The 57311-nt window shown below is 49.5% G+C and carries 55 protein-coding genes and 1 tRNA gene (2 of these 56 only partly in view); 13 read left to right on the top strand and 43 right to left on the bottom strand.

Going from position 1 to position 57311, the window contains the following annotated elements; all coding sequences use genetic code 11:
- The 5 genes from ACLPHM_RS14095 to ACLPHM_RS14075 all read right to left on the bottom strand — a co-directional run.
- Positions 1 to 1396, bottom strand: the beginning of a protein-coding gene (locus tag ACLPHM_RS14095; protein WP_430221852.1) for a YheC/YheD family protein. Its footprint begins 3590 nt before the window's first position; the window shows 1396 of its 4986 coding nt (coding positions 1-1396); it begins with the start codon at positions 1394 to 1396; the stop codon falls past the left edge of the window.
- 1 nt (position 1397) lies between these two features.
- Positions 1398 to 2639 (bottom strand): HlyD family efflux transporter periplasmic adaptor subunit, encoded by a 1242-nt coding sequence (locus ACLPHM_RS14090; RefSeq protein ID WP_430221851.1) that lies wholly within the window; start codon positions 2637 to 2639, stop codon positions 1398 to 1400.
- Positions 2629 to 4818, bottom strand: a complete 2190-nt coding sequence (locus ACLPHM_RS14085) for a type I secretion system permease/ATPase (protein WP_430221850.1) — start codon at positions 4816 to 4818, stop codon at positions 2629 to 2631. Before ACLPHM_RS14085 ends, ACLPHM_RS14090 begins: the two co-directional genes overlap by 11 nt.
- Positions 4819 to 4957: 139 nt before the next feature.
- Positions 4958 to 8578, bottom strand: a complete 3621-nt coding sequence (locus tag ACLPHM_RS14080) for a BapA/Bap/LapF family large adhesin (RefSeq protein ID WP_430221849.1) — start codon at positions 8576 to 8578, stop codon at positions 4958 to 4960.
- 58 nt (positions 8579 to 8636) lie between these two features.
- Positions 8637 to 9950, bottom strand: coding sequence for a TolC family protein (locus ACLPHM_RS14075; protein WP_430221848.1), 1314 nt, complete (start codon positions 9948 to 9950; stop codon positions 8637 to 8639).
- Positions 9951 to 10421: 471 nt separating this feature from the next.
- Here ACLPHM_RS14075 and ACLPHM_RS14070 point away from each other — a divergent pair, with 471 nt between their 5' ends.
- Positions 10422 to 10904 (top strand): helix-turn-helix domain-containing protein, encoded by a 483-nt coding sequence (locus ACLPHM_RS14070; protein WP_430221847.1) that lies wholly within the window; start codon positions 10422 to 10424, stop codon positions 10902 to 10904.
- Positions 10905 to 11146: 242 nt separating this feature from the next.
- Here ACLPHM_RS14070 and ACLPHM_RS14065 read toward each other — a convergent pair whose 3' ends face one another.
- The 3 genes from ACLPHM_RS14065 to ACLPHM_RS14055 form a co-directional block, all read right to left on the bottom strand.
- Complete coding sequence (locus ACLPHM_RS14065) at positions 11147 to 11893, bottom strand: winged helix-turn-helix domain-containing protein (RefSeq protein ID WP_430221846.1); 747 nt, start codon at positions 11891 to 11893, stop codon at positions 11147 to 11149.
- Between the two features lie 1332 nt (positions 11894 to 13225).
- Positions 13226 to 13301: transfer RNA gene (locus ACLPHM_RS14060), tRNA-Thr, on the bottom strand.
- 57 nt (positions 13302 to 13358) lie between these two features.
- Positions 13359 to 15389 carry a BCCT family transporter gene (locus tag ACLPHM_RS14055; protein WP_430221845.1) on the bottom strand — a complete coding sequence of 677 codons (2031 nt, stop codon included), beginning with the start codon at positions 15387 to 15389 and terminating at the stop codon, positions 13359 to 13361.
- A 260-nt stretch (positions 15390 to 15649) separates the two neighbouring features.
- Here ACLPHM_RS14055 and cysP point away from each other — a divergent pair, with 260 nt between their 5' ends.
- Genes cysP through cysW form a run of 3 tightly spaced genes read left to right on the top strand, consistent with a single transcriptional unit; the run spans position 15650 to position 18388 of the window.
- Positions 15650 to 16654, top strand: coding sequence for a thiosulfate ABC transporter substrate-binding protein CysP (gene cysP, locus ACLPHM_RS14050; RefSeq protein ID WP_430222025.1), 1005 nt, complete (start codon positions 15650 to 15652; stop codon positions 16652 to 16654).
- Positions 16655 to 16664: 10 nt separating this feature from the next.
- On the top strand, positions 16665 to 17561 hold the full coding sequence (gene cysT / locus ACLPHM_RS14045) for a sulfate ABC transporter permease subunit CysT (protein WP_430221844.1): 897 nt from the start codon (positions 16665 to 16667) through the stop codon (positions 17559 to 17561).
- On the top strand, positions 17558 to 18388 hold the full coding sequence (gene cysW / locus ACLPHM_RS14040; protein WP_430221843.1) for a sulfate ABC transporter permease subunit CysW: 831 nt from the start codon (positions 17558 to 17560) through the stop codon (positions 18386 to 18388). Before cysT ends, cysW begins: the two co-directional genes overlap by 4 nt.
- 131 nt (positions 18389 to 18519) lie before the next feature.
- Here the strand turns inward: cysW and ACLPHM_RS14035 are convergent, their stop codons facing one another.
- From ACLPHM_RS14035 to petA, 5 genes are all read right to left on the bottom strand, one after another.
- Positions 18520 to 18960 carry a ClpXP protease specificity-enhancing factor gene (locus ACLPHM_RS14035; RefSeq protein WP_430221842.1) on the bottom strand — a complete coding sequence of 147 codons (441 nt, stop codon included), beginning with the start codon at positions 18958 to 18960 and terminating at the stop codon, positions 18520 to 18522.
- 5 nt (positions 18961 to 18965) lie between these two features.
- On the bottom strand, positions 18966 to 19577 hold the full coding sequence (locus ACLPHM_RS14030) for a glutathione S-transferase N-terminal domain-containing protein (protein ID WP_135861430.1): 612 nt from the start codon (positions 19575 to 19577) through the stop codon (positions 18966 to 18968).
- Between the two features lie 115 nt (positions 19578 to 19692).
- Positions 19693 to 20544 carry a cytochrome c1 gene (locus tag ACLPHM_RS14025; protein ID WP_430221841.1) on the bottom strand — a complete coding sequence of 284 codons (852 nt, stop codon included), beginning with the start codon at positions 20542 to 20544 and terminating at the stop codon, positions 19693 to 19695.
- Positions 20545 to 20563: 19 nt separating this feature from the next.
- Complete coding sequence (locus tag ACLPHM_RS14020; RefSeq protein ID WP_135861428.1) at positions 20564 to 21952, bottom strand: cytochrome b; 1389 nt, start codon at positions 21950 to 21952, stop codon at positions 20564 to 20566.
- Between the two features lie 36 nt (positions 21953 to 21988).
- On the bottom strand, positions 21989 to 22630 hold the full coding sequence (petA, locus tag ACLPHM_RS14015; protein WP_430221840.1) for a ubiquinol-cytochrome c reductase iron-sulfur subunit: 642 nt from the start codon (positions 22628 to 22630) through the stop codon (positions 21989 to 21991).
- Positions 22631 to 22760: 130 nt separating this feature from the next.
- Here petA and mscL point away from each other — a divergent pair, with 130 nt between their 5' ends.
- Positions 22761 to 23240 carry a large conductance mechanosensitive channel protein MscL gene (gene mscL, locus ACLPHM_RS14010; RefSeq protein WP_430221839.1) on the top strand — a complete coding sequence of 160 codons (480 nt, stop codon included), beginning with the start codon at positions 22761 to 22763 and terminating at the stop codon, positions 23238 to 23240.
- Between the two features lie 87 nt (positions 23241 to 23327).
- Here mscL and ACLPHM_RS14005 read toward each other — a convergent pair whose 3' ends face one another.
- The 24 genes from ACLPHM_RS14005 to ACLPHM_RS13890 all read right to left on the bottom strand — a co-directional run bounded on the left by ACLPHM_RS14005 (position 23328) and on the right by ACLPHM_RS13890 (position 40570).
- On the bottom strand, positions 23328 to 24104 hold the full coding sequence (locus ACLPHM_RS14005) for a Nif3-like dinuclear metal center hexameric protein (protein WP_430221838.1): 777 nt from the start codon (positions 24102 to 24104) through the stop codon (positions 23328 to 23330).
- A gap of 37 nt (positions 24105 to 24141) precedes the next feature.
- Positions 24142 to 25362 (bottom strand): multidrug effflux MFS transporter, encoded by a 1221-nt coding sequence (locus ACLPHM_RS14000; RefSeq protein WP_430221837.1) that lies wholly within the window; start codon positions 25360 to 25362, stop codon positions 24142 to 24144.
- A gap of 4 nt (positions 25363 to 25366) precedes the next feature.
- Positions 25367 to 25966 carry a TetR/AcrR family transcriptional regulator gene (locus ACLPHM_RS13995; RefSeq protein WP_430221836.1) on the bottom strand — a complete coding sequence of 200 codons (600 nt, stop codon included), beginning with the start codon at positions 25964 to 25966 and terminating at the stop codon, positions 25367 to 25369.
- A gap of 126 nt (positions 25967 to 26092) precedes the next feature.
- Positions 26093 to 26860, bottom strand: a complete 768-nt coding sequence (gene tatC / locus ACLPHM_RS13990) for a twin-arginine translocase subunit TatC (RefSeq protein ID WP_430221835.1) — start codon at positions 26858 to 26860, stop codon at positions 26093 to 26095.
- The gene (gene tatB, locus ACLPHM_RS13985; protein WP_430221834.1) at positions 26857 to 27282 is read right to left on the bottom strand and encodes a Sec-independent protein translocase protein TatB; all 426 of its coding nucleotides are present in this window, start codon (positions 27280 to 27282) and stop codon (positions 26857 to 26859) included. Before tatB ends, tatC begins: the two co-directional genes overlap by 4 nt.
- A gap of 31 nt (positions 27283 to 27313) precedes the next feature.
- Positions 27314 to 27541 (bottom strand): Sec-independent protein translocase subunit TatA, encoded by a 228-nt coding sequence (tatA, locus tag ACLPHM_RS13980; RefSeq protein WP_430221833.1) that lies wholly within the window; start codon positions 27539 to 27541, stop codon positions 27314 to 27316.
- 15 nt (positions 27542 to 27556) lie between these two features.
- Positions 27557 to 27925, bottom strand: coding sequence for a histidine triad nucleotide-binding protein (locus ACLPHM_RS13975; RefSeq protein ID WP_430221832.1), 369 nt, complete (start codon positions 27923 to 27925; stop codon positions 27557 to 27559).
- A gap of 65 nt (positions 27926 to 27990) precedes the next feature.
- Complete coding sequence (locus ACLPHM_RS13970) at positions 27991 to 28338, bottom strand: phosphoribosyl-ATP diphosphatase (protein ID WP_430221831.1); 348 nt, start codon at positions 28336 to 28338, stop codon at positions 27991 to 27993.
- Positions 28335 to 28736, bottom strand: a complete 402-nt coding sequence (hisI, locus tag ACLPHM_RS13965; protein ID WP_430221830.1) for a phosphoribosyl-AMP cyclohydrolase — start codon at positions 28734 to 28736, stop codon at positions 28335 to 28337. Before hisI ends, ACLPHM_RS13970 begins: the two co-directional genes overlap by 4 nt.
- Before the next feature lies 1 nt (position 28737).
- The gene (hisF, locus tag ACLPHM_RS13960; RefSeq protein WP_430221829.1) at positions 28738 to 29523 is read right to left on the bottom strand and encodes an imidazole glycerol phosphate synthase subunit HisF; all 786 of its coding nucleotides are present in this window, start codon (positions 29521 to 29523) and stop codon (positions 28738 to 28740) included.
- On the bottom strand, positions 29520 to 30260 hold the full coding sequence (gene hisA / locus ACLPHM_RS13955) for a 1-(5-phosphoribosyl)-5-[(5-phosphoribosylamino)methylideneamino]imidazole-4-carboxamide isomerase (RefSeq protein ID WP_430221828.1): 741 nt from the start codon (positions 30258 to 30260) through the stop codon (positions 29520 to 29522). Before hisA ends, hisF begins: the two co-directional genes overlap by 4 nt.
- A gap of 60 nt (positions 30261 to 30320) precedes the next feature.
- Entirely contained in the window at positions 30321 to 30965 is a 645-nt protein-coding gene (gene hisH, locus ACLPHM_RS13950; protein WP_430221827.1) for an imidazole glycerol phosphate synthase subunit HisH, read from the bottom strand.
- Positions 30966 to 30988: 23 nt separating this feature from the next.
- A complete protein-coding gene (hisB, locus tag ACLPHM_RS13945; protein WP_430221826.1) occupies positions 30989 to 31576 on the bottom strand; it encodes an imidazoleglycerol-phosphate dehydratase HisB in 588 nt (195 codons plus the stop codon).
- Positions 31577 to 31600: 24 nt separating this feature from the next.
- The gene (gene hisD / locus ACLPHM_RS13940) at positions 31601 to 32902 is read right to left on the bottom strand and encodes a histidinol dehydrogenase (protein WP_430221825.1); all 1302 of its coding nucleotides are present in this window, start codon (positions 32900 to 32902) and stop codon (positions 31601 to 31603) included.
- 53 nt (positions 32903 to 32955) lie between these two features.
- Positions 32956 to 33639 (bottom strand): ATP phosphoribosyltransferase, encoded by a 684-nt coding sequence (hisG, locus tag ACLPHM_RS13935; RefSeq protein WP_166406694.1) that lies wholly within the window; start codon positions 33637 to 33639, stop codon positions 32956 to 32958.
- Complete coding sequence (gene murA / locus ACLPHM_RS13930) at positions 33636 to 34898, bottom strand: UDP-N-acetylglucosamine 1-carboxyvinyltransferase (protein ID WP_430221824.1); 1263 nt, start codon at positions 34896 to 34898, stop codon at positions 33636 to 33638. The genes hisG and murA overlap by 4 nt, the downstream gene beginning before the upstream one ends.
- Positions 34891 to 35139, bottom strand: coding sequence for a BolA family protein (locus tag ACLPHM_RS13925; protein WP_135861409.1), 249 nt, complete (start codon positions 35137 to 35139; stop codon positions 34891 to 34893). Before ACLPHM_RS13925 ends, murA begins: the two co-directional genes overlap by 8 nt.
- 2 nt (positions 35140 to 35141) lie before the next feature.
- Complete coding sequence (locus tag ACLPHM_RS13920) at positions 35142 to 35948, bottom strand: ABC transporter permease (protein WP_430222024.1); 807 nt, start codon at positions 35946 to 35948, stop codon at positions 35142 to 35144.
- A gap of 50 nt (positions 35949 to 35998) precedes the next feature.
- The gene (locus ACLPHM_RS13915) at positions 35999 to 36793 is read right to left on the bottom strand and encodes an ABC transporter ATP-binding protein (RefSeq protein ID WP_430221823.1); all 795 of its coding nucleotides are present in this window, start codon (positions 36791 to 36793) and stop codon (positions 35999 to 36001) included.
- 94 nt (positions 36794 to 36887) lie between these two features.
- The gene (locus ACLPHM_RS13910; RefSeq protein WP_430222023.1) at positions 36888 to 37517 is read right to left on the bottom strand and encodes an MlaC/ttg2D family ABC transporter substrate-binding protein; all 630 of its coding nucleotides are present in this window, start codon (positions 37515 to 37517) and stop codon (positions 36888 to 36890) included.
- A 14-nt stretch (positions 37518 to 37531) separates the two neighbouring features.
- Positions 37532 to 38371: an MlaA family lipoprotein gene (locus ACLPHM_RS13905; protein ID WP_430221822.1), complete on the bottom strand. Its 840-nt coding sequence runs from the start codon at positions 38369 to 38371 to the stop codon at positions 37532 to 37534.
- Between the two features lie 114 nt (positions 38372 to 38485).
- On the bottom strand, positions 38486 to 38941 hold the full coding sequence (gene mlaD / locus ACLPHM_RS13900) for an outer membrane lipid asymmetry maintenance protein MlaD (RefSeq protein ID WP_430221821.1): 456 nt from the start codon (positions 38939 to 38941) through the stop codon (positions 38486 to 38488).
- Between the two features lie 19 nt (positions 38942 to 38960).
- On the bottom strand, positions 38961 to 39749 hold the full coding sequence (gene mlaE / locus ACLPHM_RS13895) for a lipid asymmetry maintenance ABC transporter permease subunit MlaE (RefSeq protein ID WP_430221820.1): 789 nt from the start codon (positions 39747 to 39749) through the stop codon (positions 38961 to 38963).
- Complete coding sequence (locus ACLPHM_RS13890; RefSeq protein WP_430221819.1) at positions 39746 to 40570, bottom strand: ABC transporter ATP-binding protein; 825 nt, start codon at positions 40568 to 40570, stop codon at positions 39746 to 39748. Before ACLPHM_RS13890 ends, mlaE begins: the two co-directional genes overlap by 4 nt.
- 289 nt (positions 40571 to 40859) lie before the next feature.
- On the opposite strand from ACLPHM_RS13890, the gene dctP reads away from it, so the two are divergent.
- Positions 40860 to 41804: a TRAP transporter substrate-binding protein DctP gene (dctP, locus tag ACLPHM_RS13885; protein WP_430221818.1), complete on the top strand. Its 945-nt coding sequence runs from the start codon at positions 40860 to 40862 to the stop codon at positions 41802 to 41804.
- A gap of 91 nt (positions 41805 to 41895) precedes the next feature.
- Positions 41896 to 43323 carry an NAD-dependent succinate-semialdehyde dehydrogenase gene (locus ACLPHM_RS13880; RefSeq protein WP_430221817.1) on the top strand — a complete coding sequence of 476 codons (1428 nt, stop codon included), beginning with the start codon at positions 41896 to 41898 and terminating at the stop codon, positions 43321 to 43323.
- Positions 43324 to 43433: 110 nt separating this feature from the next.
- Here ACLPHM_RS13880 and ACLPHM_RS13875 read toward each other — a convergent pair whose 3' ends face one another.
- Entirely contained in the window at positions 43434 to 44930 is a 1497-nt protein-coding gene (locus tag ACLPHM_RS13875) for a nucleobase:cation symporter-2 family protein (RefSeq protein ID WP_430221816.1), read from the bottom strand.
- Between the two features lie 292 nt (positions 44931 to 45222).
- Between ACLPHM_RS13875 and ACLPHM_RS13870 the strand changes: the two genes are divergently transcribed.
- Positions 45223 to 45990 carry a FadR/GntR family transcriptional regulator gene (locus tag ACLPHM_RS13870; protein ID WP_430221815.1) on the top strand — a complete coding sequence of 256 codons (768 nt, stop codon included), beginning with the start codon at positions 45223 to 45225 and terminating at the stop codon, positions 45988 to 45990.
- Here the strand turns inward: ACLPHM_RS13870 and ACLPHM_RS13865 are convergent.
- The 3 genes from ACLPHM_RS13865 to ACLPHM_RS13855 form a co-directional block, all read right to left on the bottom strand.
- Complete coding sequence (locus ACLPHM_RS13865; protein WP_430221814.1) at positions 45980 to 46468, bottom strand: hypothetical protein; 489 nt, start codon at positions 46466 to 46468, stop codon at positions 45980 to 45982. The genes ACLPHM_RS13870 and ACLPHM_RS13865 overlap by 11 nt on opposite strands.
- A gap of 171 nt (positions 46469 to 46639) precedes the next feature.
- Positions 46640 to 47596 (bottom strand): SdiA-regulated domain-containing protein, encoded by a 957-nt coding sequence (locus tag ACLPHM_RS13860; protein ID WP_430221813.1) that lies wholly within the window; start codon positions 47594 to 47596, stop codon positions 46640 to 46642.
- Positions 47597 to 47812: 216 nt separating this feature from the next.
- Positions 47813 to 49975, bottom strand: coding sequence for a malate synthase G (locus ACLPHM_RS13855; protein WP_430221812.1), 2163 nt, complete (start codon positions 49973 to 49975; stop codon positions 47813 to 47815).
- A 449-nt stretch (positions 49976 to 50424) separates the two neighbouring features.
- On the opposite strand from ACLPHM_RS13855, the gene ACLPHM_RS13850 reads away from it, so the two are divergent.
- On the top strand, positions 50425 to 51918 hold the full coding sequence (locus ACLPHM_RS13850; protein WP_430221811.1) for an AMP nucleosidase: 1494 nt from the start codon (positions 50425 to 50427) through the stop codon (positions 51916 to 51918).
- Between the two features lie 21 nt (positions 51919 to 51939).
- Positions 51940 to 53706 (top strand): gamma-glutamyltransferase, encoded by a 1767-nt coding sequence (gene ggt, locus ACLPHM_RS13845; RefSeq protein WP_430221810.1) that lies wholly within the window; start codon positions 51940 to 51942, stop codon positions 53704 to 53706.
- Here ggt and ACLPHM_RS13840 read toward each other — a convergent pair.
- Both ACLPHM_RS13840 and ACLPHM_RS13835 read right to left on the bottom strand, forming a co-directional pair.
- Positions 53703 to 54611, bottom strand: a complete 909-nt coding sequence (locus tag ACLPHM_RS13840) for an AEC family transporter (protein WP_430221809.1) — start codon at positions 54609 to 54611, stop codon at positions 53703 to 53705. The two genes, ggt and ACLPHM_RS13840, sit on opposite strands and share 4 nt — an antisense overlap.
- Positions 54612 to 54619: 8 nt before the next feature.
- Positions 54620 to 55435 (bottom strand): IclR family transcriptional regulator, encoded by an 816-nt coding sequence (locus ACLPHM_RS13835; RefSeq protein ID WP_430221808.1) that lies wholly within the window; start codon positions 55433 to 55435, stop codon positions 54620 to 54622.
- 274 nt (positions 55436 to 55709) lie between these two features.
- On the opposite strand from ACLPHM_RS13835, the gene ACLPHM_RS13830 reads away from it, so the two are divergent.
- The 3 genes in view from ACLPHM_RS13830 to ACLPHM_RS13820 are tightly spaced (at most 59 nt apart) and all read left to right on the top strand, a layout consistent with a single transcriptional unit that may run on beyond the window.
- The gene (locus ACLPHM_RS13830) at positions 55710 to 56510 is read left to right on the top strand and encodes a transporter substrate-binding domain-containing protein (protein WP_430221807.1); all 801 of its coding nucleotides are present in this window, start codon (positions 55710 to 55712) and stop codon (positions 56508 to 56510) included.
- Positions 56511 to 56569: 59 nt separating this feature from the next.
- Entirely contained in the window at positions 56570 to 57241 is a 672-nt protein-coding gene (locus tag ACLPHM_RS13825) for an amino acid ABC transporter permease (protein ID WP_430221806.1), read from the top strand.
- Positions 57241 to 57311, top strand: partial view of an amino acid ABC transporter permease gene (locus tag ACLPHM_RS13820; protein ID WP_430221805.1) — the 5' end (the start) only. Its footprint extends 574 nt past the window's final position; the window shows 71 of its 645 coding nt (coding positions 1-71); its start codon is at positions 57241 to 57243; its stop codon lies beyond the right edge, outside the window. Before ACLPHM_RS13825 ends, ACLPHM_RS13820 begins: the two co-directional genes overlap by 1 nt.

Raw genomic sequence — 57311 nt, 5'->3', positions numbered from 1 at the left:
GTTGCGCCACCATCATGAGTTCCAACAAGGTAGGAAAGGTTGTGATGCGATTTTGTACAAAGTCTAGATAGTTACGTACATTGTCTAGACCAAATTGGTAGTAGCGTAGCTCTGGCTTGTATAGCGTCAGTTCATTCACGCAATAACTTAACCAGTGATCATGCGCGTTACAGTGCTTGGCCTCAATAAAATAGCCAAATGCTTTTTCTACCGTTGAAAGCCAGCGTGCGTCTTGGGTCAAGCCGTACAAGCGCATAAGCCCGAACGCCGCTTCTCCATCGTAATAAATAATCCTATGCTTAGCTTTGATAGAAAGATCGGGATAATTCAACACATGAACAAAAGAACCTGTTTCAGCATCCTGCATAAATAACATGCCTACAGCCAATTGTTCTAATAATGATAAATACTGTTGATCGCCAGTTAGCTCTGTATATTTCACCAAAGCCAGCAAACACACAGCATTGCCACCTAACTTAATTTCATTTCCTACATCAACAAGAAAAGCAGCTTTTTCCCCTGTTGGCAGCTTTACTGGATGAATCAAGGTAGTTGTTAAGTAATGCAGGGCACGCTCTATTGCCTGACGTTGTTCAGGCTGTCTTGCGACCTCCCACCCCTCTAGTAACGCGTAGGTTGAGCTGGCGTGACGCAGTGCATTATAAGTAGGGATCGCCCTATCAAAACAAGGGAACCACCCATAATGATACTGACCGGTACCCCTAACCTGTGTTGCCAGATACTGTGTACTGGCCCTAATTGTGCTATTTACACGGGCAGGTCCCCAATCCTCGACTTTACGGTAACCGCTGTGACGCCCTAGGTGCTCTATTTGGTACGCTGTATCGCCATCCACAAAAACGGCTCTCGTTTTGAATCGCCATAGTGTTGTATCGTTTTCGGTTGGCCATTCTAAAGATTGTGAAAACCTTTGACGGCTGTAATGTGCAAGGTTGGTGGCATTGGGTGTTGCTACACCTATCTGACCATCATACAAAATGGCATTGGCAGCCAACTCTTGTTCTAAAAATGCTATTGAGAAGTTTTTATCAAATGCCAAACCAAAACGAAAATAATTACGTTTGGTTAAACTCATACGGCGCTTTTGTTCTGCCCAACTATAGGCTTCAACAGATGCGACGGCATCTATTCGTAGCCATACAGGGGGAGTTTCTTGGTCTGACGCCCATGCATAGCACCACTCTTCACCTGTTTTCCAGGCATCATCAAAGCTATTACCACGGGCAATATGCACGCTTGCTTTGTTTTGACCGTTACTGATGCTAAAGAACAAAACGCATGCTGGTAATCCCTCAGATAGTTCTGTCAGTGGTTCTATTTTTTGCCACCGCTGAAATAACGACTTACCCTGATCTAACAAAACAGTAATACCCATCTTAACGCTCCCGCATTGCTTCTTGTGCACGATTAATAGGTTTCATCAAATATTCAAAAACCGTTTTCTCACCTGTTTTTATATCTACGGTTGCAATCATTCCCGGTACGATCGGGTATCGCTCTCCACTTTCTTCATTAACTAACGCATCATCACTAGTGCGAACAAAAGCACGGTAATAAAAAACTTCCGGTTTAATTTCGTCTTGGATAGTGTCAGGCGAAACAGTCTCTACTTTGCCCTCTAAGGCGCCATAAATAGAGTAGTCATAGGCAGTAACTTTGACTTTGGCCTCCAGCCCTGGGCGGATAAACGCAATATCTCGGGGGGAAATCCTAGCCTCCACGAGTAATTGGTCTTCTATAGGAACAATGATCATCAGGCGGCCATTGGGAGGAAGTACCCCCCCTTGCGTTGTGATTTCTATGTCTTTCACCACACCACGTACGGGTGAACGCAATGTTAATCTGGTCAGTGTGTCAGCTCTGCCACGTATCACTTCTTCTAACGAATCAGCCTCTGCTTTAGCCCGTGCCAGTTCCTCCCTAGCTTTCACCATGTATTCCGCTTGGCGTTCTGTGAGCTTTAAACGGATTTCTGCTACTTGTCTTTGCAGCTTTAAGACATCTACATGACTCGCTGCTCCTGCCTTCGCCAAGGATTCTGTTAAGCGTAATTCTTCACTCACAATATTGAGTGACTGCCGTAACCCAGAGAGTGATTCGCCCAAACCGGCTTGGCGTGTATTGTATAAACGTGTTTCCGCCTCAATGAGTTCTGGGTATGTATTTAAAATTTCAGGAAAGGCGAGGGAGTGGCCATTTACCTCTGCCTCTAAACGCGCGATGCTGGCTAGTGCAGCTCTATGCTTGGCAGCACTTTCACCTACCGTTGCTTCTGTTTTAGTCAAATCCAGTTGGGCTAATATTTGTTGTGGTTCAACGATATCCCCTTCTCTTACATATAAATGTGAAAGGATGCCACCTTCTAGAGATTGGATGACTTGTTCTCTGGAGTTAGGAATTATTTTCCCGGTACCAGAAGAAACTTCTGTTAGTTTGGCAAAATAGGCCCATGCTATTAATACCACTAGCAATAACCCACATACCCAAATAATGCGATTAGATCTAACGATTTCAGCTTCATTAACGTCATCACGATATTGTTGTTGGTCAAGATCTGGATCGAACAACAAGATTGTTTCTAATTTTTGCCCTGTTTCTTCATCGTGCTTAGTTTTCATTTTCAGGCCCCTTTCTATTTCTAGAGCCTTGCGCCAATTTTTCTAGCACTATTTGTTTTTTATCGTCCATTACAATTTTGCCGTTGCTGATCACGAGGATACGATCTACTAACTCCAACATACGCAATTTGTGGGTTGCCATGACTAGTGTTCTGTCTGCTACCCAATCATGCAGGTGCTTGATGAAATGGCGCTCGCTGGTATCATCCATCGCAGATGTTGGCTCATCCAATAACACTACCTCTGGATTGCCTAAGATAAATCTACACAGTAGTAATGCCTGACGTTGTCCGCCTGATAATCCTTTTCCTCCTTCAGTCAGCACATGATCCAGACCAGTTGGCAAACGTTGGATAAACTCCATGGCGCCCGTCATTTGTAAAGCTTTCAGAATCTCCGGATCGCTAGCTAATGGTGCTGCTAACGTAATGTTTTCTCGAATAGTTCCATAAAACAAGGAGGCATTTTGGCTTAAGAGCCCGGCATCTCGTCGTAAGTCTGCGCTATCTATATGAGCTAAACTCACTCCTTCTACTGTGGCAATACCCTCCGTAGGAATTAATAAGCCAGATAATGTTTGCAATAAGGTAGATTTTCCGGCTCCATTACGTCCTAAAATGCCTATTTTTTCTCCTGCGCGAATCTGCAAATGCTTAATGTTCAATGCCGGTATGGGGTTTTCTGAACGGTATGAAATTTGGCAGTCTTTAAAGATGTAATTGCCACGCACAGATGCGACATGAATACGTCCTTCTTCGGCGGTATCATCATCGGTCGGTAAACTCATTAAGTTATCAATTGCAGAGATTGCAACCTTGGTTTGTTGCCAGCGAGATAGGACGCCAGTCAGTTTTGCCATTGGTGCCAGCATGCGTGTACCTAAGATGGAGGCGGCAATTACTGAGCCTGTACTCAGTTCACCATCAATCACTTTAAATGCACCAAACATGACGATGACTGCAAACACTGACCCCTGCACTACGCTAGTCCAACTGCTTAACCAACTATTTAAAGAACGTAATTTGAGGGAAACATCAGCCGTTGCTGCATTAAAGTTATTCCATTGGTTCTGAAATCGCAGTTCTGATTGTGTCGTTTTAATATCTTCGTAGCCCTGTACGGCTTCAACTAAAATTGCGTTACGTAAGCTTGCTTCGCGTGCAGATTGGCTAGCATATTGACGTAAGCGTGGTTGCATGATCAGGCTGGGGGAAACCATTAAGATAACTGCGATCATAGGAACCCAAACCAAATTGCCAGCCAAATACCAGAACACTAGGCAAAACAATACAAAAAAAGGGATATCTACTAATGCTGTAATCGTTGCCGAAGTCAGCATCTCACGAATGTTATCTATCTCTCGTACCTGTGCGATTAAACTACCCGTAGACTGAGGGCGACTGCTATTACGTATGCGTAAAACTCGTCCATACACCCTGTCAGATATGCGTAAATCGGCACGCTTCCCCAACATATTAATGACATGGCTTCGGGATATTCTGAACACAAACACAAAAGCCAATGCGACTAATACACCACTAAACAATACAAATAATGTGGGATAGGATTCGGCTGGAATGACACGGTCGTAGACTTGTCTAGTAAATAGAATTCCTGACAAACCCAAAACATTGATCAGAAAAGAGGCTACAAAAAGATGAGAATATGGTCGCCAATCACTGAAAACAATTTGTTTTAGCCAGTTTTTTTGAAAAGGTTTTACGTAATCGTCTACCCGTGCATCAGCCACAGCATGTATGGGTCGTAAAACAAAGGCAGCCTGTACGTGTTTTAACAGTTCAGAAACTGAAATTTCGCTAAGTAGCCCTTTATCACCGCTATACCGAATACCAAGCAGTCCCCCTTCATTGATTTGTTCTATTACAGCGACCTGCCCATTCCTAAGCTGTACAAGCAGAGGCAATCGCCAAATGTTGAGATCACTTTCTTGTAAGGTAACGGTTTTTACATACAGGCCAGCCTCTTTGGCTAATCGGCGTAGAACATAGCCTATGTCTTTTACTTTCAGCCAATTAGCTGTTAGCTCCAAATTTTGAGGCGAAACATCTAATCTATAGTGCTTTGCTATGGATAGAACAGCCTCAATCCATGGCTTATAGCGCTCTTGGTTTTGAAACTCTGAATCCGCTGAGAATGGTATGGCTTCATGCAATGACATGCACTAATCCTTCTTAAATACAACGATCAAACGTCTTATCAATAACCTGCATGGGCAGGGCAGTGAAAAATCGTTTGTAAGGTACAGAAGACAAAAGAAAAGCACTGGGCTAAGAAAGCCCAGTGCTTCAGTTGGTGGATTAACCTAACAAGTTATGTTCATCCAGTTCATCAAAAGAAGAATCCACATCGATTTCAGGTACTACAGGTTCAATAGCACTGTCTTCCGATGTTGGTATACCAGAGGTATTACCAAACATGTCAGCTTCCTCTTCCGCAACAGCATCTAAATCAACATTCGTAGGTTCGTCTCCTTGAAGCTCAATGTCTTCTAGAGATTGTGTCTCTTCTGTTGTTTCAGTGATGCGGTCTTCCAAACTTTCGAGTGAAGCAAAGCCTTCAGTAATATCTACCTCTGTGTCACTCTCAAGCATGAAACTAGAAGTTTCAGGTTCGAAAGGACCAGCACCATGCTCTACTTCTATTGTTAAGGTGGCATCCTTTGTTGTGCCATTAGGATGCTCTAAACGATAAGTAAAGACATCTTCCTTGCCAATATCCTCAAGAGTGGAGTTAGGCTGATAGGAATAACTACCGTTGGTGTTGATCGTCAAGGTGCCATGCAACCCTTCCACCGTTGTTCCATTAACAACTTCCTCAAAGTCGCCGTTGGCGTTTAGGATTAGGAACTTGGTATAAGTCGATGCCAGTTGATCATCGGCCAGAACGTTACCGCTTGCGTTGTGGATGGTCTCGACAACATATTCATCCAGATGCGTGACCGACTGAGTCTGGTACGATAATTCCAGCTTGCCACCTGAGGCTAAACCTCTATTACGGCTGTACGTTGCTGTAACGGTGTAGTTCCCAGTGTCAAGCCCTTGCAGCATTTCTTGAACACTCAGTTTGCTAAACAGCCCGCCCGTACCGGTATAAGTCTTGGAATAGCCATTAGGCCCGGTCACCGTCACCACCAAGCTATCACTCGTTAGCAGCTCGTCCGGTGCAGAGGCCGTGATCTTGATGTCAGCCTTACTGTTTGCATCGACCGTGAAATTGACGGAAGTGTTTACCGTCACCTTCCCGCTAGCTTTAATATCTCGGGTAGGTGCTTGTTCGCTAGGCCCACCTTGGCTAACAAGGTAGTTACTGTCGATAGCAGCCTCGCCTGTGCTGCTATTGGCAACTAGGTCAATTTCAGCTGGCTGTGTCGGATCCTCTGGCCAGATCAGGCCTTGGCCGTCACTGTCGATGCGTATGTAAATTGTGGCGCTGCTGGAGGAGTTGTCTGCTGCTTTGATCGTGTACTCGAAAGTCTCTACCTTGCCGATACCCAAGCCACTGGTGCTGTTAGGCATATAGGTAAACTCACCAGTTGCACTGATAGTCAACTTGCCATATTCACCCTCAAACGTCGTTGTGCCGTTTGCACCAACTTGCTCCCCATTAATATGGGTCACTTTGGCACCTTCGCTTGCCGCGTCGTTATCAAGCACATTGCCGCTTACTGGTGTAGCTGTGTAAGAGCCTACCTTGGTGTGGTCGTAGAATGTGGTCGAGCCTTCAACTGTGGTTGTACTCAGAAAGCTCAGGCCTCGCACGGCCGCGATCACCTCGTACTCGCCTGGAGGCAAGTCAGCAATGGTGAATTTGGCCTTGCCACCAAAGATACCAATGATATCGATCAAGCCACCGGAACCAGACTCTTCCAGCACTTTCCATTTGCCGTTTTCATCCTTAACGCGCAACTGAACCTTGACGTTGTCGAGCAAGCTGATTGCAGAGCCCGAAGACACGCTGATCTCGCTGGTCGCTGTCTCACCCTCGCCTACCTTGAAGTTGAAGCGTGGGGCACCGTCAAAGAAGGCATCCCATAAGCCGCCGATGTCGATGATAGACAAGCGACTGTCGGACTGAACTTCAGTACCCATATCGGTAGGCTCGATATTCAGCTGAGCCGTGAAGTAATCGTCGGAAACGTCAGCATCAGCATCAGCATCAGCGTCTGCATCCGCGTCGGCATCAGCATCAGCGTCTGCATCAGCATCGGCGTCTGCATCAGCATCGGCGTCAGCATCAGCATCAGCGTCGGCATCCGCATCCGCATCCGCATCTGCATCAGCGTCTGCATCAGCATCGGCGTCTGCATCAGCATCGGCGTCAGCATCCGCATCCGCATCGGCGTCTGCATCAGCATCCGCGTCTGCATCAGCATCCGCGTCTGCATCCGCATCCGCATCAGCATCAGCATCGGCATCAGCGTCCGCATCAGCATCAGCATCAGCATCCGCGTCTGCATCGGCATCTGCATCAGCATCCGCGTCGGCATCCGCATCAGCATCGGCGTCAGCATCCGCATCGGCATCTGCATCTGCATCAGCATCCGCGTCGGCATCCGCATCAGCATCGGCGTCAGCATCCGCATCAGCATCGGCATCAGCGTCCGCATCGGCATCAGCGTCTGCATCGGCGTCAGCATCCGCATCGGCATCAGCGTCCGCATCTGCGTCGGCGTCCGCATCAGCATCCGCGTCGGCGTCCGCATCAGCATCCGCGTCTGCATCGGCATCAGCATCCGCGTCTGCATCGGCGTCCGCATCTGCATCAGCGTCTGCATCGGCGTCAGCATCCGCATCCGCATCGGCATCAGCGTCCGCATCCGCATCAGCATCAGCGTCCGCATCCGCATCAGCGTCCGCGTCCGCATCGGCGTCAGCATCCGCATCGGCATCAGCGTCTGCATCGGCGTCAGCATCCGCATCCGCATCCGCATCGGCATCAGCGTCCGCATCCGCATCAGCATCAGCATCAGCATCAGCATCAGCATCAGCGTCGGCATCCGCGTCGGCGTCCGCATCCGCGTCTGCATCAGCATCAGCATCGGCGTCTGCATCGGCGTCCGCATCAGCATCCGCGTCAGCATCCGCATCGGCATCAGCGTCTGCATCGGCGTCAGCATCCGCGTCTGCATCTGCATCAGCGTCAGCATCAGCATCACCGTCATCAGGAACTAAATCCAGCTCACCTTCAACTGGCTCAGAGGAGATTTCTTTACCATTTTTATCGGTAGTTTTTGCTACAACGGTAATGGCACCATCTGCAAGTTCCCCTTCAGGAACTTGCACAACGAATTTACCATTTGCATCTACCTGTCCTTCTAACTCTATTGTTTTGCCGTTAGAGTCAGTAACTAGTACGGTGACCGTTGAGTTTGGTGCTACTCCTGTTGTCGTGCCACCAATGGAGCCGTCTGTTCCTACTGCTTCAACGGTAATGGTTCCGTCAGCTAGTGAGGGAGAGCTTCCGCCGCCGGAGGAGCCACCGCTAGAAGCGAAAGCCAAACCGGTAACACCTGCAAGTAATAATCCAAGTACCCACGCTGGGGGAGTTTCAGAGAATGGAGTAGCAGCACATACTGTTTCTGATGCGGCAGCGCCTGTGTTTTCAAAAACTGCATCTTGAGCTGAGATTTCTATAAATGAGCTATTCTCACTTAGCCACCATAGTTGACAATCAGCATCTTCTAGTACTAGTTCACTCTGTTCGCCATCTGCATTCTTATTAAAGAAACCTTGTAGAGTTACTTTTTTGCCGTTAACGAACACCAAAACGAGATTGTTCCCTTCGCGTGACAATCCCACTATGTCACTAGGGCTCGCGTTAATTTTAATAAGGTGGGGAGACATCAATACTTGATCCGCTAATTGCGTCTCAAGTACCTTTGCCTCCTTCCCTGTCTTTTCTGCTAGGATCATGTTCATGGATACCCCAACTTTTTAATAATAAAAAATGGCCAGAAGGCCCCCTCTTCATACAGGCCTACTTCAGGGCAATCACATCAAACCCACTTCCTAACAAGCCCTGAAAGTAAGCACACTCAATTTGTGATGCTTTCAAATCCAACTCACTGTTCAGTACATCTACGCGAGCTTGGTGGTACTCCTGTTCAGCATTCAGCAAATCAACTAATGAGCGGGTCCCCAGATCCACATATTGTTTTTTGTATAAATCTTTAGTTCCGGTAATGTTTCTGACTCGATTTGCCAGTAAACCTTTACGTCTTTGTAAACCTTGGTATCTATTTACTTGATCAGCGATACGTTGCTGAATTTGCAGTCTGATCTGCGCTTTTTCGGCAGTTGCTGCCTGTAAAGCTCCTGAGGCAGCACGCTTATTCGCCGATAAACCTCCACCCTGATAAAACGGCATAGAGAGATTGAGCTGAACCGAGGTTTCAACTCTTCCACCGTAGTTGGGAGTAGCATTCATTGCACGAGAGATTCCACCTTGCAAAGAGATGGTCGGCCACTCTTCAGAACTGGCTAGTGCCATATCTGCAGATGCCTCTTCTGCAGCCATATCTGTCATGACGACTTCAGGAATTCGATGCCATTCAATATTTTGAATCACGCAACTTTGGTCAAGAACATCAGGAAACCCTGTTAAAGACACTTCAGTTACATTTGGCAGTTGAACAAGCAATGCCAACTCTTGTAACCATTTCTGATACTGCGTTTCCACATCAAAGACTAAAGCTTCAACGGAATCCAAACGGGAGCGAGCCTGCAGTACATCAGATAAGTTACTTGCTCCCTCTTCATAACGTTGTTCAACCAGACTCGTTATTTGGGATACTTGTTGCACCTGCTCTTCAGCTAAGCCAATCAACCCCTTGAAACGGACAGCTTCCAGTACAGCAGTAGAAACCTCTCTTATTAATTGTTCTAGAACCAGATTGGTTCTAGCTTCTGCTTTCAGGTCGCCAAATTCTGCTTTTTTGACGGTGTTGGATGTTTTGCCGAAGTCGTAAATAAGCTGCTGAACATTCACGTCCATGCTCTGTAAGTGCTTTTCTTCATAGCGTCCAGAGCGGTATTTATCGTAGCTGTTTGAAACGCCGCCACTGACTTGGGGGTAGTATCTAGACTGAGCAACATTGATCATTTCTTGTGCGCTAGCTTGATACCCTAAAGCACTAATAAGCCCTGGGTGATAAGCCACTACACGTTCTACAGCTTCTTGAATGGTTAACGTTGTGTCTGTTCCAAGCATGCTGAAGTAATCACTGGCCCCTTGATCTTGGCGTTGTGCTTGCGATGTGTTTGCTGCTGAAAAAGCCATCATTGCAACCATGCACGCCACTCTTTTTAGCTTCCCCATAGAGCACCCCAAACAAATGAACTTTACGTTTCTATAGCCATGGACAAAATGTTTGCATCCAACACAAAAGCCCGCTCAAGAGGTAAAATCACGAAATTCGGGACGCAAAAAAGCTACCCGCTTATATAGATAAGCAAGCCCTGCCAGCCCTGATATTTACCTAGGTTGCGCACATTTCCCAGTACGCATAGCATCAAGAAGTAGACGTTAAGCGCCATATTCTTGTCTGATTGACTCTGTTTTTTGTATCGGGTGCCAAAAACGTCATTGAAAAACAGCTTTTTTGTAAGAAAAGAGTGTTTTTTGGTGAGTTTTTGTTATTCAACCTGAATATTACGACAAGAACTTATCTCTGTCGAGCAACAATCTGCTGAAAATGAAAATAAATGACAAGATCTTGTCGTTTTTATGGTCTGGTTTGAATTTCAACAGTTAGGAGAACCCGTGTCACAAAACCCGTTGGGCACATCAATTAACACTGATATGGAAAGTGAGTTCACCGAGTTTCCTGATCGCATCAATTTGGCAATTGATCGCGCAGGCGGCGCTAAGAAATTAGCTGAAAAAATGGGAATGTCCACATCTGTGCTAAGAAGTTGGCGGTCAGGAAATTCTGATCCTTCCCGTTCTAGTTTGCTTAAGATGGCAAAAGCTTCAGATTTGTCGATTAGCTGGCTAGCATCTGGCGAAGGAAGTCCCTACCACGACACACCACCACCACAGCAAGTTTCTGCGTGTATAGATCTGGACTCGCTTGAAGACGTAATAACCAAAACTCGACAGTTATTTTTAAAGCAAAAAATAAACTTGCGGCCAGAGGCAGAAGCCAGAATTATCCGTTTGGTTTATGAGTTCTACCTTCGTCAAGGGCATCAACTGGATGAAGCAAGTCTAAACAACATAATTGAGCTAGCCTCGTTTAGGTAGATTGAACTGGCCAGGAGTTGAAATTGGAAGAGCTGTTTGAGCGAACACAGGATGTACTACTTGTAGCTAACGTGGCAGACCAAAGCACCAACGCTACTGCTAATAGCTTTCTTACTAGTAAAACCATAATCATGAGAACAGAAGGCAATGCCCTTTAATAGGTGCATTGCATTTCTTTTCAGATGGGGTGTATAGACAGGTACAGAGACAGTGTTCGTGCTCGTCTAAAGAGCGCTATGTAGTTAGTCTGCCGAGAAAGCATAACCAACCCCCCAGATAGAGTGTATTGGTAGATGTTCTCCGTGTTGAGAGACTTTACGTTTTAAACGACTTATTACTACATCAATATGGCGCTTTGGTGGTGTCTTATTGCCTTGATCATCAAATAGCTTGTCACGTGATACAGGATTTGGCCTATGTTCAAACAATGTGCGTAATACATGCCTTTCTGTACCAGTTAACATAATGGATTGGCATTGAGGAGTGATGAGCCGCCAACCCCCTTCTTTTAATTCCCATGATTGCTCAGAGTCATGGCTACGAAACGGACTAGCAGGTGTACCGCTGTCTATCTCGTCATCAGAAATAAATGTAGCAAACTTGGATCGCAAAGCTAACTCTCGCCGCCGTAGTGCTTGAATACTTGCTAAGACCTCCAAACTATGTGCTCTGTTATCAAAACAAACATCAGCACCAGCTAACAGCAATAAGCTACTTTGCTCGGTGGTAATAATACGTTCAAGCTGCTGAATTATGATGCCAGCCGTTGGGAAATCCATTCTGAGACGTCCTATATCTGTCAGCAATGTCTCATTATGCAGGTGGATCATCACTATTTCATCACCACCATTCTGACCAAGAGCTTTCAATGAGGGTATAGCCTGCATTTGTATTACGCGGACTGGTATTCCCCAAAGGGCTAGATCGTTGATGAGCTTTTCCATAACTATCTCATCATCGAACAATAAAAAAATTTTTTCTGTAGTCAACGACCCCAAGCCTTATTCTCCTAGGTTTATGGCAATGTCTATCTACCAAAGCGTAGACATTAAATATCAAAAGCTTTTTCGTCGAGCTAGCCAAATTCAAAGTCAGCGTTCTGTACTCAATAAAGTTACATGAGCTCTAGTGTTTCTATAGCCTTACTTTACTTATGAGTAACAGTAAGTGTTGTCAACCTCTTGCTTTATATGGTCTGAAAATAATATTTTAGATATAGAACTATGCATTAAGTAATCAACATAGAATGCAACCAAGGGGTAGACAATATGACACATAGGCAAACAGTAACTTTCTGCTAAAAATCCAAAAACACATGAAAATCTGGCATATCTGATAAAAAAGTTTGTAAACAAATATGTCTTTCGGTTGGTTTTTCTGTTTAAATCGAATCTTACGACAAGAACTTGCTGCTTTCAAGCATTAACTTGTCATTAGTTATCAATAATGACAAGATCATGAATTTTTGAGCAGTGTTGTGTTTACAGATAGTCAGCGGTACTCGCATGACATGCCGCTGAGCATACTAATAAATAGCAATATGGAAAATAATTTTAAGGAATTTTCAGATCGAATAAACCTTGCAATTGATCAAGTAGGAGGCGCCAAGAACTTATCGGAAAAAATGGGAGTATCTCTATCAGTGCTGACCGGTTGGTGCTTAGGGAGTTCTGAGCCATCGCGCTCGCATTTATTAAAAATGTCAGAAATCGCGAAACTATCTGTGGGATGGTTGGCTTCGGGCGAAGGGAGCCCTTATATACGTCCTCCGACATACCCCCCTCCTACTTATATAGATTTAGACTCGCTTGAAAAGATAATAGCGATATCTAGAAGGTTGTCTACGAAACAGGAGTTAACGCTTAGGCCGGAGGCGGAGGCCCATGTCATCAGGTTAGTCTACGAGTTTTACTTACGCCAAGGTGGTCATATAGATGAGACATGTCTTAATAACCTAGTTGAGCTAGCCTCTTTTAGATAGAAGTACTTCTAAGCGTCCTCCATCTTGCACAAAGCACCTATTACTACCAATTTATAATAGGGGCAGAGGAAGCTAGAGATAGACTCCTTTTTATTACTTATCCAGTAACAAGATAGGGGTCAGGAAACTCGCGCCTTGAGTAATGACTCTGCTGTGCGCATCAAATTTGTCTAGGCAAACTGCTATTGGCGGCGCGTGAAGTGAAAATTTAGGCAGACACAGAAATCAAACGTAGTCTGACGAGTGTGTTAGGACTGGGTGTGAGAGTCTACATGCGGTCACAGCTATTCAGAAAAGCAAAACGCCACCCGGTTAGGGGTGGCGTTTTGCTTGATATCTTTGGTGCCGGCTAAAGGAGTTGAACCCTCGACCTTCGCATTACAAGTGCGCTGCTCTACCAACTGAGCTAAGCCGGCGAAATAAGAATTATATGGGGGGTGTTCTTAAAACGCAAGCGTTTTTTCTAAACTTTCTTAAGATTCCCCATTTTGAGTGTTTTCAGCCAGGATGGTTGGGTCGTTATCGTGCACCAAATGCAGGAAGTGACGGTGGCGTTCGTACTGATCCAGTATGTCGCCGATCACTTCGTCTTGGCTCCAACCCATAACGTCGTAGTCCTGACCGCCTTCGCTTAGAAACACTTCAGCACGGTAATACACCTCGTCGTCACGTTTCACATCGGCCGTACGCAAGGTAGGACGAATGACGCACATGGGGCGCACTTTGTAGCGGAAGTCTTGGTAAGCGCCGTGGTGCTCTACATCTAAGGCCAAAGCACGTTCTGGTTGATCTTCAGATCGCTCTAAAATAGTCATCTTGGCATCAAAGCCGGCTTTACGCAGTTCGGCAGCTACCGCTTGCATCGCAGGCTCTACCGTGTTGTCTAAGAAGCGGCATACTTGTTCGCGCTTAGGCATCACAATCAGGTTACGCAAGCGTTTTTGCCATGGCTGCCCTGGTGCTACTGGCTGGCTACGTGCCACCGTTTGATAACGGATGTGGCGTTTCGTGGCATCCAGTTGCAGCGCTTTGAACAGCCCCCAGATGGCAATCAGCAAGATAATAGAGAACGGCAACGCACTAGCAATAGTCGCGGTTTGCAGGGCTTGTAGGCCGTCAGCCAACAGCAAGGCAATCGCTACTACACCAGCCAAGGCAGACCAGAATATACGTTGCCATACGGGTGATGGCTCACCGTCTTTAGAGGCTAGCAAGTCTACTACCAATGCGCCGGAGTCAGCGGAGGTCACAAAGAACACCACCACCATACAAATGGCTAGGCCGGAAGTAATGGACGCAAAGGGCAATTGCTCTAAGAACACAAACAAGGCTTGCGAGGTATTGTTTTGTACAAAGACGCCAAATTCCTGCATACCGTCGTACAAGATGGCATGAATAGCGGTATCACCAAACACAGTCATCCATAGCAGTGTGAAACCGGCAGGTACTAGCAGTACACCGCGTACAAATTCACGAATGGTACGGCCACGGGAAATGCGGGCAATAAACAGGCCTACAAATGGAGACCATGCCAACCACCAGCCCCAGTAGAACAGTGTCCAACCACCAATCCAGTCGTTGGGTTCGTAGGCGTAGAGGTTAAAGGTTTTGCTGACGATGTCAGAAAGATAAGCCCCCGTATTCTGCATAAAGGTTTGCATGATGAATACGGTAGGGCCAAGAATCAGCACGAACAACAGCAGCAATACGGCAAAAGCTAAGTTCAGCTCAGACAAAATCTTAATGCCGCGATCCAAACCACTGGCTACTGACAACGTAGCCAAGCCGCAGGCAATGACGATCAGAATGATTTGATTCAGCGTGGTCACTTCCATGCCGAACAGGTATTCCAAACCACTATTAATCTGTGCCACCCCAAAACCTAAGGATGTGGCCACACCAAATACCGTACCGATAATGGCAAAGATATCCACAGCATGGCCGATAGGGCCATAGATCTTGTCACCGATCAGCGGGTACAAGGCCGAGCGCAGTTTCAGTGGTAAGCCATGGCGGTAGCTGAAGAAAGCCAGCACCAAGGCCACGATGGCGTAAATAGCCCAAGCGTGTAAGCCCCAGTGGAAAAAGGTGATGCTCATGGACTCACGCGCGGCTTCAATTGTGCCGCCCTCACCCGTAGGTGGGCTCATGAAGTGCATGACCGGTTCGGCCACACCAAAGAACATCAAACCAATACCCATACCGGTAGAAAACAGCATGGCAAACCAGGTGATGTTTTTGTAATCGGGTTGGGAGTGATCGGGGCCTAGCTTGATATCACCATAACGACTCACTGCCAAGAAAATGACAGCAAGCAAAATGATGGCAACGGTGAGAATGTAGAACCAGCTAACGTGGGTGATGATCCAGTTTTGCGTGGCGCTGAAGAGGTTTTGGGCAGTTTCTGGCGCAAGAATTGCGAACGCCACGAGAGCCAAAATTAGAAAAGCAGCAGGATAAAAGACGGGAGGATGTAGGCTTGTAGGGGTTTTATTGGACCTCATAGACCTTTGGTACTAGTGTTTTAAAGGCTATTAGTTTATCAGAAATCATTCTGGTACGAATGATTAGCATATGCAATCATTGTCAGGAATTTTTAATTAAGTCCGCTGTGCGAGGTAGGTTTCAAGTGATTCATTATTCCTTAAAGTAATAAGTGAATGAGTACATTATCGTTCGTATTTATATGGTGACTCTGCATAATGCACTTCATGGATAAACGGTTTTGCCGTTGCAGTCACTCAAATATATTGCGGGGTTAATGATGAATCTGAAGAAAATTGTTGGAGCACTTGCCTTAGTTGCTACTGCTGCCAGCACAGCTGCTGTGGCACAAACCAGCATATTGAATGCATCGTTTGATGTGGCACGCGAAACCTTTGCTGCGGTGAATCCGAAATTTGTTGAGCATTGGAAGCAGAAGACCGGCGAAGACCTCAAAATCGACCAATCTTTCGCAGGTACGTCCAGACAAGCTCAAGACATCATCCAAGGTAAAAAAGTGGATGTGGTGACGTTTAACCAAGTGACCGACATCGACATTTTGGCAGACCGCGATATCGTGGCAGCCGATTGGGCCGAGCGTTTGCCTAACAACAGCTCGCCTTACTACAGCACCATCGCTTTCTTGGTGCGTAAAGGCAACCCTAAAAACATCAAGGATTGGGATGATCTGGCCCGTGAAGACGTAGGCTTGGTGTTTCCTAACCCTAAAACCTCCGGTAACGCACGTTACACCTACTTAGGTGCCTGGTTGTACGCACACGAGAAATTCGGCGGTGACGAAGCCAAAATCCGTGAGTTCGTAGGCCAAGTGCTAGGTAACGTAGAAAACTTCCCCACAGGCGGTCGTGGTGCAACGGTAGCGTTTGCTCAGAACAACCAAGGCGACGTACTGCTGACATTTGAGTCTGAAGAACTGAATATCGTGAATGGCGAAGAGTTCAAAGACCAAGAGTTCGAGATCGTAGTGCCTCCAACCAGCGTGTTGGCTGAGTTCCCCGTAGCGGTTGTGGATAAAGTGGTAGACGAGCGCGGTACACGTAATGTGGCGACAGAGTACTTGGAGTTCCAGTACACACCTGAGATCCAACGTTTGCTGGCTGGCTTTAACTACCGTGTGACCAACGACGAAGTTGCCAAAGAAAATGCAGGCAAGTTTGCAGACGTCAAATTGGTGAACCCAACCGACGTATTGGGCTCTTGGAAAGACATCCAAACCAAGCACTTTGCTACAGACGGCGTGTTGGATCAGATTCAGGCACAGTAAGTAGTTTGTTATGACAACATTGTCTAAGGCTGTATCCGGGGAGCAGGTCGCAACGGCCTCCCCCGTTCGCCAATGGTTTTTCTTACGTAAACCCATTTTGCCGGGTTTTGGGCTGAGCTTTGGTCTCAGCCTCTTCTATTTGTCCATCGTGGTTTTGCTACCGTTGTCGGCATTACTGATTTACGTCAGCGACATGACTTGGACACAGTACTGGCGCGCTATTTCGCATCCTAGGGTGGTGCAGAGTTATAAGGTCACTGCAAGTGCAGCCTTTTATTCCACCATTGCGGCAACCTTTATTGGTTTCTTGATTGCATGGGTGACGACTCGATATAACTTCTGGGGCCGCCGTATGATGGATGCCCTGGTAGATATTCCCTTTGCGTTGCCTACGTCAGTTGCGGGCTTAACCTTGGCTGCGCTGTTTGTACCCGGTGGTTGGTTGGGGCAATACTTTGCTGCCATGGGCATCAAGATTTCCTACGCGTACCCCGGTATTTTGGTGGCGATGACCTTCACCAGCCTGCCCTTTGTAGTGCGTATTGTGCAGCCTGTGATTGAAGAGCTGGGTACGGAATACGAAGAAGTCGCGCAAACGCTGGGTGCACGTCGCTGGCAGATCTTCCTCAAAGTCATTCTGCCGCCGCTGATTCCAGCCATTGTGACAGGCGCTTCCCAGGCTTTTATTCGTAGCTTGGGTGAGTTTGGTGCGGTGATCATGATTGCCGGTAATGCGCCTTTCAAAACAGAAGTCACATCATTGATGATTTTTGTGCGCTTGCAAGAATTCAACTACCCTGCCGCCGCAGCGATTGCATCGGTAGTGTTGATGGCTTCCTTATTGTTATTGTTTGTCCTGCAAGTGCTGCAAGGACGTTTATTGGGCTGGCAACGGCAACGATCATGAGAAAGAAACCCCAGAGTTTTGGACAGTGGCTGCAAGTAGGTGCAGGCTTGGCTGTGGTGGTGGTGATGCTCATCATCCCGCTGGCGTTGATTTTTAGTCAGGTGATTGCGGGCGGTTGGACACTGCTGACGGAAAACCTGAGCGAAGATTTCATGCAGCATGCCATTGGGCTGACGATCTTTGTGGCGCTACTAAGCGTGCCATTGAACATGGTGTTCGGTATCTTGCTGGCATGGTGTATGACGCACTACCAGTTCAGAGGTAAACGCTTGTTGAGCCTGTTTGTGGACATCCCTTACGCTGTATCGCCTGTGGTGGCTGGTCTGTGTTATTTGGTGGTGTACGGTGCTGAAACTGTGATGGGCCGCTGGTTAGGGGCTCATAATGTGCAACTGATGTTTGCATGGCCGGGTATCGTGATGGTCACTATCTTCGTGACCGTACCGTATGTGGCACGTATCTTGATCCCTGTGATGCAAACACTGGGCAGTGAGCAAGAAGAAGCTGCTCTGAGCTTGGGTGCGTCAGGCTGGCAGATTTTCTGGCAAGTGACCATGCCTAATATCCGTTGGGGCTTGGTGTATGGCGTTGTACTGACTAACGCACGGGCGATTGGTGAGTTTGGTGCGGTATCGGTGGTGTCTGGTACGGTGATGAACCAAACGCTTACCCTGTCGTTGTTGGTAGAGCAATTGAATAACGACTACAAAACGGCTGCTGCCTTTACCGCCGCGGCTTTGTTGGCGGGCATGGCGATCCTGACCGTGGGCCTTAAAAGTCTGTTGGAATGGCGTTTGCAGCAAAACAAAGCGGCACCGCAAAACTAAGGTTATACATAGTAGGGTTTGGCCAGCGAGTGATCTTGTTGCTCAAACCTTATCCACAGGCGTAAAAAAGCCTACCTGTTTGCAGGTAGGCTTTTTTGTAGCCCTAAGGCGCTAGACAGTTCAGCCGTCTGTTATTTAACGATTTTCAGGTGCGGCGCTTTATCCGCTGCTGCACGTGATTCGCTACTTTCAGCTGCAGGCGCTGGTGTGGCGGCTGGAGCTGAGTCAGCAGTGCTGCTTGTCCCCGGATAAACGGGGGACTCAGAGACCTCAAACCCCATACCGGCACCTGTCTCACGCGCATAAATAGCGCTGACGGCAGCAACGGGCACGAATAGGTCTTCAGCAACACCGCCAAATCGTGCCTGAAACTCAATGTAGTCGTTACCAATAATGAGTTGATTGGTAGCGAGTAAGTCTAGATTCAGTGTGATTTGGCCATCTTGTACGTAACCGGGGGGAACAACAGTGTTGTCGTCCACAGTCACCACAATATACGGTGTGTAGCCATTATCTGTGCACCACTCGTGCAGAGCACGAATCAGATAGGGTTTAGTAGAAGTCTCTTGCATAGTGTTTAGCGACGCATGACTTTTTCGGATGGTGTCAGTGCCTCAATGAAGGCCGGACGGGAGAACACGCGCTCGGCGTACTTTTGTACAGGAGCAGCGCTCTTGGGCAGTTCTATACCGTAGTGGTCCAAGCGCCATAGCAATGGAGCAATCGCCACATCTAACATGGAGAACTCTTCGCCCAACATGTATTTGTTTTTGGTCAGAATAGGAGCTAGTTGAGCCAAATGATCGCGAATCTGCGCACGAGCTTTTTCCTGAGCTTTGGGGTCAGCTGCTTGTCTACGGTCTTCCAAAATGGAAACGTAGGTAAACAGTTCACGCTCAAAGTTGTACAGGAACAGGCGTGTACGGGCGCGCATGGTGGGGTCTGCAGGCATCAACTGAGGATGCGGGAAACGCTCATCAATGTATTCGTTGATGATGTTGGACTCGTACAGAACCAGTTCGCGCTCAACCAGAATAGGTACCTGGCCATATGGATTCATGACGGCGATGTCTTCGGGCTTGTTGTACAAGTCAATATCGCGAATCTCGAAATCCATGCCTTTTTCAAACAACACGAAACGGCAGCGTTGTGAAAAGGGGCATGTAGTTCCAGAGTAGAGTACCATCATAGTGAGGATTTCCAGTCGTAGAAATAAAAACAAGAGCCAGCGTAGGCTCTGATAATAATACCGGCGTCTTTGTAAGATTACCATGCTGCCGTGTAGGCAGCATGGTCACAAGACATTACTTGATGTCGCGCCAGTACGCTTTGTTTAGACGCCAGGCAACAAAGAAGAAGATTAACAAGAAGCCTATCACAGCATACCCAATTTTCTTACGGGTGTTTTGCACAGGTTCTGCCATCCACTGCATAAAGTTGCTGAGGTCAGCTACATCGCTAGCAAATTCTTTGGCTTGCGATGCATTCACAGGGGTGTACTTAACAGACTCACTGGCGCCGTCTTTGTAGTCGGCGGGCAGTGTTTCTTTTTTACTGCTAGAGAAACCGTACTGATCAAAGTTGGTCACAGTACGTACCCAAGATGTTTTTCCATCTGCGTCTACTGCTTCAGCAACAGTTGTGCGCTCTACTTGAGTGTGACCCTGACGTTGCCACAAGGCGTGCGGCATACCTACGCTTGGGAACACCAAGTTATCCCAACCAGTAGGACGATTTACGTCACGGTAAAACGTACGCAAGTACGTGTAGATGTAGTCAGTACCGCTTGGGCCCAAGTTGGTAGACAGGGCACGCGCAGTCACAGACAGGTCTGGAGGCGTAGCGCCAAACCATTGTTTACCGTCAGCAGGTGTCATGGCGATGGTCATTAAATCACCAACTTTTTCACCCGTGAACAGTAAGTTCTTGCGGATTTCTTCGTCTGTCAGGCCAATTTCCGTGAGCTTGTTGTAGCGCATGGAGTTGGCACTGTGACAGTTCAAACAGTAATTAACGAACAGCTTTGCACCGTTTTGCAGTGCAGGCATGTCGGTAATGCGATTAGGGGCGCTTTCCAACGGGTAGCCTGCTTCGGCGGCAACCGCCACCGAGCAAGACAGGGACAACGCCAAGATTCCAAATAGTTTCTTAATCATGGTCTATCCGTGTTGAGTCCTAGTGAGCGCGAAAGGTCACGCGATCCGGTACCTGCTTAAATGTACCCATGCGGCTCCACACAGGCATTAAGAAGAAAAATGCCAGATAGATAACGGTGCCAATTTGGCTCAGCAGGTTGAACAGGTCGTTTGGTGGTTGTGTACCTAGGTAACCCAGTATCACGAAGTTAATGAAGAAAATCGCGTACAGGAATTTGTGCCAGGTAGGACGGTAACGGATGGATTTCACTGGTGATGCATCTAGCCAAGGCAAGAAGAACAGAATCACTACAGCGCCACCCATGGAGACCACGCCCCAGAATTTCGCGTCAAAAATTTTCAGTGCTACAGCTACGCCCAACAGGATAACTGGTGCAATCAGGCGCAAAATACCGGGCTGACGGCTCTTGAAGAATAAGACCACAGCAGCCAATACCGCAGAACCAGCCAGAATCCATGTGAAATCGGCAGTCGTTGCACGCAACATGGAGTAGAACGGTGTGAAGTACCAAACCGGAGCAATGTGCGGAGGTGTCTTCATTGGGTCAGCTGGAATGAAGTTGTTGTATTCCAAGAAGTACCCGCCCATTTCTGGAGCGAAGAACAAAATAGCCGCAAACACGATCAGGAACCCAGCTACGCCCACGATATCGTGTACGGAGTAGTAAGGGTGGAAAGGAATGCCATCCAAAGGGTTGCCTTTGGCATCTTTGGGGCCTTCTTTGATTTCTACGCCGTCTGGGTTGTTAGAGCCTACTTCGTGCAGCGCGATGATGTGAGCAACCACCAGACCAATAATGGCCAAAGGAATCGCAATCACGTGCAAGGCAAAGAAGCGGTTCAGAGTAGCGTCAGACACTACGTAGTCACCACGGATCCAAATCGCCAACTCAGGGCCAATGAATGGAATGGCGGCAAACAAGTTCACGATCACCTGTGCACCCCAGTAGGACATCTGGCCCCACGGTAACAGGTAACCCAAGAAGGCTTCCGCCATCAAACAGAGGAACAGTGCCACACCGAAGATCCAGACCAGCTCACGAGGTTTGCGGTATGAGCCGTAAATCAGGCCGCGCAGCATGTGCAGGTATACCACCACGAAGAACATGGAGGCGCCGGTGGAGTGCATGTAACGGATGATCCAGCCACCCGGTACTTCGCGCATGATGTATTCCACCGAGGCAAAGGCCAAGGCAGCATCAGGCTTGTAGTTCATTACCAGGAAAATCCCGGTCACGATTTGAATGACCAGCACTAACAGTGCTAGCGAGCCAAAGAAATACCAGAAGTTGAAGTTCTTTGGCGCATAGTACTCCGACATATGCTCTTTAAAGAGTGACGACAGCGGAAAGCGTCTATCAATCCATCCTAAGAGACCTGTCGTTTCGACGGTTTTTTCACCAGCCATGAAACGGCTCCTTTAATCTTTGAAAATTGGTATGTCTTATGCCTTATTGTTTTCGTCCACACCAATCATGATGCGGTTGCCGTCGGCAGAAAACTCATAAGGAGGAATTTCCAGGTTATCGGGTGCAGGTTTATTCATGTAAACGCGCCCGGCTAGATCAAAGGTTGAACCGTGACAGGGGCACAGAAAACCGCCATCCCAGTCGCTGGGCAAACCAGGCTGGGCACCGGAATTCAGACGAGGGGTCGGGGAGCATCCAAGGTGAGTACAGATGCCGATACAGACAAAAATTTCTGGGCGGCGTGAGCGGTACTCGTTTTTGGCGTAGGCAGGAGTGAAACCAGGACGATTCGAATCCGGATCAGCCAGCTGGTTATCGTGCTTGCTTAGCTCGGCGAGTTGTTCTGGAGTGCGGTACATGATCCAAATAGGATTGCCGCGCCACTCTACAGTACGCATTTCGCCAGGAGCGAGTGTGGAGATATCTACTTCTACAGGAGCACCTGCAGCGCGGGCTTTGGCTGACGGGGCGAATGACCCGACAAACGGAACGGCGGCGCCAACCCCGGCGACACCTCCAACCGCACAGGCAGTAGTGACCCAGAAACGGCGCGAAGGATCGGCAGGCTTCTGCTCGTCGACCCCGTTTTGATCGGGCTGTGTCGTAATCTGACTCATTCTAGTATCCTTATTCCTACCCCCCTCGGGGCTTACCACAAAATTTACGGATTTTGGGTCTGGGTTAAGTTATATCAACCCGGTATTATAGCCATTACCCGTCACAAGTGACTTGATCAGAGAGGTTTATATGAGCAAAACCAGTGGTTTTATCAAAGAATTTAGGGAGTTCGCGGTAAAAGGCAACATGATCGACCTCGCCGTCGGTGTGATTATTGGCGGCGCGTTTGGCAAAATTATTGATTCACTGGTGAAAGACCTCTTCATGCCCATCATCAGCTTCGTGCTGGGCGGCGAAGTCGACTTCTCTAATCAATTCATTGTACTACGTTCACCTGAAGGTTATACAGGACCACAAACGCTGGAAGCATTGAATGAAGCAGGGGCTGTATTGCTGTCCTGGGGTAGCTTCCTCACGGTTTTCATCAACTTTGTCCTGTTGGCATTCGTGGTGTTCTTGATGGTGAAAATGGTGAATCGTATGCGCAATACGCTGATGGCTGAAGAGAAGGTAGAGGAAGCAGAAGCTCCTCCAGCACCTACTCCAGAGGATATCGTGTTGCTGCGTGAAATTCGTGACTCTTTGAAGACACGTGATTCTGCTCAGTAATGTCGTTATCTAGCGATAACGTCGCAAAAAAAGCCCCGAAAATCGGGGCTTTTTTGTTTTTGGTATTTTGTACTGTTCTTGCAACAGTTAGATGGGGTTATCCACGTCTACAAAGTCCACTTGGATGCCAAAACGCTGTGCAATAGCTTCGCCTAGTGCTTTGACGCCGTAGCGCTCGGTGGCGTGGTGCCCTGCCGCGATGAAGGCGGCACCCGTTTCGTGTGCCAGATGAAAGTTGGGTTCAGAAGCTTCTCCGGTGATGTAGACATCAGCGCCTGCATCCAGTGCCGCTTGCATATAACCTTGGGCTCCACCAGTACACCATGCAACAGTAGACACGCTTTGTTGCGGTGAACCTACAATTAATGGCTGTCGTTGCAACTGCTTGCAAACTAGTTGGCCCAAGCTTTCTAGGGTCTGAGGGTGCTTACTTTTGCCTAACCAGATGAGTCCGCCCGGGCCACAGGTGACTGGTTCGCCCTCATCATCGAAGGAAGGTTCTAGCTCTAGCACCTGTGCCAGTTGGGCGTTATTACCCAAGGTGGGGTGGGCATCTAGCGGTAAGTGGTACGCGAACAAATTCAGGTCGTGCTGCAACGTAGTCAGCAGGCGCTGCTTTTTGATGCCACGTATGCGAGCGTCTTCGTTTTTCCAGAACCAGCCGTGGTGCACCAATATGGTGTCGGCCCCCCGCTCTATGGCGGTGTCCAGCAGAGCTTGTGAGGCAGTTACACCTGTCACGATATGGCGAATGGTGTCGCGCCCTTCTACCTGTATGCCGTTGGGGCAGTAATCCGAAAAGCGGTGAGGCTGCAAGGTGGCAGTGAGCCAGTGCTCCAGTTCTGTTCGGGTGATCTGTGACATGGTGCTTCCATCAATAAACTAAGGTTGAACGTAGTGCTTAGGCCTGTACCAGTGGTGGCTGTGGGCGTTCGGCCAGTTTGCAGAATAACAGCGCCAGTAACGCACATCCAGCGATAGCTAGTGGCAATACGGCTGGGCCCTGACCAAAGAAGGCAATCACATACCCTGCCAGCGCAGAGATCAGGTATTGCAACGTGCCCATGAGCGCCGAGGCTACGCCTGCTTGCTTACCGCTATGGTGCATGGTCAATGCGGTCAGATTACCAAAAATTAGCCCCAGCGAACCAATGGCCAAAGCAATGAGCGTAGCATAGCTCCACAGTGACGCTAACCCTAGTTGTACGATGATGAACAATAAAGCACCACTCAGTAGGTGCAGACACAGACCTATGTACGTTACGCGGGTTTCGGCAAAGCCGCGCTTCAACAGTGAAGTGCTGAGTTGTCCACCTATAACGAGGCTCACGGCATTACCGGCGAATAGGTAGCTGAATACACTGGGCGTAAGGTCAAAATGCTGAGTAAAGATAAAGGCAGAATGACTGATGTACAAGAACAGGGACGATAATACGAAGCTGCCGGCCAGCGTATAGGCCATGAAAGTAGGTAAGCGTAGTTGCTGGCTGTACGAGCGCAAAATGCTGCTCAGGCTTAGACTGCTGCGTTGTTGGGCAGGTAGTGTTTCGGGTACGGTGACGATGCCCCAGATTAGACCTAGCACACCGATGCCTGCTAACGCCCAGAATATCAAACGCCAACTGCCCTGCTCTAGTAAAAATCCACCAATGATGGGGGCCAGAATGGGGGCAATCATCATGATCTGCATCAGCAGTGAAAAGATGGGAGCTGACTCAGCCAGCGTGCAGCGATCTGACACAATCGCACGTGGTGTGACTAAGCCTGCTGCGGCCCCCAACGCTTGTAAGAAGCGAGCCGTCAACAGCCACTCGATACTAGGAGCCAAGGCGGCAACGACTGAGCCAGCCACAAAAATCACTACCCCTATGAGCATAGGCAGTCTACGGCCATATCTATCCAGTAAGGGGCCGTAAGCAGCTTGGCCTACCGCCAACCCTATCAAGAAAATGGAGAGGGTTTGTTGTACTTGAGCGGCTGATACCCCAAAGCCGCGACCTATGGCGGGCATGCTGGGTAAATACATGTCTATGGCCATGGCATCCATGGCGGTAAACAAGGCAAGAAGCAGGATCAGGGAAAGAGATAGGCCGCCAGCGGCGGTATTGCGATGGGATGTCATGAAATTACAGCGTGTGCAAAGTGTGTTGCAAAGAGGTGGTGAGCAGCATTTCCAATGCAGATAACCTGCCTTGGAATTCTTGACCATTGGTGTAGACCAGTTTGACGTGCAAGCTGTCTACGATACCTAGGTAGGCTGAGCTGAATTGTGTGATAGCCCGGGTGTGAGTAGCTAGCGCAGGGTGCGCAGCTAGCAGAGTTTCACGAAAGCGATCATTCAGTAGCTGTAGGTAATCTTCATAGCCTTCGTCTAAGGCAGCTTTGAGTGATGCTGGCTGTAAGTAAGCTGCCAATAGCATGAAGCGCAGTGTGGGCGCTTTGATATAGCGCTCTTGCAAGCTCTGACAGTACTGCATACCTAACGGTGCGGTGTCACTGTGGCTGAAGCAGTGTTGAACATGTTCTAGCTCAACGGCCAACGCGCGGTTAAAGGCTGCTAGGTACAGCTCGTCTTTGCTTTTGAAGTGGGCATATAACGAGGCTTTACGTATACCGGCTGCGGCTGCGATTTCATTTAACGATGCACCATCGTAGTGGTGCTCAGAAAAATGCAGAATGGCGGCTTGGCATATACGTTCGGCAGACGGTGACAGTGCAGCAGGCATAGGAACAGTGCTTCAAGCATAAAGAAAAATCGTATTCTAGCATCACTACCTACCGATAGGTAGGTAAAAGAAGAAAGCGTGGGGATAAAACAAACAAGCCGCATAGTGCGGCTTGTTGAGGGGTGTTTAGGTTTCTAGTTCGCGTGATTCGGAGTCAGAATCCGCTTCGCGTTTTTTCATGAAGCTGGCAAAGATAATGCCTAGCTCGTAGAGCAAGCACAGTGGAGCGGCCAGCAAGAACTGGCTGACCACATCAGGTGGCGTGACCACGGCAGCGATAATGAACGCCCCTACAATCACATAACCACGTACTTCGCGTAGTTTGGCTACGCTAGTGATGCCGGTTTTTACAAGCAAAATAACAGCAATGGGCACTTCAAAAGTGATGCCGAAGGCCAAGAACATCGTCATCACAAAGTTCAGATAAGCTTCGATATCTGGTGCTGGTGTAATGGAGTCAGGCGCAAAGGTGGCAATAAAGTGGAAAACGGTTTTGAAGACCACAAAATAACAAAATGCCATCCCGGCGATAAATAGCACGGTACTCGAGAAGATCAGCGGTAAGGCTAGACGTTTCTCGTGTTTGTACAAGCCAGGGGCGACAAATGCCCACGCTTGGTACAGCACAATAGGTAGCGCCACCATAAAGGAGGCCAACAACGTTACTTTGACTGGCACCATAAAGGGCGTGATCACACCAGTGGCAATCATGCGTGTACCCTGCGGCAACGAGGCCAACATGGGTTGTGCCAGCACGTCGTAAATAACGGATGGCCCAGGGTACATAAACAGCACAAAAAATACGACCAGTACGCTCAACACGGCACGCATCAAGCGACTGCGTAACTCAACAAGGTGCGAGATAAAGGTATCGCCAGATTGCTCTTGGGTCATTCTTTGGCCTTACTAGCGTTGTCTGGCGTAGCTGCTGCTGCAGGTTTGGCTGCTTCAGCCGTTTCAGGTAATGCGGCTTTTTGCTCAGTCGCCGCAGCAGGTTCTGTTGGGGTGTCTAGCGGTTTGTGTAGATCCGCGAGGGCCTGTTGGGCTTCTGATAAAGGGTCTTTTATGGTGTTGACACTGTCGTTGACCGAGCTGCGCACTGAATTGGCGGCATCTTGCATCTGGTTTTTCAGTTTGTTGATTTCTTCCAGATCCATTTCACGCTGTATGTCCGATTTGACGTCGTTCATATAACGTTGAGCACGCCCCATCAAGTGCCCTACCGTACGCGCTACTTTGGGTAGACGTTCGGGACCGAGCACTATCAGAGCAACAACAGCAATCAGCAGTAATTCACTGAAACTAATGTCAAACATATACGTGGCAAAACCTTAAAAGGTGGAAACCTTAGGAATCCTGTTTTTCTTTGGCTTGCACATCAATGGTGGTGGTATCTTGCACTTTTTGAGTCACAGCTTCAGGCTGTTCGTCGGTTTGTGCATCTTTCATACCTTTTTTGAAGCCTTTGATTGCGCCGCCTAGGTCTTCACCTACGTTACGCAGTTTTTTGGTACCAAAAACCAGAGCGATGATGACTAGTACAACCAGCCAGTGCCAGATACTAAAACTTCCCATGTTTGTCTCCGCAAATTAGGCAACGGCGGTAGCCGTGGATTTCCAGGGGCGCTGACCCCCGATAATATGTACATGCAAGTGGCCAACTTCTTGACCACCATCGTTTCCACTGTTGACGACGACTCTAAAGCCACCCTCTGCACCCGGACGGCAACCGTTTTCGCTAGCGATTTGCGGTACTAAGGCCATCATCTTGCCTAGCCATGTGGCATCAGCAGAGGTGACATCTTGCAAGGATACAACGTGGTGACGTGGTACGAGCAGGATATGCACAGGAGCAACGGGATTGATGTCTTTGAAAGCGACAAATTCGTCGTTCTCGAAAACCTTGGCGGAAGGAATTGCACCTTCAATGATTTTACAGAACAGGCAGTTTTCGCTCATAACGTATAGACAAGAGAAAAAGAGAGGTCAAATCTTAGTTTACAGCACTTGATGGCTGCTGGTGTTTAGTCTTGCTTGCGCTGGGCTTTTTCTTCTAAGCCAGACAAACCTTGGCGGCGGGCCAGTTCAGCCAATACGGCTTCAGGGCGTATTTGGTAGTGAGTCAGTGCAACCAAGCAGTGAAACCAGAGATCAGCGGTTTCGGACACGATGCGGTCCGGCGTATTGTCTTTGGCTGCCATCACCAGTTCACAGGCTTCCTCGCCTATCTTTTTCAGAAATGCGTCTGGCGCATTCGCGGTAGCGAGTAAACGTGCGCTGTATGAGGTTTGTGGGTCGCCGCCATTGGCAGGTAGACGAGTTTCCAGCAAATCAGCCAATTGGCTGAGTACATCACGATAATCGGTGGTCATTGGTAAATAGTGGAAGGGTCTTTTAATACTGGATCTACAGTCTTCCAGTAGGTACGGCCTTGTTCATCGGATTCCAGGCGCTGATAAAAGCAGCTTTCCCGGCCTGTGTGACAGGCAATGCCGCCCAGTTGTTCTACGCGCAGCAAAATCACATCACCATCACAGTCTAGCCGAATTTCTTTTAAGTTTTGTGTATGCCCAGATTCTTCACCTTTACGCCACAAACGTTGGCGAGAGCGTGACCAATACACAGCACGATTGGTCGCCACGGTTTCCGCCAACGCTTCGCGGTTCATCCAGGCCACCATCAAAATGGCGCCTGTGTGGGCGTCTTGGGCAATGGCAGGGATTAAACCCTGCTCATCGAAATGCACTTGAGACAGCCAGTCTTGGGTCATGTTATGTCCTAACCTGAATGCCACGCTCGGCCAAATAGGCTTTGGCTTGTGGGATGGTGTAGGTGCCATAGTGGAAAATGCTAGCAGCCAAGACGGCGCTGGCACCACCTTGCAGTACACCTTCAGCCAAGTGCTCAAGCGTACCCACACCACCAGAGGCAATCACGGGAATAGCAACAGCATCCGACACAGCGCGGGTGAGTTCTAGGTCAAAGCCGGATTTGGTGCCGTCTTTGTCCATGCTGGTGAGCAACAGCTCCCCTGCTCCCAATTTGGCCATGCGTTGCGCCCATTCCACCACATCAATGCCAGTGCCTTTTTTACCGCCGTGGGTGTGTACTTCCCAACGAGCAGGTTCACCCGCAGCAGACACGCGACGGGCATCAATAGCGACAGTCAAACACTGCGAGCCATAATGATCCGCCGCAGCACGTACCAAATCAGGGTTCGCGACAGCAGCGCTGTTAATGGACACTTTGTCAGCACCTGCATTCAGCAAACGCTGAATGTCGCCGACTTCGCGTACACCACCACCAACGGTCAGAGGGATGAATACTTGGCTCGCGACGGCTTCGATAATAGGCAGAATCAGGTCGCGGTTTTCTGTGGTGGCTGTAATATCCAGCAAGGTGATTTCGTCAGCACCTTGCTCGTTGTAACTGCGCGCGATTTCAACAGGGTCACCTGCATCCACCAAGTCCACAAAATTCACGCCTTTGACTACACGGCCTGCGTTGACATCTAGGCAAGGAATAATGCGGCAGCTGTGGGTGTTGGTTTCACTCATGCGTCGTACTCGTCAGCGAAGTTTTGAGCTTCTGCGAAATCCAACGTGCCTTCGTACAGGCTGCGGCCCAAAATCACACCTTCAATGCCTTCGTGCTCTACTTCGCACAAGGCTTCGATGTCTTTCAGGTTGGCCACACCGCCGGAAGCGATGATAGGAATGCTCACGTGGCGAGACAGAGCAACGGTGGCTTCAATGTTGACGCCGCTTAGCATGCCGTCTCTACCGATGTCGGTGTAGATGATGGACTCGCAACCGTAGTCTTCGAATTTCTTGGCAATATCTAATACGTCGTGGCGGCTCAGTTTGCTCCAGCCATCAGTAGCGATTTTACCGTCGCGTGCGTCCAAGCCTACGATGATTTGGCCAGGGAACGCGCTGCAAGCATCACGCAGAAAACCGGGGTTTTTAACGGCGGCAGTACCGATGATGACGTAGCTCAGACCTTGGTCCAAATAGGCTTCGATGGTGTTCAAGTCACGAATACCACCACCAATTTGTACAGGGATTTCTTCGTCAACAGCAGCCAAAATGGATTTGATCGCGGCTTGGTTCACAGGTTTGCCGGATACAGCACCGTTCAAATCCACCAGATGCAGGCGTCGTGCTCCTTGGTCTAGCCATTGTGCTGCCATGGCACCGGGGTCGTCGGAGAATACGGTAGCGTCATCCAGGTCGCCCTGGCGTAGGCGTACACAACGCCCGTCTTGTAGGTCGATGGCGGGGATTAAAAGCATGATCTCTAGCGTTAATGTCTAAATGGTAAACGAAAAGAAAAAGCCGCGATGCGGGTAAAGTTACGGTTTCCAGTGTGCAAAATTGTGCAATAACTGTAAACCAGACTGTGCACTTTTTTCTGGATGAAACTGCACAGCGAAAATATTGTCTTTTGCGACTGCACTGGTGAAAGCATAACCATAATGGGTGCTTCCTGCGCATAGTGTAGTGGCAACTGGCTTTACGTAATAGCTATGAACAAAATAAAAGTAGCTATTTTGCGCTATATCTACCCATAACGGATGCGGCTGTTGCTGAAAAACTTGATTCCAGCCCACATGAGGGATTTTCAGCCCTTGGCGTTGATGTTCTGGGTGATAAAAAGCCGGACCGTGAAAGCGTACCACATCACCTTCAAAGAGGTTCAGGCAGTCAGTGTTGCCTTCATCACTATGGCTGAACAGCATTTGTTCACCTACACAAATACCTAGCAACGGTTTGAGGTGGGCTTGTTCACGTAAGCAGTGTAGTAGTCCGGATTGTTGTAAAGACTGCATGCAGTCAGGCATGGCGCCTTGTCCGGGGAGTACTAGCCTATCGGCTTGTTGTAGTTGTGCGGGGGTGCTGGCCAGTAAGATGGTGGCCTCGGGGGCTGCTGCTTGAAGGGCACGGGCAACAGAATGTATGTTGCCCATGCCGTAATCGACGATAGCGATCGTACTCACGATGGATAGCCAGAGAGTGAGGGTTAGAGTACGCCCTTAGTGGAGGGGATGATGCCTTCACTGCGTGGGTCTACTTCCAGTGCCATACGCAATGCGCGGCCAAAGGCCTTGAAAATGGTTTCGCACTGGTGATGTGCGTTTTCGCCACGTAGATTATCAATGTGTACGGTAGCGTTGGCTTTGTTCACAAAGCCTTGGAAGAACTCGCGGGCGAGGTCCACATCAAAATTACCGATACGGGCACGGGTGTAATTTACGTAGTAAAACAGACCAGGACGGCCGGAGAAATCAATGACTACACGGCTCAAGGACTCGTCCAGAGGCACATAAGCATGGCCATAACGGCGCAGACCAGCCTTGTCGCCTACGGCTTCAGCAAAGGCTTGGCCTAGAGCAATGCCAATGTCTTCCACAGTGTGGTGATCATCAATGTGGGTATCGCCATCACAGAAAACGTCTAGGTCAATTAGGCCATGACGGGCGATCTGGTCCAGCATGTGGTCCAGAAAAGGTACGCCACTGTTTAGGCTATGGCGTCCGGTACCATCAATATTGATGGCAACACGGATACGGGTTTCATTGGTATTACGGGAAACTTCAGCTGTACGCATAACAAAACGGTAACCAGACCGGGGTTAAGGTTTGAGCCTGTACTCTGCGCTGGCAGCGTGGGCAAATAGCCCTTCGCCTTTAGCGAGTGTAGCGGCAATAGGGCCTAGCGTTTGAGCGCCGGCCTGCGAGACATTAATCATGCTGCTGCGTTTCTGGAAATCATACACACCTAATGGGGATGAGAAACGCGCGGTGCGCGATGTGGGCAGTACGTGGTTAGGGCCTGCGCAGTAGTCGCCTAGCGACTCTGAGCTGTAATGGCCCATGAAAATAGCGCCCGCATGGCGAATTTTTTGCGCCCAACGCTCGGGTTCCAGTGTGGAAATTTCCAAGTGTTCAGCGGCAATGTGGTTAGCAACGTTACATGCTTCATCCATGTCGCGTACCAAGATCAACGCGCCACGGTCTTTCAGACTTTGGCGAATGATGGCTTCACGCGGCATGGTGGTGATGAGTTCGGCGATAGCGGCTTCTACTTTGTCTAAGTAGGCGGCGTCAGGGCACAGCAAAATGGATTGTGCCAGTTCGTCATGCTCGGCTTGCGAGAACAAGTCCATCGCTACCCATTCAGCGGGTGTGCTGCCGTCAGCGATGATCAGAATTTCGCTAGGGCCAGCAATCATGTCTATGCCCACAATACCAAACACACGACGTTTAGCTTCTGCTACATAAGCGTTACCTGGGCCAACAATTTTGTCCACAGGCTGAATGGTTTGTGTGCCGTACGCCAATGCAGCCACGGCTTGTGCGCCACCAATGGTGTACACCTTATCCACACCCGCTAATGCCGCTGCAGCCAGTACCAACTGGTTGCGCTCGCCTTTAGGGGTGGGGGTAACCATCACCAACTCTTTCACGCCGGCCACTTTGGCGGGCATGGCGTTCATTAATACGGAAGATGGGTAGGCAGCCTTACCACCGGGTACGTACAACCCTACGCGATCCAGTGGTGTAATTTTTTGGCCTAACACCGTGCCATCGGCTTCGGTGTAGGACCAATCGCTTGCGCGTTGTTTCTCGTGATACAGACGTACACGTTCGGCGGCTTGTTCTAGCGCGTTACGTTGTTCAGCAGGCAGAGTGTTCAGTGCGTGCTGCAACTCGTCGGCAGAAATGACCAAATCAGCGATAGAGTGTGCTGGTACATGATCAAAACGCTGCGTGAACTCTAGTAACGCCTCGTCACCACGATGCTGCACAGCATGCAGAATGGTTTTACAGGCTTGCTCGATGGAATCATCTTGTGTGGCTTCATAAGCCAGCAAGTCGCGCAGCTCTTGGTCGAACTGGGCAGATGTCGTGCTCAAACGGCGAATCATGGACATGGTGCAAATCAAAAGAGAAACAACGGGGTACAGTTTAGTGTATCCGAGATCGTCTAGTTCTGGGGTGGTTCAACCGCTGCACGCATAAAAGCGTTGATCAGAGGCTGCAGTTCAGTCTGACGGGTTTTCATGGCGGCTTGGTTGATAATGAGGCGCGAGGAAATCTGAGCGATTTCTTCTACTTCTTCCAAGTGGTTGGCACGTAAGGTGCTACCGGTGGAAACCAAGTCAACAATGGCGTCAGCTAACCCGACTAACGGAGCCAGCTCCATAGAACCGTACAATTTGATCAAGTCTACGTACACCCCTTTGGACGCGAAGTGTTCACGTGCGGCACGGGTGTATTTGGTAGCGATACGCAGGCGTGAACCTTTGCGTACGGCGTTGTCGTAATCAAAGCCTTCGGCCACGGCCACACTCATGCGGCAACGGGCAATGTTCAGGTCAATGGGCTGATAAATACCGCCAGGATGATGCTCACTGTGTTCGTACAGTACGTCTTTACCCGCAATACCAATATGTGCAGCACCGTATTGCACATACGTAGGTACGTCGGTGGCGCGCACAATGATGATTTGCAGATCAGGTGAGTTGGTAGGCAGAATCAGCTTGCGTGATGTTTCTGGGCTTTCCAACACCTTGATGCCGGCTTCTTCCAGCAAAGGCAGGGTTTCATCAAAAATCCTGCCTTTGGAAAGTGCCAAGGTCAGAGGACGATTTGCACTGGCTGGGCTCATTCTTCTTCCTTCGTTAGACGCTCAATGCGGGCGCCTACAGCTTGCAGTTTAGATTCCATGCGATCGTAGCCACGATCCAAGTGGTAAATGCGTTCGATGATGGTGTCGCCTTTGGCAGCAAGACCGGCAATCACCAAGCTGGCGGATGCACGTAGGTCAGTAGCCATGACGCGCGCGCCCAATAACTGGCTTACACCCGTCACCACAGCAGCGTTACCGTCGATCTCGATCTGTGCACCTAAGCGGATCAGCTCTTGTACGTGCATGAAACGGTTTTCAAAGATGGTTTCTACGACCATAGCAGTGCCGTCAGCAATGGTATTTAACGCCATTAACTGCGCTTGCATGTCGGTAGGGAAACTTGGGTATTCGCTAGTACGGAAACCTGTAGCTTTAGGGCGACCATGCATCGTGCCACGTACCCAATCTGGGCCAGTGTCAATGTGCAGGCCAGCTTCGCGTAGCTTGTCTAGGGTCGCGCCCAATGTATCAGGGCAAGCGTGACGCAGCATCAAATCACCACCTGTGGCGGCAACAGCGCACAAGAAGGTGCCCGCTTCAATGCGGTCAGGCATGATGGTGTGTTCAGCACCGTGCAGACGTTCTACACCTTGAATGGTGATGCGATCCGTACCGTGGCCACTGATTTTCGCACCCATGGCGATCAGCAGTTCGGCCAAGTCTACGATTTCTGGTTCGCGGGCTGCGTTTTCCAGAATGGTTTCGCCGTCGGCCAATGTGGCGGCCATCAACAGGTTCTCGGTACCAGTCACCGTCACCATGTCAGTACGGATCACTGCACCTTTTAGGCGTTTGGCTTTGGCAACCACGAAACCGTGTTCAATGTGGATGTCTGCACCCATGGCTTCCAAGCCCTTGATGTGCTGATCCACAGGGCGTTGGCCAATGGCACAACCGCCTGGCAAACTCACACGAGCTTCACCAAAGCGAGCCAGCAAGGGGCCCAGCACCAAGATGGAAGCACGCATGGTTTTCACCAGCTCGTAAGGGGCTTCCAGGCTATGCAGTTCGTTGGCGCGTATGGTTACGCTTTCGGCGTTGCGCTCTACATGAGCACCCAACTGATTTAGCAGTTTCAGGGTGGTGTCAATGTCGCGCAGTTCTGGCGCGTTATGCAGCGTAATCGTATCGCTGGTCAGTAACGTGGCACAGAGTATAGGCAGGGCGGCATTTTTGGCACCGGATACGGTGATCTCTCCGTTTAAACGTTGACCACCGGTGATGCGCAGTTTATCCATTCTGTTCAGCCTTGTATTCTTCGGGGGTAAGAGTGCGCATGGACAAAGCATGGATTTCAGCATCCATGCGGTTTCCCAATGCTTTGTATACGCGTTGGTGGCGAGCGATAGCGCGCTTGCCTTCAAATTCACGGCTTACGATGATGGCCTCAAAGTGGGCACCATCGCCAGTGACTTCGACGTGTTCACAGTCAAGGTTGTCGGCAATGTACTGGCGTACGAGTTCAGGTGTCGGCAACATAATTAATTCCGTAATTTATAGCCCGAAATGAGCATGCGTAGCAGGATCAGGCACAGTACGACAAACACGGACCCAACCACGGCCAGACTGTGCCAAGGGGAGGCATCTGAGACGGCAAAAAAGCCGTAACGGAAACCATCGATGGTGTAGAAAATCGGGTTCCAGTGCGACACTGTCTGCCAAAAAGGTGGCAGGCTGTGTATGGAATAGAACACGCCGGACAAAAAGGTCGCTGGCATGATCAGGAAGTTCTGGAACACTGAGAGTTGATCAAATTTTTCAGACCACAGGCCCGCAATTATACCCAGAGCACCCATGACGCCACAGGATAAAATCGCGAAAGTTAGTACCCAAACGTAGCTGTGGATTTGCAGGGGGATGAAAAATAGCGAGACCACACCAATGGCGATGCCCACGACTAAGCCACGAATAATGGATGCTAATAAATAGGCGGCAAAAATATCCCAATGCGATAAAGGAGGGAGCAAGATAAAAATCAGGTTCCCACCCATACGGCTTTGTACTAATGATGAAGAGGGGTTTGCAAAGGCGTTTTGCAGCATGCTCATCATCATCAAGCCGGGGATCAGAAAGGCGGTATACGGGATTTTGTCGTATACGTTTACACGCCCTTCCAAAATATGCGCGAACACCAGCAAATACAGCAAGGCAGACAATACTGGGGCTGCCATGGTTTGGCCGCCTACTTTCCAAAAGCGTTTCAGCTCTTTGAACAACAGCGTAGGGAAACCAGAGCCGCCTGGTTGTGTTTGCAGCGGTGGTAAGGAGTCTTGCGCCAGTTGTGTCAGGCTGTCTTGGTCAGGAACACCCCAGCGCTTAGTGGGCGTAGGTTGTGTGCTCATGCCAGTGCCTCATTCAGTTGTTCGCCATGCATGATACGTACAAACGCTTCTTCTAGGTCGTGGCTACCGGCATTTTTCAGCAGGTTGGCGGTGGTGTCTAGCGCGATGATTTCACCGGCTTTGAGCATGGCAATGCGTCCACACAGTGCCTCGGCCTCTTCCAAGTAGTGGGTAGTCAACAAAATCGTATGGCCAGCGCGATTAAGACGTGAAATGAATTCCCACAGATTACGGCGTAAATCTACGTCTACCCCTGCGGTAGGTTCATCCAGAATGATCACGGGCGGTTTGTGCACCAGCGCTTGGGCCACCAATACACGGCGTTTCATCCCACCGGACAGAGCGCGCATATTGGAATTTGCCTTATCGCTCAAGCCTAAATGGTGCAGGATTTCGTCAATCCAATCGTCGTTGTTGCGTAGCCCAAAGTAGCCAGACTGCAAACGCAGGGTTTCACGTACAGTGAAAAAAGGGTCATACACCAGTTCTTGGGGCACTACACCTAATGCACGTCTAGATTGTCTGTACTCGCTTTGCACATCGTAGCCATACACCTTGGCAGTGCCTTGGGTGGCTTTGGTAATGCCGGCCAAAATGGAAATCATGGTGGTTTTGCCTGCGCCGTTAGGGCCTAGCAAACCAAAAAACTCTCCGGGCTCAATGCGCAGAGAGACATCCTTCAGAGCCTGAAAAGGGGCTGCTTCTGCAGCTTTGGACGAGCGCAAAAACGGCAGCTTGTGGCGTTTAGGGCTGAAGGTTTTGGAAACGTTTTCAAGCAGAATGGCAGACATGAAAGCACAAAGAGTCGGGCTTATTGGTAAACCCGACTCTGCATAGAGTTAGGATCGGAAAAACAGAGGTGATCCGATCAAGTGTAGCGCAGGATCAGCGGTTTTGCTGATTCAGAGCGTTGATCAGACCATCGATGCCGTTTTGAGCAATCTGGTCATTGAACTGGTTGCGGTAATTCTGGATCAGCCAGATGTTTTCCACGTTCAGGTCATAGACTTTCCAGCCTTCAGGGGTTTTTTCCAGACGGTAATCAACGGCAACAGCAGGGCCATTGCTTTGATTGATCATGGAGCGCACAACGACGTCGTTTGCATTGGCATCGCCACGGAATGGCTGCATGGAAATGCTGGATTTATCGTCCACTTTGGTCATGGCACCGCTGTAGGTGCGGATCAAGGTGTTTTTGAACGCATTAATCAGATTTTGACGTTGCTCAGGTGTGGCGGTGCGCCAGTGTCTACCTGCTGCCAGACGGGTGGTTTTTTCAAAATTGACGTAAGGCAGGATGTGCGTTTCTATGAGAGCTTTGACCGCTTCACGATCGCCTTGGCGGGCGGCATCGTCATTTTTTACAGCGTTCAGTGCTGTGCTGGCCACGGCTTCTACGAAGTCTTGTGGTGCGCTGGTCGCATCAATGGTTTGTGCGCTGGACAATGGGCTAAACAGTGTCAGGCTAAATGCCATGAGCAACAGAGCGGGTAATCTAAAAATAGTAGTAAGCATCATTGTTTCAACCTTCAGTCTTGTACAGTGGCAGGAGCTGTAGTGGTAGACGTATCATCGTCGTAGTCGTCATCGTCGCCGTAATCAGGCAAGGCAGCATCGCCAGCAGAGCCACCATTCAGACGGCTTTCTACCATGGCGTCACGGCGCTGCAAGTAGGCGTCACGGATGAAACTGTAGCGATCTAGCGCTACATCATTAACGAGCTCGTCTGCATCAAGCAGATTGGCGCGCATGTTGATGATATACAGCCCCATTAGCGAGTTACGTACAGGTACATTTTTAATCGCCATGATTGGGATGACTTCGGTCAGGCTATCTGCGCCTACCAATACTGTAGCGTAGCCAGCGGTATCACGTAATGTGCTTGGGCCTAGCAGTGGTAACTCAATGTACGGACCTGTTGGAATGCCCCAAACGCCCAAGGTAGTACCGAAGTCGTTAGGAATACGTCTGGAACCCATTTCGGATGCCACGTCGAAACAGCCGCCTATACCCATTGTGGTATTGAACAGTACACGACCCAGCGTATTGAAGAAGTCGTGTGGACGGCCTTGCAAGAAGCTGTTGGCGGCAGACCATATATCACCCAAGTTATTGAACATGTTACGGAAACAGTTCTGCGCAGGTTGCGGTGTCAGGGTGTGGTAGGCTGACGCGATAGGACGGAACAATGCTTGATCAATGTTGTAGTTGATCGCATACATGGTCCGGTTATAGCTTTCGAAGGGATCGCGAGGATTGGGGTTGTTCACGGTCGCACAGCCGCTCACCAACGCCAGCGCAGCCAAGGTGGAACCAATGGCTAAAGGACGCTTATAGAGAGGGGGTGAAGCTTGCTGTGTAACGTTCATGATCAAAAATCCGAGATAAAGAAAGACAAAGATACCAGATGCTGGAGCCCTATATATAGCAAAAGGACCGTAGAGTCGTTTTTTGGACGCACTCTCTAGGCGGGGGTGTAATGGTTATTCGCTAGCTTTGTCATAGAGGAACTTACTGATGAGCTCTTCTAGCACTACCGCACTCTGCGTGTAAGGAATGACGCTGTCGTTATGCAACGCATCGTCACTGCCACCAGGGGTGAGGCCAATGTATTGTTCGCCCAACAGACCAGAAGTCAGGATGGAAGCGGAACTGTCATCAGGGAACTGGTAACGGTCTTCTAGCTCCATAGTGACTAAGGCTTTGAAGTCTTCGTTATCAAAAGCGATATTGGTGACGCGGCCGACCACCACACCACTGCTTTTGATGGGCGCGCGTACTTTCAGGCCACCCAAGTTATTGAACGAGGCTTGTACTTGGTAGGTAGGCGCAAAGGAGAAAGAGCTCAGGTTACCTGCGCGTAGTGCCAGAAAGGCTAAGGCTACCAAGCCAATCAGCACAAACAGGCCTACAAGAAAATCAGATCTTTCGCGTGACATGATACGTATCCGTAAAAAATTAATTGCTGAACATCAGTGCTGTAAGCAGGAAATCCAAACCGAGCACGGCTAAGGAGCCGGCGACCACTGTACGGGTCGTGGCACGGGAAACACCTTCAGGTGTTGCTTTGGCTGTCCAGCCTGTATATAAGGCGATCAGCGTGACTACCAAACCGAACACAATGCTTTTGATAACGCCGTTGAGGACGTCATCAAAAATATCAACGCCAGACTGCATCTGTGACCAGAACGAGCCTGGATCAATGCCAATCATGGGCACACCTACAATCCAGCCGCCGATGACACCAACGGCTGAGAATACGGCAGCGAGTATAGGCATGGCGATCATGCCGCCCCAGAAGCGAGGTACCAATACACGGCGTATAGGGTCTACGGCCATAACTTCCATGGCAGTGAGCTGTTCACCTGCTTTCATCAGCCCGATTTCAGCAGTTAAGGACGTACCGGCGCGACCTGCAAATAAGAGTGCGGTCACCACAGGCCCTAGCTCGCGGCTTAATGACAATGCCACCAAGAGCCCTAGTGCTTCTTCGGAACCATAGCGGCTCAGCGTGTAATAGCCCTGCAACCCCAGCACGAACCCTACAAACAGGCCGGAGATGGCGATAATTAGCAGGGAGTAATTCCCGATAAAGTGAATTTGTTGCGACACCAAACCTGGGCGTTTCAGGGCAATGCCGGACCGCGCCAGAATGGCAAATAGCAAACGTGTAAAAGCACCCAAACCATGAATGCTCAGTCTGACAAAGCGGCCTAGCGCTGTGATGGGGGAGAGCAGTTTTATCATGGGCGGCGTTGTTGTGTATTTAACCAGTCGTTAAATGCGGGCGTCACGGGGTAGTTGAAGGCAATAGGGCCATCAGGTTCGCCATGCAAGAACTGGGCAATGTAAGGATCTGTCGATTTTTCGAGTTCGGCAGGAGCACCATGCCCAATCAACTTACCTTGTCCGACGATGTACACGTGATCAGCAATGGCAAAGGATTCCGGGACGTCGTGCGTAATCAGCACGGACGCGCAATTTAGCTTATCGGTAAGGTCGCGTATGAGTTGTGCCGTAATACCCAGAGAGATAGGGTCTAAACCAGCAAACGGTTCATCATACAAAATGAGCTCAGGCTCAAGCACAATGGCTCGGGCCAAGGCTACACGGCGTGCCATACCGCCAGAGATTTCGGCGATTTGTAGGTGTGCCGCCGCACGTAGCCCTACTGCGTCTAGTTTGCCTAGTACGCGTTCTAGTATTTGTTCTTCGGATAGGTCTGTGTGTTCGCGAAGGGGAAAGGCTACGTTTTCAAAGACATTCAGGTCAGTGAATAGCGCGCCTTGTTGGAACAACACACCCATGCGCTGCCTAGCGTGGCGCACTTGCTGGTCGTTAAGCATGGCTAAATCGTCGCCAAACGCATAGACCTTGCCGCTTTGCGCCACAATTTGGCGTGTGGCAGCACGCATCAGTGTGGTTTTCCCTGAGCCAGAACCACCCATCATGGCCACGACTTGGCCACGCTTAACTTCAATATCAATCTCGCTCAGGACGGTGAACTTACCGTAACCTAGCGAAGCAGATTCGAACTTCAGCAACGTATCAGAAGAAGAGCTGTTCATGAAATGCAGTGAAAATCCAGTGATGGTGCATTGTAACGTTTTACGTTGCGCAACAGGAGACGCAGCCAACGCGTGACGTAGTTAAGTGAAACTGTACCGAAGCGGCTCTATCTCTGGCAAGCCTGGAACGTGTATAAACGTAAACTCGTCAACACACGTCATGGATTGATACTAATCGCAAAAAAAGTGTAAGCCTAACCTACAGTGGGGTACTGTGTAGCTCTGTTTGCCTCATTGAGAGGTTAAGCTCGTAGTGTAAAGAGTATCAGCGCAGCGGAGAGAAGTAACCATGCAGAAAAGCAAAGTTTTAGGTAAATGGCTACACCTAGTGTGCTTGGCCTGTGCTCCTTTGATGGCAGGGGCAGCGCCTACTGAGATACAGGTAGTGCACGATGGCAAAGACAATGGCTTTGACAACAAAGTGGTGGAGTTTTGGGCAGAACTACTGCAAGAGCGCAGTGGGGGGGATGTAGTGCTGCGTTACGACCCTAAGGATGATGTCACTACCGAGCAAGCATTGACAGATATTGCCGAGGGCAAAAATGTAGTCGCGTTGGTGGCGTTACCCGTGCTGGCAAATTACGCGGTGAATCAAGAAATGATGAGTATTCTGCCTACCGAAGGTAGTGATACGCTGTTTACTGCTTACAGTCAGGCGTTGCGCGATCAAGGGATGCGTGTGGTGATGAAAAATTACTACAACGGTGCGCCTTTGTTTTTAGCGAAGAAACCGTTAAATAACCTGCGCGATGTGGCAGGGTTGCGCATTGCGACAGTGAATGACCCTATTCAGCAAAAATTGCTGGATGATCAAAAAGCCACAGCAGTCGTGTTGAAGCCCGACGAAGTATCCGCCGCCTTAACCTATGGCACGGTGGATGGTGCAGCAGGCGACTTATTTACGCTCTATGAACATGGCTGGTATGAGCCAGCAAAATACCTATCGGCTGTTGGCGCCACGTCTACGATCCGTGTGTGGTTGGGCAGCGAAAGTTTCCTGAGCGGGTTGTCGCCAGAGGTTCAAGAGATGCTCGCCAGTACGGCTCAAGACGCTGGGATACTTAGCCACGAATTAGCCGAGAAATACACTGACGAGATCAAGCAAGAACTTCGGGATGGGGGGGTGCAGATGATCGGGTTTGATGCACTTGATACGACGCTCAAGAATGGTCGTGAAGATGGTGTAAACAAAGACTTGTATCGTATGCCCGCTGCAACAACGATGACCCCATAAAGCAGTTCGGGTATAGTGGAAAAGTCACAATTGAACAATGCGTGCACGTGACGGTATTACACAATATTTATTAATGCATAACGGGACAAACATGTACGAAAAGCTGGCTTTATATATCAATGGTCAATTTGTAGAGGCCGATGGGCGGGAGACCATGCCGGTAGTGAATCCGGCCACACAAGAGGTTCTGGGTCAGTTGCCTATGGCGACGAAGGCAGACTTGGATCTGGCGTTGGAATCTTCAGCAAAAGCATTTGAGAGCTGGAAAAAATCCTCTCCCATGCAGCGCTCAGAGATTTTGCGTAAAGTAGCCCAATTGTCACGTGAGCGTGCTCAGGAAATTGGTCGCAATATTACGCAAGATATGGGTAAGCCTGTGGCTGAAGCGGTGGGTGAAGTCGTAGCATGTGCTGATCATGCTGACTGGCATGCTGAAGAATGCCGCCGTATTTATGGCCGTATCGTACCTGCGCGTAATCCCGATGTGCGTCAGATGGTTCTGCGTGAGCCTATTGGTGTTTGCGCCGCATTTTCGCCATGGAACTTCCCGTATAACCAAGCCATCCGCAAAATCTCTGCAGCGATTGGTGCGGGTTGTACCATCATTTTGAAAGGCCCAGAAACAGCACCTAGCGCTGTGATGGCAATTGCTAAAGCCTTCCACGATGCCGGTTTGCCTCCAGGCGTGCTGAACATTGTTTGGGGTGATCCACCGTTTATTTCCGACTACCTGATCCGCTCATCTATAGTGCGCAAGATCTCCTTCACAGGTTCGGTGGCAGTGGGTAAACAATTGGCTGCGTTGGCCGGCGCACATATGAAGCGCTCCACCATGGAATTGGGTGGCCATTCTCCAGTGCTGGTGTTTGAAGATGCTGATGTAGATCGTGCTGCTAAACAGTTGGCTAACTTTAAAGTGCGTAATGCCGGTCAGGTGTGTGTATCGCCTACCCGTTTTTACGTACATAAAAACGTGTACGACCGTTTCTTGGCTGAGTTTGTTGATGCGCTGAAACAAGTACGTGTGGGCAATGGTTTAGATGCAGACACGCAGATGGGGCCTCTGGCTAACCAGCGTAGCGTGCCACGCATGGCGCGTTTCGTGGAAGACGCCGTACAGCACGGCGGTAAAGTGGTACTGGGTGGCGAAAAACTGGAAGGTATTGGTAACTTCTTCCCGCCTACCGTGATTACAGGTTTGAGCGACGACTCTATGTTGATGACCGAAGAGCCTTTCGGCCCTGTAGTACCAGTGGTGCCATTCTCGGATACGGATGACGTGATCCGTAAAGCCAACCACTTGCCCTTTGGTTTGTCGTCTTACGTCTTCACGAACTCCCTGCACACGGCGCATTTGGCAGCGACAGGCATTGAGTCGGGTATGGTCAACATTAACCACTTCGGTAGTGCCCTGCCAGAAACACCATTTGGCGGTGTGAAAGACAGTGGTATCGGTAGCGAAGGCGGTACAGAAACCTTTGACGGGTATCTGGTGACTAAGTTTGTGACACAAATCTAAGGCATTACACGCTACACAACACAACGCCCACAAGGATGACTCCTGTGGGCGTTGTGCTTTCTGTGTGAGCTATACAGTTGCCTGCGTGTGCGGGCAACTGTAGGGGTACTTTAGATATGGGCATCCACGGCTGGGGCGTCAGGGTCTGCGCTCAGTTGTGTGTCTTTGTTGGCACCGTTAAAGAACAGGTTCAACGCTACTGCACAAATGGAGGTCAGCAAAATACCGGACTCAATCAGTGGACCTAAGCTTTCAGGCATCCATTGTTTGAAATGCGGAGCCACCAGTGGGATCATGCCAAAGCCAATTGAAATCGCCACAATCATCGCGTTGTTACGGTTGCTGGTGTAATTCACCTGCGACAAGATACGAATACCTGTAGCAGTCACCATACCAAACATCACGATACCGGCACCGCCGAGTACGGCAGTAGGTAGCGATTCAACCAAGGCAGCAATTTTTGGTAGCAAGCCTAAGATAATCAGAATCACACCCGCGGCCACACATACAAAACGGCTACGAATACCGGTGACAGCCACCAAGCCTACGTTTTGCGAGAAGCTGGAGTACGGGAAGGTGTTAAAAATACCGCCCACAATAGTACCCAAACCATCTGTACGTAGACCGGCTGCCAATTCGCGTTGGGTAATCTTCTTGCCTGTCATGTCACTCAAGGCCAAGAACATACCCGTGGATTCGATCAGCACCACAATCATGACTAATGTCATTGTCATGATGTAGAGCAGGTTGAATTTAGGCATGCCGAAGTGGAAAGGCAGCACAATATCCACCCACGGTGCAGCGGCGACCTTCTCATAGGTCATCATGCCAATGGCGGTAGCCACAATGGCGCCGATGATAATGCCCATCAATACTGCTACGTTAGCCATAAAGCCACGGCAGAATTTGGCAATCAGCAAAATGGATAGCAGCACGATAGCCGAGATGCTCAGGGCTGGCATGGCAGCGTAGCGTGGGTTAGGTACGGATGCGGCAAGCACTAGACCATCGGGTGGGGGCGGCAATGCCGAACCCGGTGCGGCGGCTTGTTGCACTGCTTGCAGCCATGCGATGTGATTGGGGTCTACGATTTGTGGCGCGGTAGGCCCTACAGGGTTACCAAAGATCCAGTTGATCCCCACACGCATCAAGGTGATACCAATCATGGTGATGATGGTGCCAGTCACTACAGGCGGGAAGAAACGTAAGAGCCTACTGACTATAGGCGCAATAAGCACGGTGATAATCCCCGCGCCAATAATCGTGCCAAACAGCAGTTGGGCCCCCTCGTGCCCAGGATTGGCATGTGCCATGGACACCATAGGGCCAACGGCAGCAAAGGTAACACCCATCATGACAGGTAGGCGTATACCTAGCCATTGCGTGGCGCCTAAGGACTGTATGATGGTGATTACACCGCACACGAATAAGTCGGCGGCTATCAGTAAAGATACTTCTTCAGGGCTAAGGTTTAGCGCTCTACCCACAATCAGAGGTACAGCAACCGCACCGGCGTACATGACTAGTACGTGTTGTAAGCCTAATAAGCCTAGTTTCCCTGGTGGTAACAGCTCATCCACAGGCGCTACTTTTGCATGTGTCTCCATGTAGCAGTCTCCATTTTATTTGTGATAACCATAATCAGGTATGGCATATGACTGTAATGGGGTAAAGTCTGTAGGGCTATACAGCAAAGCAGATATAGAGCTCTTGTTTTTGTATATAGTCAGGGGAAAACCCTAAAGAAAATCAGCTATTTAGCGCTGTGGCTGGGGAATTTGAGGGAAAACCCTGTTAGGCCAGAGAAGCGGTGTATTGTGTGCCGACTCCCTGTGTCTACAGCGTATAATCATGAAAAAAATGAGGGCAGGTAACAGCGTTACCTGAAATTGCAGTTTTATGAATACACCAATCATGAAGCGGCCCCGGTTGTCAGATGAGATTGCAGAGAAAATCAAAAATCTGATTTTTGAGGGGGCTTGGGTACGTGGACAACGTTTACCTGCCGAGCGTGAGCTCGCAGAAAGCTTTGGCGTGTCCCGTCCTTCCGTGCGCGAAGCTATACATTCTTTGGTTGCAATGGGGCTGCTACAAACGCAGCACGGCGGTGGCACCTATGTTGCCGACGAAGTAGGGGCGATTTTCCGCGATCCCTTGCAAAACGTGTTGCTAGCCAATGCCGATGCGCAACGTGATTTACTGGAATTCCGGCACATGGTTGAGGGGGCGTGTTCGTACTATGCTGCTTTACGTGCGACAGAGGCCGATAAAGAGCGCTTGAGCAAGGCATTTAGCGTGCTGAAGCAGCACTACGAGCAACCGCATAGCGCGAACGAGCAGCAGCATCAAGATGCCGATGCGCATTTTCATTTGGTGATTGCTGAAGCCAGCCATAATGCGGTGTTGCTACATACCATACGCAATACTTACGAGGTGCTAGGGCCCGAGGTGCGTATCAATTTTGGTGGCGTACAAGAGGGGCAAAACATACGTGATGACCTCATCGCGCAACATCAAGCGCTGTATGAGGCCATCATGCAAGGATCCGCTGATAACGCGCTACTGGCCGCGCAAGGGCACATACGCTACATACAAGACGTGCTGGTTGAAAAAGCCGAAATGCAGCAGCGTGAAGCGCGGGCCAAACGTAGGCTAGTTAGTTTTTAGTGAGCCTTGGGTCGGAAGCAAGCTCGATACGGCAGCCTTTGTTACCACCGTCTACGCTCTCGATACGACCTTTAATGGTAACGGAATCGCCCAGATTAAACGCATCCAGTTGTGTTGGGCGTTTGGTGATCAATGTCACAAACTCAGTTTGACCGTTGGTGACACGTACATCGAACTGTTTAGCGCTACCCCATACATCGGAGTTGAAGCTGCTCATGCTTTTTGCGACCAAGTTTTGTTCGATAGAGGTCAGGCGGCCAGTAGTTTCGATGGTTTTGCCCATGTACTTGTTGGTAGCACGTGCTTTGTTAGAGCGAATCTCTGCACAAATTTGAGCTGGTGTGTCCGTAATAGGAGCGCCACCCATTGCGTCATTAACGCTGGCAAATGTGTCGTCAATGCTTTTGGTTACGGAGTTTAGGGTTTCGCAACCAGCTAGGCCCATTGTCAGTGCTGCAATAAGTAGTACTTTTTTCATTTTCTGTGCTCTCTGTATTAGCAAAAAATTAGCCCGTAGTATAGCAGCGCGAAAGTCCTTTTTTCGTGTAACTAAATCTTAATTTTGGCGAAGATGCATTATTTAAATTACCGTTGCCGGGAATTAATTTATTGTAGTTGAGCAGTTTTTTTAATTTAATGTTGAACTAATTTAGCGCGTAAAAACATAAAATAAGTTTGGCTCGCTAACCAGATAAAGATGGCCGTTTGGGCCCAATGTTATACCCTCTGCTTGCGGAATATTTTGGTCATTGTGCTGATGATTTAATGCTCTATAGCTGCGAGGTTCACCATGGTCATCTAATTCTAGTAATGCCTGATTTTGTTCACTTAATAAAATAATATGGCCGCGTTCTGGCTCCACAATTACGCTAGCGAAGTCATGAATAAAATCTAAAGTAGTTAACCACTGGCTTAAATCTTCGATCTGTATATTATCGAATGAGCATGTGGGCTTTTCGGCACATAACCCATGCAAGCGGAACAGCCCTTTGGGTGAATGTTCTTTTACTACATACAACTGATCTCGTATGTGGTCGTAGCCTAACCCTTCTAAACCACCGTTATCACTGTCAGCAGGGCCTAGAGACAATGTAGGAGCCTGACTAAGGTCTAGGCGACCCGGTTGTTCGGGCAACTGTGCCAAGACGATTCTGCCGTGTTTCTCGTTACTGAGTGCCACCTGCCCATTACCTAGATAGCTAATGCCTTCGGTGTCAGAGATGCCATCCAATGGGTAAGTGGCTTGAATGTTGCCCTGTAGATCTAGCTCTAGGATGGTGGGCGGCCTGTTTAGCACGGCTAAGAGTGTCTGGTGATCTTCCATATAGGTCAGACCAGACAGGTTTTTCTCAATTTGAGGAATGCTGCGGGAGTACGTGAGCCGGTAATCTTGTAGAGGAAATGAATCGGCGTGTAGTGCAGGTTGATTCCAGTGTTGGTCGTTTTGTTCGTGTTGTTGCAACCAATTCAACACGGGTACGTGCAGATGTTGATAACGAATGGCGTAATACAGGTAATAGCCGACGCCAGCCACGATAGCCAGAATCAATAAAATGCGCAGTAGCAAGCGTTTAGCACGCGATTGGGGGGATACGGGGGTAGACATAAAGCATCTGCAACAAAGTGAGAATGCATTATAGCCTGCGCGTTATAGGGTTTTTTTTGTGTAAACGTGCTGTCTTTGGTACGAGGACCTAAGCGTTTGAGTGGCGGTATCACGCAAGAGAAAAACGGTCTTGGTATATCACCTGACGCAGACAGCAATAAAAAAAAACGGGCTACCCAAAGGCAGCCCGTTTTGTATGGCAAAGCAGTAAAGCAATTAGCCTTCAGCTTTCAGCGCCAAACGCCATTGATGCAGCAGAGGCTCGGTGTAGCCGTTAGGCTGTTCCAGACCTTTGAAGATCAAGTCGCGTGCGGCTTTGTACGCTTTGGAGGTTTCAAAGTTACCTGCCATGTTGCGGTACAGTGCGTCGCCAGCGTTTTGCTTGTCTACGACCGCAGCCATGCGTTGCAGTGTGGCGTCTACTTGCTCAGGCGTCACAATACCGTGCAGCATCCAGTTAGCGATATGCTGGCTGGAAATACGCAGTGTGGCGCGGTCTTCCATCAAGCCTACGTTGTGGATATCAGGCACTTTGGAGCAACCCACACCTTGGTCAATCCAACGTACAACGTAACCCAGAATACCTTGGGTGTTGTTGTCCAATTCTTGCTGGATTTCTTCAGCAGACCAGTTGGTGTCTTCTGCAACAGGAATAGTCAGGATGTCGTCCAGAACCTCAACTTTCTGGCCTTCCATGCCTTTCTGGATGTCATCCACGCTGACTTGGTGGTAGTGCAGAGCGTGCAGCGTGGCAGCAGTTGGGGAAGGAACCCAAGCGGTGTTACCACCGGCTTTCAGGTGACCAATCTTTTGTACCAGCATATCGGCCATCAGGTCAGGCATAGCCCACATCCCTTTACCGATTTGAGCACGACCGCGCAGACCGCATTCCAAGCCAGTTTGAACGTTGTTGCGCTCGTAAGCGGACAACCATTTCTGGGTTTTCATGTCGCCTTTGCGTACAACAGGGCCCGCACGCATGATGGTGTGGATTTCGTCGCCAGTGCGGTCCAAGAAACCAGTGTTGATGAACACTACACGCTCGTTAGCTGCATCAATACACGCTTTCAGGTTAACGGTAGTGCGGCGCTCTTCGTCCATTACACCCATTTTGATGGTGTTGCGTGGCACGCCCAGTACGTCTTCAACGCGAGCAAACAGTTCGTTGGCGAAAGCAACTTCGGCAGGACCGTGCATTTTTGGCTTCACGATGTAGATGGAGCCAGTGCGGGAGTTTTTCTTCAACTTCAGATCACGCATAGCGATCAGGTTAGTGAAGATAGCATCCATGATGCCTTCTGGTACTTCGTTACCTTTTTCGTCCAAAATGGCGGGGTTGGTCATCAAGTGACCAACGTTACGCACGAACATCATGGAGCGGCCTGGCAGCGTTTGTGCTTTGCCTTGCAGGTCGGTGTAGTCACGGTCAGCGTTCAGCTTACGTGTGAAGGTGCGGCCATCTTTGCTGATTTCTTCAGTCAGTGTGCCGGTTACCAGACCCAACCAGTTGCGGTAGGCCAGTACTTTGTCTTCGGCGTCTACAGCAGCTACGGAGTCTTCGCAGTCCATGATGGTGGTCAGTGCGGATTCCAGCAGTACGTCTTTTACGCCGGCTGCGTCGTCTTTACCGATTGCATCGTTACGATCGATTTGCAGCTCGAAGCGCAGACCGTTGTGACCGAATACGATGGCTTCTGGATTAGCGGCGTCGCCACGGTAGCCCATCAATGTAGAGGCATCAGCCAATGTTGCTTTGCTGCCGTCTTTCAGTGTGACTTCCAGTGCACCGTTCACAATGGCGTACTGAGTAGCGTCAGTGTGAGAGCCTTGGTTCAGAGGAATAGTGTCGTTCAGGAATTTGCGTGCGAAAGCGATTACTTTGGCACCGCGTACAGGGTTGTAGCCTTTACCAGCTTCGGCACCGCCGTCGTTGGAAATAGCATCTGTACCGTACAGTGCGTTGTACAGGCTGCCCCAACGAGCGTTCACAGCGTTCAGTGCGTAGCGAGCGTTCATGATAGGTACAACCAACTGAGGACCGCCTTGCTCGGTGATTTCAGTGTCCACGTTAGTGGTGTTCACTTTCACGGAAGCAGGAACGTCTTTCAGGTAACCAATTTGCTTCAAGAATGTCTTGTAAGCGGCCATATCTTTGATAGGGCCTGGGTTGGCGCCGTGCCATGTGTCTAGCTCAGCTTGCAGACGGTCACGTTCAGCCAGCAATTCGCGGTTGCGTGGTGCCAAATCGTGCACCAGTTTATCTACGCCTTGCCAGAATGTTTTGGAATCCAAGCCTGTGCCGGGCAAGGCTTCGTTTTCGATGAATTGGTGCAGTGCTTCTGCAATCTGCAGTCTTTCACATGTGATTCGTTTGGTCATGATTGCCTTTGCGTAAGGTTAAGAGGTTGCTGAAGCCGGGAGGGTAGTCCCGGGCAGGAAGGTCGCTGCAGGGCACGAAAATAGGGATAGAAACTCAGAGCACTGGCTCTGAATGTACTTCTGGTAAGAACACTCAATACTATAAGTATTGACTGATGAGCGGAGGAAATAGCCCGATCAACGCGGAAAAATGGAAGTTGCCCTGAACGAATCCATTTCTTCATAAAGCGTGAATTCTCACATTTTACCAATAAATACAGTGACTTGCATAGGATGACATGGCAGTGATGTCTTCGGTCTTATATAAGACCTTCCAGTGTTATATAAGACTATACCTAGTATTAGAATGTTTTTATAGGGGAAAGCCCGTACATACCTAAAAGACCGGGGTTTTCTCTATTGTCATAAATCCTGTATACACTGGAATTTTGTTTGAGGCTGTGGACATCATGCGTGAATCTGTGCAATACGATGTAAAAGTGGTTACCCCCCCAGTCATCGGGGCTGAAGAGTTTTGGGATGCCGAGGCAGCCGTATGGCGATTGGTCGAAATCTATAGACGCAACACGGCATTCATACGCGAACAATTCAGAATGTGCATGGCGCAGGGCTTCACCCAAGGGGTGCGATACCGTGCTTGCTATCCTCAAATACGCATACGAGTAGACACCTTCCAAGAGGTAGATAGTCGCTTGGCTTACGGTTACGTGGTTGAGCCTGGTGCGTATGCCACGACGGTAACTAGACCTGAACTGTATTTTGATTACTTGCGTGAGCAGATACGCTTACTGCTGAAGAATCACGGTGTGCCCGTAGAAATCGCCGAATCCGAACAACCCATACCGCTGCATTTCTGCTTGGCCGGCGAGAACTCGGTACAAGCGGTGTACCCCGAGTCGTCTGCGCATACCCTGCGTGACCACTTTGACGTGCCAGATTTAGAGGTGATGGACGATGCCATTGTGAATGGCACATGGGTAGGTAAACCCGGCGAGGAGTTGCCATTAGCGCCGTTTACGGCGCCGCGTATTGATTACTCGTTGCACCGTTTGCAGCATTACACCGCGACGCGCCCTGAGTATTTCCAGAAATTTGTACTGTTCACCAACTACCAGTTCTATGTGGATGAGTTCTGCAAATGGGCGCAGTCTACGTTGGATGATCCTAATAGCGGTTATACCGCGCTGGTAGAGCCGGGCAACCGCATTACCCGTGCCGGTGGCGTCGTCGAAGGCGCACATGCGTCACGTCAGCCGCAAATGCCGTCGTATCACTTAATGCGTGACGACCATACTGGCATCACCTTAATCAACATTGGCGTGGGGCCGTCTAACGCTAAAACCATTACTGACCACGTAGCGGTGCTGCGTCCGTCAGCATGGCTGATGTTAGGGCATTGTGCTGGGCTACGCACCTCACAGCGTTTGGGCGATTATGTGTTGGCACACGGTTATGTGCGCCAAGACAAGGTGTTGGATGACGACTTACCGTTGTGGGTACCTATTCCCCCGCTGGCCGAAATTCAAGTCCCACTGGAGCAAGCGGTAGCCGAGGTTGCTGGTTTGTCGGGGTGGGAGTTAAAACGCATTATGCGCACGGGTACGGTGGCGTCCATTGATAACCGTAACTGGGAACTGCGCGACCACCATGAGCCTGTATTGAAGTTATCGCAGTCGCGTGCGATAGCGTTGGACATGGAGTCCGCCACTATTTCAGCAAATGGCTTTAGATTCCGTATCCCCTATGGCACTTTGTTATGCGTATCCGATAAGCCGTTGCATGGTGAATTAAAGCTGCCGGGTATGGCCAATGCGTTCTACAGTAAGCAAGTAGGCCAGCATTTGCACATTGGTATACGTGCTTTAGAGATGGTGCGAGAAATGCCGAGTGAGCGTTTACATTCACGTAAACTGCGCAGCTTCTTGGAGACGGCATTCCAATAATCTGCGCGTTAAGGAGTAGTGATGAAGGCTAACAATCAACCATGGCGTGTGATGGCGCTAGTGATAGCGACTGCAACATTGCTAGGGTGTGCCACACAGCCTTCCACTACGTTAACGGCGGCAGATACTGCGCCTGAGGCAGCCAGCGCACGCACTACACAGCAACTGGTGCACGGGCAGCGCCAGATGTTCGCGACGGCTAATCCTCTGGCGACACAGGCGGGTTACGCCATGTTAGAGCAGGGTGGTAGTGCGATAGATGCCATTATTGCCGCCCAAGCTATGCTGACGCTGGTAGAGCCGCAGTCGTCAGGCATAGGAGGGGGCGCATTTTTACTGCACTACGACGGAGCAGAAGCGCAACTTCAAAGCTATGACGGGCGTGAAACAGCGCCTGCGTTGGCGATGCCTGATCGTTTCTTGCAGCAAGGCCAACCTTTATCTTATACACAGGCTGTAAACAGCGGATTGTCCGTTGGCACGCCAGGTGTGTTGCGTGCGCTGGAAATGGCGCATCAACAGTATGGCCGTTTACCGTGGGCGACCTTATTTGAACCGGCGATACAGCTGGCGACAGAGGGCTTTAGTGTGAGCCCACGCTTGCATACCTTGATTACGGATAATCAACAGGCGCTGCGTGAGCAACCTGCGGCGGCCGCTTATTTTCTGGATGCGCAGGGTCAGCCTTGGCCTGTAGGTCATAGGCTGAAAAATCTAGCGTTGGCCGATACCCTGACACGCATTGCCCAAGATGGTGTACAGACGTTTTATGAAGGGGAAATCGCCGAAGATATGGTGAGTTCGGTGAGAAATCACCCAAAACCAGGTGACTTAAGCCTCGCTGATTTGCAAAGCTATGTTGCCGTAGAGCGTGCGCCTTTATGTGGGCCGTATCGCCGCTATACCGTATGCGGTATGCCGCCGCCTAGCTCTGGCGGGCTGACTGTGCTGCAGCTATTAGGGGTGCTACAGCAGTTTCCCATGCAGCACTTTGCGCCACAGAGTGTAGAGGCTGTGCATTATTTCTCGGAAGCGGGCCGATTGGCCTATGCCGATCGTGATTTCTATGTGGCGGATCCTGCGTATGTGGGTATTCCTGTCAAAGGGCTATTAAGCCCTGCCTACCTGCGACAGCGCAGCGCGTTGATACAACCTGACTCCAGCATGGGCAAGGCTGAGCCGGGCGATCCTATGGCGTTGTTAGCCAGCTTAGGTAAAGACCATGCGTATGAGCTTCCCTCTACCAGCCACTTGGTGGCGGCAGATGCTTTTGGCAACTTAGTGACCATGACCACCAGTGTAGAAGCCGCCTTTGGCAGCAAAATATTGGTGCGCGGTTTCTTGTTGAATAATCAATTGACGGATTTCTCTAGCTTGCCTACTGACGCACAGGGCAGGCCTGTTGCAAACCGCGTAGAAGCGGGTAAGCGGCCACGCAGTAGCATGGCACCCGTGATGGTGTTTGAGGCAGGAGAGCCGTATCTGATTACAGGATCACCAGGTGGTAGTGCCATCATCAACTACGTGGCACAAACCTTGGTAGGGGTATTGGATTGGGGGTTGGATATACAAGCCGCCATCGCGTTGCCTCACTACGGTAGCCGTAATGGCGCGACAGAGTTGGAAGAAGGCACAGCAGTAGTGGATGTGGCCGATGCGTTACGCGCCAAGGGCCATAACGTGAATGTCTTGCCCTTCACCAGTGGCTTGCAAGGTATTGTCATCACCAAAAATGGCTTATACGGTGGTGCAGACCCTAGGCGCGAGGGTTTGGTGCTGGCGGATTAAAGGTAGAAGTGCTGCAAGGCGGCAATAAAGAGCGGTGAGGCCAGCAAGAAAATTACCGTAGACACCAGTACCGCACTGGCCGCGATGTGTTTTTGGTCGGGCTGGAAGTGCGACACATACATGTAGCTCAGTACGGCGCAGGGCATCGTCATTTGCAGAATAATAATGGCGGCCAGTAAGCCCGGCGTACCCAGTAACCAGCAGGCGAGCACAGCGCCTATGCAGCCTGCAGCCAAACGCAAGACAGCCATAAAACTGCCACTTTGCATGCCTTCTGACGAAATATTGGCCAGTGAATAACCCAAGCTAAACAGCATCAGCGGGACAGTAATACTGCCTATTAGGCCTAAGCCATCTAATGTCCATTCAGGTACTGGAACAGACAAACTTTTAGCAAGGATGGCGATTAGCGCTGCACCGATCACAATGAATTGTGTGCTTTTGCTGCCGCTTTGTTTGTCAGTGAGGGTACGCACGCCTACTGTGTTGTGTAGGAAGGTGCAAATCGCAAAAAAGACCAAAGCAGCAGACAAGCCTATGGGGCCAAAGGCCAGTGTAGACAGTGGCAGACCTAAATTTCCCGAGTTAGGAAAGGTGACCAACTGCATATTTGCCCGCACAGACATCTTAAAAGCTTTAAGGGTGGCAGCACACAGTATGGCGGTTACCACCAGCGCTACAACGGTAGACAAGCCAATATCCAGCAAGGCTTCAGTGTCAATTGCTGTGGTGTAAAGCGTATGGAAAATCAACGCGGGTACGCCCACTAGTGTGACCAGTGTGGAGATAAAAGCAATGTCGAATCTGAGCGTACTTTTACCCCACATAAACCCTATACCACCACACATAACCAAGGGGGCAATAGAACTAAGTGCGGATACATACAACGAAAAAACATCAGGCATAGCACTGCTCAGGGAGTGTAACAATGGGGGCCACTATAGCCCATACGATGCGATAGGCGCAGACTGACATCAGACAAAATGCTGGCAATTTGTTGTGCATCAGGGCGTCGTAGGCCATCAATGCGAGACACGTGGGGCACATTAATAGCGGCTAAGACTTTGTTTTCTAAGCCTAATACTGGCATGGCAATGTTGGTTACACCATCAATTTGAGCACTAGGCATGGTGGCATAGCCTTGCTGGCGTATGGTGTGTAGTAAATCAAACAGCTGACCCGGATCCATTTGGTTCTCACCATCAATGCGTATGTGATGATTCAGCATGCGTACCCGTGTAACTTCATCGGCAAAGGCCAACAGTACATGACCCGAGGAGGTATCGGTCAGACCTATCAGCGCCCCCATTTTTAACCCAAATGACCAGCGTTCAGGGCTGTCTTGTTGCGCCACGATGATCACTCTACCATTTTGGTATAGCGCTAGGTGACACGATTGCATGCTGCGCTCAGCCAGCTCTGCCAATAAGGGCAGGGCTTCTTTGATTAGGCTTTTTGCGGGCTCTTGTTGGTGCGAGAGCTCGAATAATTTCAGCGTCAGGATATAGCGGTCGCTTTCGTTGATTTGTATGTAGCCACGTTGATGCAGTGTACTGACCATTCTAAAAATTTCATTCACGCCTCGGTTCAGAGCTTGGCTTAGTTCGCTCAACGTATAGCCGTGCGGGGTTTGGCTAAGCACTTCCAGTATATCCAGTCCTTTATCCAACGCAGGAGCTTGATAGCGTTGGGTGGTGCTGTAGTCGTGGGTAGTCGAGGATTGGCTCATGTTGTTCTTGTATTTTTTATCAATAAAAAGTTTTTTTCGTATGTGAGAGGAAAACCTCGGGATTATGCTCTGAATCTCAAAAGATAGGGTTTTACCTAGCCATGCGGTGTAGATCACGAATTTTTTTTTTGATAGTCTGCATCAAAAAAATTACATACAAAAAGTTTTTTCGTTGATGAAATTACTATGCCTATAGCCGTTTCGTCAATGCATCCTACAGACATGTGGGATGCAGAAAATGAAGTAATACCTCTTACGGACTGTGGAGAAGACAATGTTGAAAAAAGTATGTGTAGCACTGGGTATTTCGTTAATGATTGGCCTAACTGGAACGGCGCATGCGCAGGAAGACCAAAGCCTGCAACGCATTAAAGACCGAGGCACAATCAAAATTGGTTTGATGTTGGATTTCCCTCCGTACGCGAGTTCCGGTGCGGGTAATAAGCCCGATGGCTATGATGCTGAAGTGGCACAAATGCTGGCAGATTACTTGGGTGTGAAAGTGGAGCCAGTGATTACTACAGGCCCAAACCGCATTCCCTACTTGCTGACCGACAAAGCCGATGTATTAGTGGCATCGTTGGCGATTACTCCTGAGCGTCAAGAGCAGGTGCAATTCTCAAACCCATACTCTGCAGCCAGTATGGTGTTGTTGGGGCCAGCGGACATCGTGGTAGATAGCCCGGCTGATTTCACTAAATACAAAATTGGTGTGCCACGCGCCAGTACTACCGACATTGGTGTGATGAAAATTGCCCCTGAAGGCACTGATATCCGCCGTTTTGATGATGATGCGTCTGCTTTGCAAGCCATGATCGTAGGTCAAGTAGATTTGGCGGGTACATCGACAGTGATTGCTTCAGAAGTGCAAAAACGTCACCCAGGAAAATTTGAAGTCCGTTACGTGATTAACGAGCAGGTCATGGGTGTAACCATGCAAAAAGATCGTCCAGAGCTGGAAGCAGCTGTGAATGCCTTCTTGAAAGAGAAACTGGCCGATGGTTCGTTGGATAAAGCGTTTGAGAAATGGTTGGGTACTCCCTTGCCCGCCTCTGTACACGCTGCATCAAATTAATGTATTGCTAAGCGCTTGGCGAAGCGGGGTAACCCCTTCGCCAGTGTCTGGAAGTTGCTATGAATTACGTTTTTCAGTTTGATCCTGTTCTGGAAGCGTGGCCGCTGCTACTAAAAGGGACATGGGTCACTATTCAGCTGTCAGCATTGTCTATGTTTTTTGGGCTGATCGTGGCGGTGATTTGCGCCAGTATCAAAATTAACGGCAATGCGTTTCTGCGTTTCTTGGTGAATGCCTACATTGAGGTTATTCGCAATACACCTTTCATCATTCAGCTGTTTGTATTTTTCTTTGCTCTACCCTCTGTGGGCGTGAAGTGGAGTGCGCATACGGCAGCGTTGGTGGCCATGACCGTGAACTTGGGTGCTTATGCCAGTGAGATTGTGCGTGCGGGGATTGAGTCTATTCCCAAGGGCCAAGTTGAAGCAGGCAGGGCGCTGAGTTTGTCGGGCGTAGAAGTGTTTTTACACATTATTTTGCGTCCTGCTTTAAAAGCGATTTATCCAGCGTTGACCAGCCAGTTTATTTACTTGATGTTGGCCTCTAGTGTGGTGTCGGTAATTTCTGCCGATGACTTAACGTCGGTGGCAACAGGGCTGCAGTCGTTAACCTTCCGCAGCTTTGAGATCTACATCACAGTAACAGTGATTTATTTGCTGCTGACCTTACTGTTTTCAGGCTTGTTTTCCATCATTTACAAGTACCTGCTTGACTATCCGGACCGTAAATAATGCGTACATTTGGAATAGAAGATTTCTGGTTTATTGTCCAGGCCGCGCAATGGACGATCTGGCTATCTCT

The sequence above is a fragment of the Paenalcaligenes sp. Me131 genome (assembly GCF_050487225.1).
Taxonomy (GTDB): Bacteria; Pseudomonadota; Gammaproteobacteria; order Burkholderiales; family Burkholderiaceae_B; genus Paenalcaligenes.
This window is presented reverse-complemented; position numbering and strand designations above follow the sequence as displayed.

Bases quoted from the DNA above. Each gene is read 5' to 3' on its own strand.
- cysT (WP_430221844.1), top strand. From the start codon at position 16,665: ATGACAACATTGTCTAAGGCTGTATCCGGGGAGCAGGTCGCAACGGCC.
- ggt (WP_430221810.1), top strand. From the start codon at position 51,940: ATGAAGGCTAACAATCAACCATGGCGTGTGATGGCGCTAGTGATAGCG.
- tatA (WP_430221833.1), bottom strand. From the start codon at position 27,541: ATGGGAAGTTTTAGTATCTGGCACTGGCTGGTTGTACTAGTCATCATC.
- mlaE (WP_430221820.1), bottom strand. From the start codon at position 39,749: ATGATAAAACTGCTCTCCCCCATCACAGCGCTAGGCCGCTTTGTCAGA.
- ACLPHM_RS13880 (WP_430221817.1), top strand. From the start codon at position 41,896: ATGTACGAAAAGCTGGCTTTATATATCAATGGTCAATTTGTAGAGGCC.
- tatB (WP_430221834.1), bottom strand. From the start codon at position 27,282: ATGTTTGACATTAGTTTCAGTGAATTACTGCTGATTGCTGTTGTTGCT.
- ACLPHM_RS14025 (WP_430221841.1), bottom strand. From the start codon at position 20,544: ATGATTAAGAAACTATTTGGAATCTTGGCGTTGTCCCTGTCTTGCTCG.
- hisF (WP_430221829.1), bottom strand. From the start codon at position 29,523: ATGAGTGAAACCAACACCCACAGCTGCCGCATTATTCCTTGCCTAGAT.
- ACLPHM_RS13840 (WP_430221809.1), bottom strand. From the start codon at position 54,611: ATGCCTGATGTTTTTTCGTTGTATGTATCCGCACTTAGTTCTATTGCC.
- ACLPHM_RS14005 (WP_430221838.1), bottom strand. From the start codon at position 24,104: ATGTCACAGATCACCCGAACAGAACTGGAGCACTGGCTCACTGCCACC.
- hisD (WP_430221825.1), bottom strand. From the start codon at position 32,902: ATGTCCATGATTCGCCGTTTGAGCACGACATCTGCCCAGTTCGACCAA.
- hisA (WP_430221828.1), bottom strand. From the start codon at position 30,260: ATGCTTTTAATCCCCGCCATCGACCTACAAGACGGGCGTTGTGTACGC.
- ACLPHM_RS14080 (WP_430221849.1), bottom strand. From the start codon at position 8,578: ATGAACATGATCCTAGCAGAAAAGACAGGGAAGGAGGCAAAGGTACTT.
- ACLPHM_RS13825 (WP_430221806.1), top strand. From the start codon at position 56,570: ATGAATTACGTTTTTCAGTTTGATCCTGTTCTGGAAGCGTGGCCGCTG.
- ACLPHM_RS13850 (WP_430221811.1), top strand. From the start codon at position 50,425: ATGCGTGAATCTGTGCAATACGATGTAAAAGTGGTTACCCCCCCAGTC.
- ACLPHM_RS14055 (WP_430221845.1), bottom strand. From the start codon at position 15,389: ATGAGGTCCAATAAAACCCCTACAAGCCTACATCCTCCCGTCTTTTAT.
- ACLPHM_RS14035 (WP_430221842.1), bottom strand. From the start codon at position 18,960: ATGCAAGAGACTTCTACTAAACCCTATCTGATTCGTGCTCTGCACGAG.
- ACLPHM_RS13905 (WP_430221822.1), bottom strand. From the start codon at position 38,371: ATGAACGTTACACAGCAAGCTTCACCCCCTCTCTATAAGCGTCCTTTA.
- ACLPHM_RS13995 (WP_430221836.1), bottom strand. From the start codon at position 25,966: ATGCCTGCTGCACTGTCACCGTCTGCCGAACGTATATGCCAAGCCGCC.
- ACLPHM_RS14075 (WP_430221848.1), bottom strand. From the start codon at position 9,950: ATGGTTGCAATGATGGCTTTTTCAGCAGCAAACACATCGCAAGCACAA.
- petA (WP_430221840.1), bottom strand. From the start codon at position 22,630: ATGAGTCAGATTACGACACAGCCCGATCAAAACGGGGTCGACGAGCAG.
- hisI (WP_430221830.1), bottom strand. From the start codon at position 28,736: ATGACCCAAGACTGGCTGTCTCAAGTGCATTTCGATGAGCAGGGTTTA.
- ACLPHM_RS13855 (WP_430221812.1), bottom strand. From the start codon at position 49,975: ATGACCAAACGAATCACATGTGAAAGACTGCAGATTGCAGAAGCACTG.
- ACLPHM_RS14000 (WP_430221837.1), bottom strand. From the start codon at position 25,362: ATGACATCCCATCGCAATACCGCCGCTGGCGGCCTATCTCTTTCCCTG.
- dctP (WP_430221818.1), top strand. From the start codon at position 40,860: ATGCAGAAAAGCAAAGTTTTAGGTAAATGGCTACACCTAGTGTGCTTG.
- murA (WP_430221824.1), bottom strand. From the start codon at position 34,898: ATGGATAAACTGCGCATCACCGGTGGTCAACGTTTAAACGGAGAGATC.
- hisG (WP_166406694.1), bottom strand. From the start codon at position 33,639: ATGAGCCCAGCCAGTGCAAATCGTCCTCTGACCTTGGCACTTTCCAAA.
- ACLPHM_RS13870 (WP_430221815.1), top strand. From the start codon at position 45,223: ATGAATACACCAATCATGAAGCGGCCCCGGTTGTCAGATGAGATTGCA.
- ACLPHM_RS13875 (WP_430221816.1), bottom strand. From the start codon at position 44,930: ATGGAGACACATGCAAAAGTAGCGCCTGTGGATGAGCTGTTACCACCA.
- cysP (WP_430222025.1), top strand. From the start codon at position 15,650: ATGAATCTGAAGAAAATTGTTGGAGCACTTGCCTTAGTTGCTACTGCT.
- mscL (WP_430221839.1), top strand. From the start codon at position 22,761: ATGAGCAAAACCAGTGGTTTTATCAAAGAATTTAGGGAGTTCGCGGTA.
- ACLPHM_RS13860 (WP_430221813.1), bottom strand. From the start codon at position 47,596: ATGTCTACCCCCGTATCCCCCCAATCGCGTGCTAAACGCTTGCTACTG.
- ACLPHM_RS13915 (WP_430221823.1), bottom strand. From the start codon at position 36,793: ATGTCTGCCATTCTGCTTGAAAACGTTTCCAAAACCTTCAGCCCTAAA.
- ACLPHM_RS13865 (WP_430221814.1), bottom strand. From the start codon at position 46,468: ATGAAAAAAGTACTACTTATTGCAGCACTGACAATGGGCCTAGCTGGT.
- ACLPHM_RS14020 (WP_135861428.1), bottom strand. From the start codon at position 21,952: ATGGCTGGTGAAAAAACCGTCGAAACGACAGGTCTCTTAGGATGGATT.
- hisB (WP_430221826.1), bottom strand. From the start codon at position 31,576: ATGCGTACAGCTGAAGTTTCCCGTAATACCAATGAAACCCGTATCCGT.
- ACLPHM_RS13970 (WP_430221831.1), bottom strand. From the start codon at position 28,338: ATGACCACCGATTATCGTGATGTACTCAGCCAATTGGCTGATTTGCTG.
- ACLPHM_RS13925 (WP_135861409.1), bottom strand. From the start codon at position 35,139: ATGTTGCCGACACCTGAACTCGTACGCCAGTACATTGCCGACAACCTT.
- ACLPHM_RS14085 (WP_430221850.1), bottom strand. From the start codon at position 4,818: ATGTCATTGCATGAAGCCATACCATTCTCAGCGGATTCAGAGTTTCAA.
- tatC (WP_430221835.1), bottom strand. From the start codon at position 26,860: ATGACCCAAGAGCAATCTGGCGATACCTTTATCTCGCACCTTGTTGAG.
- ACLPHM_RS13835 (WP_430221808.1), bottom strand. From the start codon at position 55,435: ATGAGCCAATCCTCGACTACCCACGACTACAGCACCACCCAACGCTAT.
- ACLPHM_RS13830 (WP_430221807.1), top strand. From the start codon at position 55,710: ATGTTGAAAAAAGTATGTGTAGCACTGGGTATTTCGTTAATGATTGGC.
- mlaD (WP_430221821.1), bottom strand. From the start codon at position 38,941: ATGTCACGCGAAAGATCTGATTTTCTTGTAGGCCTGTTTGTGCTGATT.
- ACLPHM_RS13890 (WP_430221819.1), bottom strand. From the start codon at position 40,570: ATGAACAGCTCTTCTTCTGATACGTTGCTGAAGTTCGAATCTGCTTCG.
- cysW (WP_430221843.1), top strand. From the start codon at position 17,558: ATGAGAAAGAAACCCCAGAGTTTTGGACAGTGGCTGCAAGTAGGTGCA.
- ACLPHM_RS13910 (WP_430222023.1), bottom strand. From the start codon at position 37,517: ATGCTTACTACTATTTTTAGATTACCCGCTCTGTTGCTCATGGCATTT.
- ACLPHM_RS13975 (WP_430221832.1), bottom strand. From the start codon at position 27,925: ATGAGCGAAAACTGCCTGTTCTGTAAAATCATTGAAGGTGCAATTCCT.
- ACLPHM_RS14090 (WP_430221851.1), bottom strand. From the start codon at position 2,639: ATGAAAACTAAGCACGATGAAGAAACAGGGCAAAAATTAGAAACAATC.
- ACLPHM_RS14030 (WP_135861430.1), bottom strand. From the start codon at position 19,577: ATGATGGTACTCTACTCTGGAACTACATGCCCCTTTTCACAACGCTGC.